Origin of the sequence: Paenibacillus thiaminolyticus (assembly GCF_003591545.1) — a bacterium.
Classification (GTDB): domain Bacteria; phylum Bacillota; class Bacilli; order Paenibacillales; family Paenibacillaceae; genus Paenibacillus_B; species Paenibacillus_B thiaminolyticus_A.
Map to the genome: position 1 here is coordinate 57672 of NZ_QYZD01000012.1, position 57671 is coordinate 115342.

Annotated in this window: 53 protein-coding genes and 3 pseudogenes (2 of these 56 cut by a window edge); 37 read left to right on the plus strand and 19 right to left on the minus strand. The window is 55.5% G+C overall.

Annotation, left to right across the window (positions count from 1 at the left end; all coding sequences use genetic code 11):
* Positions 1 to 1243: the start of a collagenase gene (locus DQX05_RS14575; protein ID WP_119794299.1), read on the minus strand. Its footprint begins 1886 nt before the window's first position; the window shows 1243 of its 3129 coding nt (coding positions 1-1243); its start codon is at positions 1241 to 1243; its stop codon lies beyond the left edge, outside the window.
* 580 nt (positions 1244 to 1823) lie between these two features.
* Between DQX05_RS14575 and DQX05_RS14580 the strand changes: the two genes are divergently transcribed.
* Positions 1824 to 2153 (plus strand): DUF3973 domain-containing protein, encoded by a 330-nt coding sequence (locus tag DQX05_RS14580; RefSeq protein ID WP_259392001.1) that lies wholly within the window; start codon positions 1824 to 1826, stop codon positions 2151 to 2153.
* 386 nt (positions 2154 to 2539) lie between these two features.
* Here the strand turns inward: DQX05_RS14580 and DQX05_RS30805 are convergent, their stop codons facing one another.
* Positions 2540 to 2950, minus strand: a complete 411-nt coding sequence (locus DQX05_RS30805; protein ID WP_182914754.1) for a hypothetical protein — start codon at positions 2948 to 2950, stop codon at positions 2540 to 2542.
* 238 nt (positions 2951 to 3188) lie between these two features.
* On the opposite strand from DQX05_RS30805, the gene DQX05_RS14590 reads away from it, so the two are divergent.
* From DQX05_RS14590 to DQX05_RS14600, 3 genes are read left to right on the plus strand one after another with little or no spacing between them, the layout of a single operon-like run.
* On the plus strand, positions 3189 to 4163 hold the full coding sequence (locus DQX05_RS14590) for a sugar phosphate nucleotidyltransferase (RefSeq protein WP_119794301.1): 975 nt from the start codon (positions 3189 to 3191) through the stop codon (positions 4161 to 4163).
* Entirely contained in the window at positions 4160 to 5461 is a 1302-nt protein-coding gene (locus DQX05_RS14595; protein ID WP_119794302.1) for a UDP-glucose dehydrogenase family protein, read from the plus strand. The genes DQX05_RS14590 and DQX05_RS14595 overlap by 4 nt, the downstream gene beginning before the upstream one ends.
* A gap of 44 nt (positions 5462 to 5505) precedes the next feature.
* Positions 5506 to 6453: an NAD-dependent epimerase/dehydratase family protein gene (locus tag DQX05_RS14600; RefSeq protein ID WP_119794303.1), complete on the plus strand. Its 948-nt coding sequence runs from the start codon at positions 5506 to 5508 to the stop codon at positions 6451 to 6453.
* A gap of 38 nt (positions 6454 to 6491) precedes the next feature.
* Here the strand turns inward: DQX05_RS14600 and DQX05_RS14605 are convergent, their stop codons facing one another.
* The 3 genes from DQX05_RS14605 to DQX05_RS14615 are packed head-to-tail and all read right to left on the minus strand — an operon-like array spanning position 6492 to position 10718.
* Positions 6492 to 7634, minus strand: a complete 1143-nt coding sequence (locus DQX05_RS14605; RefSeq protein WP_119794304.1) for a glycosyltransferase family 4 protein — start codon at positions 7632 to 7634, stop codon at positions 6492 to 6494.
* 20 nt (positions 7635 to 7654) lie between these two features.
* Positions 7655 to 9397 (minus strand): CotS family spore coat protein, encoded by a 1743-nt coding sequence (locus DQX05_RS14610; RefSeq protein ID WP_119794305.1) that lies wholly within the window; start codon positions 9395 to 9397, stop codon positions 7655 to 7657.
* Between the two features lie 28 nt (positions 9398 to 9425).
* Complete coding sequence (locus tag DQX05_RS14615) at positions 9426 to 10718, minus strand: glycosyltransferase (protein ID WP_119794306.1); 1293 nt, start codon at positions 10716 to 10718, stop codon at positions 9426 to 9428.
* Positions 10719 to 10897: 179 nt separating this feature from the next.
* On the opposite strand from DQX05_RS14615, the gene DQX05_RS14620 reads away from it, so the two are divergent.
* From DQX05_RS14620 to DQX05_RS33170, 6 genes are all read left to right on the plus strand, one after another.
* Positions 10898 to 11437 carry a hypothetical protein gene (locus DQX05_RS14620; protein ID WP_147385189.1) on the plus strand — a complete coding sequence of 180 codons (540 nt, stop codon included), beginning with the start codon at positions 10898 to 10900 and terminating at the stop codon, positions 11435 to 11437.
* Position 11438: 1 nt separating this feature from the next.
* Positions 11439 to 12479 (plus strand): phosphotransferase enzyme family protein, encoded by a 1041-nt coding sequence (locus tag DQX05_RS14625; protein ID WP_119794308.1) that lies wholly within the window; start codon positions 11439 to 11441, stop codon positions 12477 to 12479.
* A 107-nt stretch (positions 12480 to 12586) separates the two neighbouring features.
* Positions 12587 to 13222, plus strand: coding sequence for a GNAT family N-acetyltransferase (locus tag DQX05_RS14630; protein WP_119794309.1), 636 nt, complete (start codon positions 12587 to 12589; stop codon positions 13220 to 13222).
* Positions 13223 to 13373: 151 nt separating this feature from the next.
* Positions 13374 to 14018: a GTP pyrophosphokinase gene (locus DQX05_RS14635; protein WP_119794310.1), complete on the plus strand. Its 645-nt coding sequence runs from the start codon at positions 13374 to 13376 to the stop codon at positions 14016 to 14018.
* Between the two features lie 111 nt (positions 14019 to 14129).
* Positions 14130 to 15725, plus strand: coding sequence for an S-layer homology domain-containing protein (locus DQX05_RS14640; RefSeq protein WP_259392002.1), 1596 nt, complete (start codon positions 14130 to 14132; stop codon positions 15723 to 15725).
* A 693-nt stretch (positions 15726 to 16418) separates the two neighbouring features.
* On the plus strand, positions 16419 to 16676 hold the full coding sequence (locus tag DQX05_RS33170; RefSeq protein ID WP_182914755.1) for a transposase: 258 nt from the start codon (positions 16419 to 16421) through the stop codon (positions 16674 to 16676).
* 253 nt (positions 16677 to 16929) lie between these two features.
* Here DQX05_RS33170 and DQX05_RS14650 read toward each other — a convergent pair whose 3' ends face one another.
* The gene (locus DQX05_RS14650) at positions 16930 to 18657 is read right to left on the minus strand and encodes a methyl-accepting chemotaxis protein (RefSeq protein WP_119794312.1); all 1728 of its coding nucleotides are present in this window, start codon (positions 18655 to 18657) and stop codon (positions 16930 to 16932) included.
* Between the two features lie 377 nt (positions 18658 to 19034).
* Between DQX05_RS14650 and DQX05_RS14655 the strand changes: the two genes are divergently transcribed.
* Both DQX05_RS14655 and DQX05_RS14660 read left to right on the plus strand, forming a co-directional pair.
* The gene (locus tag DQX05_RS14655; protein WP_119794313.1) at positions 19035 to 19481 is read left to right on the plus strand and encodes a MarR family transcriptional regulator; all 447 of its coding nucleotides are present in this window, start codon (positions 19035 to 19037) and stop codon (positions 19479 to 19481) included.
* 131 nt (positions 19482 to 19612) lie between these two features.
* A complete protein-coding gene (locus tag DQX05_RS14660; protein WP_119794314.1) occupies positions 19613 to 20479 on the plus strand; it encodes a YitT family protein in 867 nt (288 codons plus the stop codon).
* Between the two features lie 66 nt (positions 20480 to 20545).
* Here the strand turns inward: DQX05_RS14660 and DQX05_RS14665 are convergent, their stop codons facing one another.
* Positions 20546 to 21064, minus strand: a complete 519-nt coding sequence (locus DQX05_RS14665) for a helix-turn-helix domain-containing protein (RefSeq protein WP_119794315.1) — start codon at positions 21062 to 21064, stop codon at positions 20546 to 20548.
* Positions 21065 to 21519: 455 nt separating this feature from the next.
* Between DQX05_RS14665 and DQX05_RS14670 the strand changes: the two genes are divergently transcribed.
* Entirely contained in the window at positions 21520 to 21726 is a 207-nt protein-coding gene (locus DQX05_RS14670; RefSeq protein WP_119794316.1) for an exonuclease, read from the plus strand.
* Positions 21727 to 21912: 186 nt separating this feature from the next.
* Here DQX05_RS14670 and DQX05_RS14675 read toward each other — a convergent pair whose 3' ends face one another.
* Positions 21913 to 22797, minus strand: a complete 885-nt coding sequence (locus DQX05_RS14675) for a helix-turn-helix transcriptional regulator (protein ID WP_119794317.1) — start codon at positions 22795 to 22797, stop codon at positions 21913 to 21915.
* A 162-nt stretch (positions 22798 to 22959) separates the two neighbouring features.
* Between DQX05_RS14675 and DQX05_RS14680 the strand changes: the two genes are divergently transcribed.
* From DQX05_RS14680 to abc-f, 10 genes are all read left to right on the plus strand, one after another.
* Positions 22960 to 24342, plus strand: a complete 1383-nt coding sequence (locus DQX05_RS14680) for an MATE family efflux transporter (protein ID WP_119794318.1) — start codon at positions 22960 to 22962, stop codon at positions 24340 to 24342.
* A 185-nt stretch (positions 24343 to 24527) separates the two neighbouring features.
* Positions 24528 to 25037: a GNAT family N-acetyltransferase gene (locus DQX05_RS14685; protein ID WP_119794319.1), complete on the plus strand. Its 510-nt coding sequence runs from the start codon at positions 24528 to 24530 to the stop codon at positions 25035 to 25037.
* Between the two features lie 141 nt (positions 25038 to 25178).
* Positions 25179 to 25397, plus strand: a complete 219-nt coding sequence (locus tag DQX05_RS14690) for a hypothetical protein (RefSeq protein WP_119794320.1) — start codon at positions 25179 to 25181, stop codon at positions 25395 to 25397.
* A gap of 251 nt (positions 25398 to 25648) precedes the next feature.
* Positions 25649 to 26632, plus strand: coding sequence for a phosphotransferase enzyme family protein (locus tag DQX05_RS14695; RefSeq protein WP_119794321.1), 984 nt, complete (start codon positions 25649 to 25651; stop codon positions 26630 to 26632).
* Positions 26633 to 26835: 203 nt separating this feature from the next.
* A complete protein-coding gene (locus tag DQX05_RS14700) occupies positions 26836 to 27270 on the plus strand; it encodes a hypothetical protein (RefSeq protein WP_182914756.1) in 435 nt (144 codons plus the stop codon).
* A 30-nt stretch (positions 27271 to 27300) separates the two neighbouring features.
* Complete coding sequence (locus DQX05_RS14705; protein ID WP_119794322.1) at positions 27301 to 27486, plus strand: hypothetical protein; 186 nt, start codon at positions 27301 to 27303, stop codon at positions 27484 to 27486.
* A 40-nt stretch (positions 27487 to 27526) separates the two neighbouring features.
* The gene (locus tag DQX05_RS14710; protein WP_119794323.1) at positions 27527 to 27841 is read left to right on the plus strand and encodes a hypothetical protein; all 315 of its coding nucleotides are present in this window, start codon (positions 27527 to 27529) and stop codon (positions 27839 to 27841) included.
* A 196-nt stretch (positions 27842 to 28037) separates the two neighbouring features.
* Positions 28038 to 29153 carry a MerR family transcriptional regulator gene (locus tag DQX05_RS14715; RefSeq protein ID WP_119794324.1) on the plus strand — a complete coding sequence of 372 codons (1116 nt, stop codon included), beginning with the start codon at positions 28038 to 28040 and terminating at the stop codon, positions 29151 to 29153.
* Positions 29154 to 29289: 136 nt separating this feature from the next.
* Positions 29290 to 29442 (plus strand): RAxF-45 family protein, encoded by a 153-nt coding sequence (locus DQX05_RS30810; protein ID WP_182914757.1) that lies wholly within the window; start codon positions 29290 to 29292, stop codon positions 29440 to 29442.
* Between the two features lie 97 nt (positions 29443 to 29539).
* Entirely contained in the window at positions 29540 to 31483 is a 1944-nt protein-coding gene (gene abc-f, locus DQX05_RS14720) for a ribosomal protection-like ABC-F family protein (RefSeq protein WP_119794325.1), read from the plus strand.
* Between the two features lie 72 nt (positions 31484 to 31555).
* Here abc-f and DQX05_RS14725 read toward each other — a convergent pair whose 3' ends face one another.
* Positions 31556 to 31690, minus strand: a complete 135-nt coding sequence (locus DQX05_RS14725; RefSeq protein WP_182914758.1) for a DinB family protein — start codon at positions 31688 to 31690, stop codon at positions 31556 to 31558.
* Positions 31691 to 32178: 488 nt separating this feature from the next.
* On the opposite strand from DQX05_RS14725, the gene DQX05_RS14730 reads away from it, so the two are divergent.
* Positions 32179 to 33003 carry a helix-turn-helix domain-containing protein gene (locus tag DQX05_RS14730; protein WP_119794327.1) on the plus strand — a complete coding sequence of 275 codons (825 nt, stop codon included), beginning with the start codon at positions 32179 to 32181 and terminating at the stop codon, positions 33001 to 33003.
* 594 nt (positions 33004 to 33597) lie between these two features.
* Here the strand turns inward: DQX05_RS14730 and DQX05_RS14735 are convergent.
* A complete protein-coding gene (locus tag DQX05_RS14735) occupies positions 33598 to 34464 on the minus strand; it encodes an amidohydrolase family protein (protein ID WP_119794328.1) in 867 nt (288 codons plus the stop codon).
* A complete protein-coding gene (locus DQX05_RS14740) occupies positions 34451 to 37567 on the minus strand; it encodes a GNAT family N-acetyltransferase (RefSeq protein WP_119794329.1) in 3117 nt (1038 codons plus the stop codon). The genes DQX05_RS14735 and DQX05_RS14740 overlap by 14 nt, the downstream gene beginning before the upstream one ends.
* A 255-nt stretch (positions 37568 to 37822) precedes the next feature.
* Here DQX05_RS14740 and DQX05_RS14745 point away from each other — a divergent pair, with 255 nt between their 5' ends.
* Complete coding sequence (locus DQX05_RS14745) at positions 37823 to 38896, plus strand: FAD:protein FMN transferase (protein ID WP_119794330.1); 1074 nt, start codon at positions 37823 to 37825, stop codon at positions 38894 to 38896.
* A gap of 136 nt (positions 38897 to 39032) precedes the next feature.
* On the opposite strand, the gene DQX05_RS14750 is transcribed toward DQX05_RS14745, so the two are convergent.
* Positions 39033 to 39383 carry a DUF1360 domain-containing protein gene (locus DQX05_RS14750; RefSeq protein ID WP_119794331.1) on the minus strand — a complete coding sequence of 117 codons (351 nt, stop codon included), beginning with the start codon at positions 39381 to 39383 and terminating at the stop codon, positions 39033 to 39035.
* A 565-nt stretch (positions 39384 to 39948) separates the two neighbouring features.
* On the opposite strand from DQX05_RS14750, the gene DQX05_RS14760 reads away from it, so the two are divergent.
* The gene (locus DQX05_RS14760) at positions 39949 to 40659 is read left to right on the plus strand and encodes a polysaccharide lyase domain-containing protein (RefSeq protein ID WP_119794333.1); all 711 of its coding nucleotides are present in this window, start codon (positions 39949 to 39951) and stop codon (positions 40657 to 40659) included.
* 89 nt (positions 40660 to 40748) lie between these two features.
* Here the strand turns inward: DQX05_RS14760 and DQX05_RS14765 are convergent.
* Positions 40749 to 41054 (minus strand): annotated as a pseudogene (locus DQX05_RS14765) (GNAT family N-acetyltransferase); the annotation flags it as partial.
* 114 nt (positions 41055 to 41168) lie between these two features.
* Between DQX05_RS14765 and DQX05_RS14770 the strand changes: the two are divergent.
* The 5 genes and pseudogenes from DQX05_RS14770 (at position 41169) to DQX05_RS14790 (ending at position 47259) form a co-directional block, all read left to right on the plus strand.
* Complete coding sequence (locus DQX05_RS14770) at positions 41169 to 41729, plus strand: GNAT family N-acetyltransferase (protein ID WP_119794334.1); 561 nt, start codon at positions 41169 to 41171, stop codon at positions 41727 to 41729.
* Positions 41722 to 42370, plus strand: a pseudogene (locus tag DQX05_RS14775) (serine/threonine protein kinase). The gene DQX05_RS14770 and the pseudogene DQX05_RS14775 overlap by 8 nt, the downstream one beginning before the upstream one ends.
* 312 nt (positions 42371 to 42682) lie before the next feature.
* Positions 42683 to 44095 (plus strand): alpha-L-fucosidase, encoded by a 1413-nt coding sequence (locus DQX05_RS14780; RefSeq protein WP_119794335.1) that lies wholly within the window; start codon positions 42683 to 42685, stop codon positions 44093 to 44095.
* Between the two features lie 234 nt (positions 44096 to 44329).
* The gene (locus DQX05_RS14785) at positions 44330 to 46582 is read left to right on the plus strand and encodes a heavy metal translocating P-type ATPase (RefSeq protein WP_310735669.1); all 2253 of its coding nucleotides are present in this window, start codon (positions 44330 to 44332) and stop codon (positions 46580 to 46582) included.
* Complete coding sequence (locus DQX05_RS14790) at positions 46579 to 47259, plus strand: sulfite exporter TauE/SafE family protein (protein ID WP_119794337.1); 681 nt, start codon at positions 46579 to 46581, stop codon at positions 47257 to 47259. The genes DQX05_RS14785 and DQX05_RS14790 overlap by 4 nt, the downstream gene beginning before the upstream one ends.
* Positions 47260 to 47324: 65 nt before the next feature.
* Here the strand turns inward: DQX05_RS14790 and DQX05_RS14795 are convergent, their stop codons facing one another.
* From DQX05_RS14795 to pdaA, 4 genes and pseudogenes are all read right to left on the minus strand, one after another.
* Positions 47325 to 47738, minus strand: a complete 414-nt coding sequence (locus DQX05_RS14795) for a FixH family protein (RefSeq protein ID WP_119794338.1) — start codon at positions 47736 to 47738, stop codon at positions 47325 to 47327.
* A 156-nt stretch (positions 47739 to 47894) separates the two neighbouring features.
* Positions 47895 to 48201, minus strand: a pseudogene (locus DQX05_RS14800) (antibiotic biosynthesis monooxygenase).
* Between the two features lie 55 nt (positions 48202 to 48256).
* Complete coding sequence (locus tag DQX05_RS14805; protein WP_119794339.1) at positions 48257 to 49258, minus strand: Gfo/Idh/MocA family protein; 1002 nt, start codon at positions 49256 to 49258, stop codon at positions 48257 to 48259.
* 214 nt (positions 49259 to 49472) lie between these two features.
* The gene (gene pdaA, locus DQX05_RS14810; RefSeq protein ID WP_119794340.1) at positions 49473 to 50294 is read right to left on the minus strand and encodes a delta-lactam-biosynthetic de-N-acetylase; all 822 of its coding nucleotides are present in this window, start codon (positions 50292 to 50294) and stop codon (positions 49473 to 49475) included.
* Positions 50295 to 50650: 356 nt separating this feature from the next.
* Between pdaA and DQX05_RS14815 the strand changes: the two genes are divergently transcribed.
* Positions 50651 to 51163, plus strand: a complete 513-nt coding sequence (locus DQX05_RS14815; protein ID WP_119794341.1) for a hypothetical protein — start codon at positions 50651 to 50653, stop codon at positions 51161 to 51163.
* 55 nt (positions 51164 to 51218) lie between these two features.
* On the opposite strand, the gene DQX05_RS30320 is transcribed toward DQX05_RS14815, so the two are convergent.
* Together DQX05_RS30320 and DQX05_RS14820 are read right to left on the minus strand one after the other, a co-directional pair.
* Positions 51219 to 51368 carry a DUF1697 domain-containing protein gene (locus DQX05_RS30320; protein ID WP_147385190.1) on the minus strand — a complete coding sequence of 50 codons (150 nt, stop codon included), beginning with the start codon at positions 51366 to 51368 and terminating at the stop codon, positions 51219 to 51221.
* A gap of 112 nt (positions 51369 to 51480) precedes the next feature.
* Entirely contained in the window at positions 51481 to 52566 is a 1086-nt protein-coding gene (locus DQX05_RS14820) for an AI-2E family transporter (protein ID WP_119794342.1), read from the minus strand.
* A 388-nt stretch (positions 52567 to 52954) separates the two neighbouring features.
* Here DQX05_RS14820 and rpiA point away from each other — a divergent pair, with 388 nt between their 5' ends.
* From rpiA to DQX05_RS14845, 5 genes are all read left to right on the plus strand, one after another.
* The gene (gene rpiA / locus DQX05_RS14825; RefSeq protein ID WP_119794397.1) at positions 52955 to 53650 is read left to right on the plus strand and encodes a ribose-5-phosphate isomerase RpiA; all 696 of its coding nucleotides are present in this window, start codon (positions 52955 to 52957) and stop codon (positions 53648 to 53650) included.
* On the plus strand, positions 53647 to 53919 hold the full coding sequence (locus DQX05_RS14830) for a hypothetical protein (RefSeq protein ID WP_119794343.1): 273 nt from the start codon (positions 53647 to 53649) through the stop codon (positions 53917 to 53919). Before rpiA ends, DQX05_RS14830 begins: the two co-directional genes overlap by 4 nt.
* Positions 53920 to 54353: 434 nt before the next feature.
* The gene (locus DQX05_RS14835) at positions 54354 to 55613 is read left to right on the plus strand and encodes an MFS transporter (protein WP_119794344.1); all 1260 of its coding nucleotides are present in this window, start codon (positions 54354 to 54356) and stop codon (positions 55611 to 55613) included.
* 34 nt (positions 55614 to 55647) lie between these two features.
* On the plus strand, positions 55648 to 57402 hold the full coding sequence (gene fdrA, locus DQX05_RS14840) for an acyl-CoA synthetase FdrA (protein ID WP_119794345.1): 1755 nt from the start codon (positions 55648 to 55650) through the stop codon (positions 57400 to 57402).
* Between the two features lie 22 nt (positions 57403 to 57424).
* Positions 57425 to 57671 carry the 5' end (the start) of a YlbE family protein gene (locus DQX05_RS14845; protein ID WP_119794346.1) on the plus strand. 1013 nt of this gene lie beyond the right edge of the window, so the window shows 247 of its 1260 coding nt (coding positions 1-247); its start codon is at positions 57425 to 57427; the stop codon falls past the right edge of the window.

Consider the following 57671-nt stretch of genomic DNA (forward strand, 5'->3'; position numbering starts at 1 on the left):
GCTGAAGCTGCTCCTCGCTCAATTGGCTCCCCGTCTGGAATACGAACCGGCCGTCATCGAACTCGGTCCGCTGCGGCAAATATTGTGCCTTCCCGCGCTGCTTCAAGACGTCCATATCGACCGGGCGGCCGTAAGCATCCATCCCTGCATAATGCTGGGATATCTGATCGGCAGCTACGAAATAGAGCTCGCCAAGCGCCGGCACACCCTGCATGACATCTGTCAGCACCCGGTTCGCCTGCTGCGGCTCGCTATAATAACGACCGAGCGCGCCCGCATAGTAAATGGCGTTGTTCGTCAGCCACAGCTTGTCTTCCGAGGTAGGGCCATGCTGCGCCATGCGGAACAATTGATCCATATAACCGTCGATCGTTCCCTTGAACGCAGCTTCCCGATCCGGTTCATCCATGCGCCACATGAGCACATAACCGACACCCTTCAGCACCTCGTGGAATGCACTGGAGGCCTCGTAGTCATCGGACAAGGCGTCCACACGATCGACGAAGCTTCGAACGAGGCCCGCCAATCGGTTCACGATGTCCGGATCGACAGTGGAATTGGAGATCATTCTGCCCGTCGCTCCGATAACCTTGTTCTGCACGTCGGTGCCCCAAGCAAAGGCAGGGTTCTCCATGATCGCCTTGATAGCAGGCAGCATCTTTTCCCGGTATGCCGGCTCATTAAGCTGGGACAACCCCTTGTTGTAATACCCGAGGTAATAACCGGAACGGAGCACCTCCACTAGCGTCAAAATGCCTTGCTCATCCTCAGGAGTGAAACGCGCTCCGCTTTCCTGCAGGCGGTCCACAATCGCTTGGACACGATTCTCGTCCGCGTAAAAACGCCGGGTATCGTCATTGTATTTGAACAGCTCGGGAATCTTCCGCCATTCTATGCTGACGAGCAGATCCGTAAGCTCCTCATACGAGAGCGAATTCAGTTCCGCCATGCTGTACTGGCTGTCCGTACGCGTCTCGCTCTTCAGTGACCGAGGCTGCGGCTCCGAGATGCCGGCATCGGCAGACTCTGCCGCCGCGCTTGGCAGGTCCACTTCCGCGCCCAACGGCGCAGCGACTGGCGCAAGCTCCTCCATCGCCAGTGCGTTGGCGACTCTCGTCTCCGTCGCTCCCTCCATCGGGAGCGTCCCCTTCGATTGGGCTGCGGCGAAGCCCGCCGGACTTCCTGCAGCGATGGCCGCCGCCAGCAAAATCGAAGTCCATTTCAACCATGCTTGTTGTCTCATTTCGTGCAACATTCCCCTCATGCATGTTCGTTCATGTTCTCCAGATATGAACGACAATGCTAAATATCGGCAGCATGATTAAGAATTGACATGGAGCCAAATTCCTGTTTTTCTTGGGGAGTAGTGCTATCGACTCTCTTAAATGTTCCCGAAAGCGGGATGAAAAGGAAGGCAAGGAAAGGTTTTCTTGCGGATGAGAGCTGATCGCCAGATCTCCTTCTCCGACCGTTATCCCTTGATTTGCAGGTGCATCCGAAGTACCCGAAGGCAATCGGGTGACGACAAAAACGAATTGTCGAATATTGTCATTTTAAGATTTTGAACCTGGCAGCATGCAAGCTGAAATCGTTACTTTAAAATGAGCTCCGTATATGTGCTCTGTCTGCAAATGTCATGTGACCGCATACGTTGTGTTGAGCAAACTTCAACAGAGTCGCTTCAATTGAACGTTTTGTTGATTTATTTGCAATGGGCAGGGGTAAATATGCACACTTTCTCAACGTTTGCTGTAATATATAGCAACACTTGAAATAGTCGCAAGCCCGGGACGGAGACGTTAAAGCGGCGCGGCAGCGCAACGATGGACGGCGCGGTGCCCGTATCTTGGCAGCAACGGAACACTCAGAGTAACTATGGAGATAAGGAGGTAGTGGCTGTGTTTTATTGCATCGTATGTTCCCAGCTACACGAAGAATGTGGTGCTGAAGATTGGGTATTTGAACACGCGATTTATATCGAGCCGATGCTCGGCGAGAAAATTCAACTGGGGATGTGCAATAAGAAGGTCGGCAGAGGCAGCAGCCAATATAAATATTCGCGGCGCATGATAAAGGATGACACAGCGGGTTGGAAAAGAGTCAACAGCGAATTTCCTGTATACGAGCATATCGACCGGTTCCAGCTGTGGTGAACCGAAGCTGCTGTCGGCATCGGAATGGCATCCTATGACTGATGGGAGGGGAAAAAACCGAAGGATCGGGCGATCATCATTAACCGCCAAGGGGGATTCTTCTCGATCGGGCCAAGTACGAGGCGGGGGCCGTTACGGAGCTTGACGGTCTGCGCATCGCCTTTCTGCTCTGCGATGAGCTGGTGCTGCAAGGTCTGCCGGCCGGCGAGTCCATACGCCCGGATCTGACCGTGCACCGGATCGGTGCCGGCATGTTCAGTCAAGCGCAATTCGACGAATGGATGGACAGGGGAAGTATCGGTGGGTGGTTAGACACGAAAAAAGCCTTTCTGGAGCAGTCTCGCTTCAGAAAGGCTTTCTCCTGGGGGATCAATCCTAAGAAAGGATTAGTCGTCATCCTCGTCATCGTCATCATCGTCGTCATCGTCATCATCGTCGTCATCTGCATCATTGTCTTCCTCGTCGCCATCTTCGTCTTCGTTGTCTACATCCTTGTCTTCCTCGTCATCATCGCCGTCGTCTTCCTCTTCGTCTTCCTCACCGCTGTCTTTGACTTCCTCATCCTCGTCGTCCTCGTCCTCATCCTCATCATCCCAATCCAAGTCAACCTTGTCCCCGCCATCCAGCTCTACTTCAATATCCGTGACCTTGTCCCAATCGATGTCATTCAGGAAAGAGTCGAGGCTTCCGCCATCGGCGTCGAACTCAACGACTTCTCCACCCTTATACTCAACCTCAATACTATCGAACCCTTCCAGACTTTCGAGTAATTTTTTTACATCTTCAAGCTTGCTCATTGCGCTCAACCCTCTCCTTAGAATGAATGTGATAATTAACTTTCCCTCTATTCTATGTTACGCGGCAGACAAGGTATGGACGAATGAGAGAGGAGGAACGTGGAAAAAATGTTTGCCGGCCGCGGGGTCCCAGATGCACAAAAGTATATTTTCCCTATGAATGAACAGAAGCCCTACCTTGCTAGAATAGGAGCGCATAAGCTGGTGTATGCCTGTAACGAATAAAGGAGCGAGCGCCATGAAGGGATTAATCCTCTGTGCTGGCAAAGGATCCAGAGTTCGGCCATTCTCTTCGGATACTCCCAAATCGCTTCTGCCCGTAGCGAATAAACCGCTTCTATTTTATTGCATTGAGAAACTGGTGGAGTTGAACATTCAAGAGATTGGAATCGTTATCCAACGCGGCCACCAAGCGCTGTTCGAAGCGCGTCTAGGACATGGTGAGCAATGGGGAATCACAGTGACATATCTCTACCAGGATATCCCGCTAGGCATTGCAGATGCAGTCAAGCAAGCGGAAAGCTTTATCGCTTCGAACCGGTTCATGCTTCTTCTGGGCGATAACCTGATTGCTCAGTCTCTGTCCGGACTGTGTGACTTGGTAGAGCGCAAGGGCCATGATGCCGGGATGCTGCTGGGCAGTGTGGCGTATCCGCAGGACTATGGCATCGCCGAAGTGAAGGGAGATCTTGTCATCGGGCTCGAGGAGAAGCCCGAGCGGCCCAAGTCCAATCTGGCGTCCCTGGGGGCGTACGTCTTCACTCCCGCTCTCTTCCGCGCGATTCACTCCATATCTCCCTCTTCCCGGGGAGAATATGAGATTACCCATGCGATACAATGGCTCATCGATCACCATCATTCCATAGCGTATTCCATCACGGACGGAAATCATTCTGACGTAGGAACGACGGAGCGCTGGCTGGAGGCGAATCGCTGGGTATTGGATGGACTAGAGAGTTCAGGGCAACCGATTCGGGAATATGATTATCCGGGATGCCAGATTATCCCGCCGGTGTTATTGGATCCGAGCTGTGAATTAACCGATTGCACGATCGGCCCGTATGTCACGATCGGCCCGCGTGCCCGTCTTATCGATTGTCATGTGAAGAACAGTATTTTGCTGGAAGATGTGAACTTGGAGCACTCCGAACTGAACAGCGTGATCGCGAGCCGGCATTTCATCGCGACACCATCCGGAAGGTGGAATGAATGAACATCTTGGTTATAGGGCTCGGTTATGTCGGCGCAACGACGGCCTTGGCTTTTGCGGAGCTCGGCTGGACAGTATCGGGGATAGATACGGACAGGGCGAAGCTGGAGTCTATGCAGAACGGACAGCTTCCTTTTTATGAACCAGGATTGGACGGGCTGCTGCTGAAGCATGTTCAGGCGGGAAATGTACGTTTCTATACCAATGTGCAGCAAGCGATTCAAGATCATCAAATCTTGTTTTTATGCGTCGGGACCCCGTCAGAGAACGACGGGAGTGCGAATTTGAGTTATATTCAGCAGGCGGCGGAACAGATAGGCGAGTACATGCAAGAGTATAAAGTGATCGTCGTCAAAAGCACCGTGCCTGTCGGAACGAACCGCAAGGTAGCCGGTTGGATAGCGGGCAGCCAGCTCTCCGAGCAGCCTTTTGACGTCGTCTCGAACCCGGAATTTCTGAGAGAAGGGAGCGCGCTGAATGATGCGCTTCACCCCGACCGCATCATTATCGGCAGCGATTCGGATAAAGCCGCAGGCATCGTTCTTCAACTGTATCATACGATGTCTTGTCCTGTCCTTCAGACGGAACCGGCTACCGCAGAAATGATCAAGTATGCCTCGAATGCATTTCTTGCTGTCAAAATCTCCTTCATGAATGAGCTTGCCCGATTGTGTGACCAATGCGGCGTGCAAGTGTCCGACATCGCCGAAGGGATGGGACTCGATGCGCGCATTGGCCGTTCCTTCCTGCGGGCCGGCATAGGATATGGCGGCTCCTGCTTCCCGAAAGATGTCAAAGCGCTGCTGCATACGGCCGGTCAATACGGCGTGCGTCTAACGCTGCTGGAGAAGGTCGTTCAGATCAATCGTACCCAATACTTATACCTGATGACACGGCTGGGCCGGAAGCTGCAGACGCTGAACGGACGAAAAATAGCCGTGTTAGGCCTAGCGTTCAAGCCGGGAACCGACGATCTCCGAGAAGCCCCTTCATTGGCTGTCATCTCCTATCTGCTGAAGCATGGGGCCGAGGTGAAGGTGCATGATCCTGTCGCCCGCGTTCCCGACTCCGTCCGAACGGCGCGGCTGAGCCAATGTCTGGAGGCGGAGGAGGCGCTGCAAGGGGCCGACGCTGCCGTTATCTGCACCGAATGGCCCGCCTATTCGGCCTTGGAATGGGATAAGCTTCGGGACGAGATGAGAACGCCGTACCTGTTCGACGGAAGAAATATGCTGGATGCGGCGCAGATGGCGGCCTGGGGCTACGACTATCAAGGCGTGGGAGTCCAACCGCCAAAATAGGGATTTCCCCATGGTCGTCTCATAACATCGGAGGGGGACGTATTGTGAACATTTTAGTTACGGGAGCTGCGGGATTCATCGGCTCCCATCTCTGTGAAAGGCTGCTCCAGGACGAGCAGACGCATGTCATCGGCGTTGACGGGCTGATCGAATCATCGACTCCCCGCCGGAATCGGCAGCTGAATCTTCAGGCCCTACAGGGTCATCCACGCTTCACCTTCCATGAGATCGACCTGCTGAATGCGACGATGATGGAGCTGCTGGATGGTGTTGATGTGGTCTGCCATCTGGCGGGGATGCCCGGGGTTCGATCAAGCTGGGGCCCCGAATTCTCGGCTTATTCCGCACATAACATCGTGGCGACGCAGCGCTTGCTGGAAGGCTGCAAGCAGCGTCCGGTGCGCAAGTTTATTTATGCGTCGACCTCTTCCGTCTATGGCGAGCAGAGCGGGCGAGTCGACGAGAGCGCCAAGACGGAGCCGTTATCCCCCTATGGCGTTAGCAAATTAACGGGAGAGCAGCTGTGCCGCGTCTATTTGCACAATGACGGCATTCCGGTCACGGTGCTTCGCTTCTTTACCGTATATGGGCCGAGACAGCGGCCGGATATGGCTTTTCATCGCTTCATCCGCCAAATGCTGCATGGAGATCCGATTACGCTGTATGGCGACGGAAGCCAGACCCGCGATTTCACGTATGTATCGGATTGTGTGGAAGGGGTTGCCGCCGCGGTCTATGCGGATGGAGTTCGCGGCGAGATATTGAACATTGGCGGCAGGGAGCGGGCATCCGTGAAGACCTGCATCATGCTGCTGGAGGAACTGCTTCAACAGAAGGCCGCTATTCAGTATGCGGGAGACACGTACGGGGAACCCCGCCATACTTGGGCCGACATCGCGAAGGCGGAGTCTCTGCTGGGCTATCATCCGCGCGTTAGTCTCCAAGCGGGATTGGCGGCGGAGATAGAGGCGCTCCGGCAACTATATCCATAAATACAGGCGCCGAGCTTCCTTCGGCGCCTGTCTGTTCGTTATTGACCGTTCCATACCTCCAGTATCTCTTGTGCAACGCGCGGCCAGATGAACCGTTGTTCGGCAATCCGCCGGCCCCGCAGCCCCATCTGCCGGCTGGCATCTATATTGGAGAGGAGATGGTTCAGCTTCTCGGCGTATTCGAGCGGGTTTTCCGGATCGGTAATGAGCATGCCGTTGTCATTCAGCAATACTTCAGGATTGCCGCCGCGGGCCGTCGTCAAGAATGGAAGCCCGGCAGCCATCGCTTCGTAATGAACTCTCGCCAGCGGCTCATCCCAGATCGAGGTGCACACGAATACGTCGGCCGCGCAGAACCAGCGGTGGATGTCGCCGGCCTGAACATATCCGGTCGTAATGACGGGAAGAGGAGAGCGGGCGGCCAAGGCGCGGACATATGCGATATAATCGCTCACCTTATTGTCGCTGTACCAAGCACCGCCCACGACGACCAGAGCGGCATCCGAATGCTTGAGATGGGACATGGCCCTGACGAGCACATGCGGCCCTTTGTTGCGCGACAGCCTGCCGACGAACAGGATGACTTTCTTCGATTCCAGCTGGTTCTGGGAGCGCAGGCTGTTCCGCTCGTTGCGAGCGTAGTCGGATTCCACCCACGGCGCGAAGAGAGACAGGTCTACGCCGGAGTATATCGTGCGCAGCTTCGGAGCGGCATGCGGTTGGTATCTGCATATTTCCTGTCCGATATAATTGCTGATCGTAATGATCCGCTCCGTCTGTTCGACGATGGCGCTGCCTTCCTCTGGATGAAGCTTGGCCGGGTGGAACATGTCATTGTGCATGCTTAGAATAATCCGGGAAGCGGGCGCTGCGCTGCGAACCGGAAGAACGAGGCGCGGACGGTTGAAAATATGAATGATATCGTAATGCTCCCCTTGCTGGGAGAGGAAGCCGATAACTCCTTCCGCATACAATTCGAACTTGCCGTCCGACGGAACGCGGACATACCGTATTCCGTCTACGACTTCGGCATCCGGCAGTTCAGGATCTGCCCTTCCAAGAATGGTCAGACGGTGATGCTGGCTCAGTTGCGGAGCTACTCCGCCAATATAAGTTTGGATAGCCCCGCCTCTAATATTAGGGACAGGGAGTTTTTCCGTACAGATCATTAATACATTCATGCTGTATGCTTCCTCCTGTCTTAGGCAGTCTGGCCGAAACGGGACTTCTTGCGATAATGGCGAGCGATCCGATGCCGGCGCGCTAACCGGACCGCCTTCATACGGCGGATACGCGCAGCGCTGAACCGCCGCCTGCGGCGAAGCCAGCCCCTTCTCCGGGACAGGCGCTTCCTGCCGGCGGAAGCGCGAAGACGGCGCCCCGTTCTTCTCCGGCGACGGGGCGTTCCGGTCTCCCGCGGCCAAATCGGGGCCGGAGCCGTGTCAGGCTTAGCTGCGGGTTCAGGGGGAGCAGGATGAGCAGCAGATTCCGCTGCAGCAGGTGCCACTGCAACAGGCTCCGCGGCCACATGTTCCACTGCAAATTGTTCCGCCGCAGCAGGTACCGATGAAGGATGTACAGGTTCAGCAGGTGCCGGTTCGGCTGGCACTGCCACAGGGATGGAAGGCTCGCCTGCGACGGCTTCCTGTGTCTCCGCCTGTGTCTCTGCATGCGCCTCCGCCGCATCAGTCCCGCCGGCCGTATCCGCTGGAGAAGGCTCCGGATGCGGGAAGGCGGGAACCTCGATGACCGGCAGTTTCTCTCCATTCAAGACGGAATACGGGAGCTCCATGCGCCACGAAGCCGCCGGAGCCGGCGTGCTATAGTCGCCAGGCGCATACTGTTCCGCATCGGCGGCCAGTTCCGCCAAGGCTTGCCACTTCGTACTCTCGGTCGCAAGCACCCGCTGCAATATCGGCTCCAGTTCCATGGAGAGGAAGGTCACCGGATCGAACACGACTTCCTTGACATGCTTGTAGAATTCATTCGGGAAAGCCATATCCAAGCAAAGGAGCTCGAACATCTCCCGATCCATCGGATTCGCCTCGTGGTAGGCGCCGATCATTCCCCGAATCCAGGCCATATCCCATATGCCCATATCGTCCATCGTGCTTGTGATCAGCTTCCGCAGGTCACGGAACGGGAAGTCATAGGCGACGCCGTCCAAATCAATGACCCAGATGCCGCCGGGTCCCATTTGACCGTTCGACCATCCATAGTCTTGGTGAACGAGACCCCAATGCGGCTCTCCCATTGCCGTCATGCTGACATATTTGGAGGCATGCAGCCGTTCCAGCGCTTCCCGCGCTTGTCTCTCGAATTCATCGACGACGCCGCGCAATTGCTGGCTCGCAGGGAATTCATCGTAGGCGTTGGCAATATCGCGGAACCACCCGATCTTGGCAATAATTTTTTCATAGTATTTCGGCCATGTGTACAATCGGGAGGATTTGCCTGCCCGTGCGGGAGGAACATACCCTTTGGACAGACGGTGGAATTCGCCAAGTCCATAACAAAGTGTAGCGGCGCCTTCCAGATCGATTTTGGATACAGGCTGCATCTGTTCGATCCAGTCCGTTACAATCCAGAGCTTGCCCCCGGCTTCCACGTAATTCTCATTCCCCGTCGTTGGAATCAGGGCAGGCACGCGCGCGCCTTGCTCGACCAGATACTGCTGTGCGCCGATGCTGAACAGACTGCGGGAAGGAACGCGGTGCAGCACCTTGAGACTTCGGGGACCCTTGTCGGTATCGATTCTCCAGATGGCCCCCCCTTTGTCCGGCTTCGATGTAATCAGCACCATGCTGCTGACCTGCATGTCATATTGGCTCATGACAAGACGCGCTACTTCCTCCACTTCAGGGGGCACATATTGTTCCAGTATCGTTCCGGGCGGAACGGTATGAATCAGATGTTCCCAGGGACCAATTTGATATTGTTCCAACGGCTTTCCCTCCATCATCGTTAGTAAGTCATATCACAGGCAGAACCAGCTGGCGGTAAATATCCAGCATCCGGCTTGCAGCTTGAGAGACATGGAATCGCTCCGTTACGAAGGACCTTCCGGACTGCACCAGCTCGCTTAGCTCTTCGCATCCCATCTGCCGAATCTGCTGAATATGAGCCATCAGCAGTTCTCTCGATACGGGCTGCTCTGAATGGTGATCTCCGAACCAGCAATCCCACGCCTGATCATATTTGCTGGCGTCGATGACACCGAGGAACCCTCTGCTTCCGGCGGATATAAGAGGGCGTAGGCAGGCCATAGCCTCCAGCCCGATACGGCCGGTTCCGATTACACAATCACTGATGGCGTAGCAAGCTCTCATATTCAATACTTCTCCCGGAAAAATGATAAACGGTTCTCCGGCCAACTGCCGCTCTTCCTCCGCGAGCTCCGCTACCTTTTCCTGGTCTCGACCTCCCCCTACAATCATGAGAATTAACGGGGAGCTCCCCGATCTGCGCAGTGCTGCCACCGTACGAATCGATTCCTCGCATATATCCGCCTTCTCCCAGGACAGACGTCCGGCATATAATACGACAAAGGCATGATTCGGTATCCCGAACCTCCTGCGCAAGTATTGCCGGTACATTGGATTGTAGGCGTTGTACTCGGCCACATCGACTCCATTGGGGATGGTCTGCGACTCAATGCCATGAAGGCGCAGCATGCGTTGCACCACAGGGCTGACGCTGATGAAGGTCGTGCCGGACTGGATCCTCTCCATGACAAGGCCATCGTAATAGCAACCATGAACGGTAAAGACAAAAGGGACGTTCATGTGCTCGGCCGCCTTCCTTGCCAGTTCGCCAGAAGGAATCTGGTGGGCATGCACAACGTGGATTCGTTCGGCATGGATAACCATTTTCAGCACGTTCAAATGCTCGATCAGGTTCGCCGCGTCAGGCTCGAAATTATCCTGTACGAAATCAATCTCATAGTACGGACATCCGAGACCGACAAAGGAATCCAATAGCTTCCCTCTCTTGCCGGCAACAGCCACGAACGCACCCTGACGGATGAGCTCTCTTGTCAACGACAGCGTATACGTCTCTGTTCCTCCGACATTGAACTGATCGATGACCATCAAGATGCGCAGCGGCCATGATGTAGGGGAAGGGACGAGAGAGATATCGGCAGGTACTGGATGAAGGGCAGCAGGGCTGGCCATTCCTGTCCGTTTGCGGGTTCGCTTCATCGAGGAATGTGCACGTCTTCCCGTTTTCTTCTTGACGGTCAGCGCCCGTTTGCTTTTCTGCATCGATTCACGCCCTTTATAGAGGGGTTAGCGTATATTTCATACATATGTCATAGGAACAAAAGCGACATGTACACTCGTGTATTTTTAAGGATGATATTCCTTTTCCGCTATTGACTACCTATTTTTCGAGAGCGAATGAATATATTACATCAGAGTCTGCATGTAGAGAGGTGACATCATTGAAGGAGTACCGTTTGCCCGACCATGCTGAAAAAATAGGAAGCGGACAGCAAGGGACGGTGTACCGGATTGCGGCTGATCGATGCGTCAAAATCTATGCCAAGGCGCGGTACGCCGAACTGGAACGTGAAGCATACTGCCGGGCAAAGGGCTCGCCGATTCTGCCGGAGCTCTATGAGGCCGGAGCGGATTATATCATTATGGAATACTTGGACGGGGAGACGATGCAGTCCCGGTTGCGCCGCACAGGCCGCCTGACTAGAGATGATGCGGTACAGATTCTGGATACCCTTGACGAGATGAAAAAGAGGAAGTTTACCCGCATCGACCTTGCCTTGTTCCATCTATTTTTCTATCGGGACGGCAAGATGAAACTTATTGACTTGGTTCATGCCTACACCCGTTCTTGCTCCGTTCCCTTCGTATTGGCAGGGGGGCTCAGAAGAATGAAACTGCTGGACTCGTTCCTTGAGCATGTCGAGGTCCTCGACTCGGAACGGCTGCGCGATTGGGATGAATTGATCAAAAGGAGTGGTTGAAATGGGGGCATCCCTCGATATCGGTGTGAACGATGCTTTCCGAACCACTGTGGAACGGGTTTGCCGTCACTTTTCGTTAGGCGATCTGCTGGGGGAAGCGATCAGACTTCGGGGCTCTTTTAATGTCAATGTCAAAATCAGGACGACGACAGGAAGCTACGTCATTCGCTTTGCCAATTCTTCGGTTCGTGAGGAACATCTTCAATACGTATCCAGCTTGCTGGATGCCTTGCCGCAGGAAGAGATTCCCGTGCTGCGGCCGTTACAGGATGAGCAGGGAGCCAGCATCATTTATGATGAGGGTCAGCGAATTCAAGTGACCCCATTTGTACGGGGGAGAAGCTTCCAATGCCGGGAACAGCAAGTGCGGGCGAGTGCAGGCATGCTGCGGAAGTTCCACCGTCTGCTGCGGGATATGAAGCCGGGGCCAGTTCCGGAATGGTCATTTTATCGTTCGACCGATTATTTATCCGATACGTTCCGTCACCTTCGATCGCTGCCGGCAATCCCGGCCGAGGAGTTGTCCCGCGCGTCCTATTTTCTGGAGCGGATTGTACAGCAATATGATGAAGCCGAACCGATGCTGCCTCATTCGATTATTCATGGCGATTGGCATTTTTGGAATCAGCGGTATCTGGTCAACGATGTCAATTGCGTGATGGACTTCGATTTCGTGCAGCATGGCGTCCGATTGTTCGACGTGGCCTATGCGCTATGGGTCATCTATTTGCTGCTCCCGCAATATGCGGAGACGTTCGATGCCGCCTTTGTATCAGGCTATGGGGAGCTGACCGACGAAGAGATTCGCGCTCTTCCTGCTGCGCTCTCTCGGGTAAGCTTGTTCTTCCTCTGCCAGGCGGCTTATGAGACCGATCCGGCAGCGAAATGGAGGCGGCAGTTCAAGCGGCAAATGCCTTTTCTGGAATGGATGCAGGGGGAGGGAGGCCGCCGCGTCAGCGAGCTGGCGCGTTCGGCAAGAGGGAAATCGCTTGATTGCTCAGGGGATGAGCTGAGAACGGAAGGACACATCGGAAGCGGTTGAATCGCTCTTGCAGCCCGAAGCATAAAAAACAAGCGGCGTAAACATCGCCTCCGCATGCAATTCCATCAACTTATGGGCGGCAGGCTTGCTGTTGTGCAAATATCAACATGCGGCTTCTCACGATCAACGAGCCCTGGCCCGGCCAGCCCCCTGCGCCCCGGTTCTTCCTGGGACGGACCATCGAGGGTGGTTCGGCTCTCTGCCGGATTCGGCATGATGTCCCGGAGAAGCTTGTCGCGCAACTGAAGGAATTATGCGCCGACGAACCGATCATCCGGGACTGTCGCACGAAGCCGCGACATTTTGAGACGTATATGAGCCTTTTTCACGGTGAACGCTTCACGATGGGGCCTTGTTATCTTATTCCTGACATCGTGCCGACCGGGGAGATCGTCCGCATTACGCGAGCAAATAGCACCGAATTGCTGCACGGAGGCTTCGAATGGCTGACCTCGGAAGTAGATTATGCACAGCCCTGCATAGCGCTCGTGCGCGATAACAGGGCGGTCTCGATCTGCCGCAGCGTTCGCATCGCATCCGGGGCGCATGAAGCGGGACTGGAGACTTTGGATAACTATCGTGGAAGGGGATACGCCGTTGCCGTTGTTGCCGGCTGGGCACAGGCGGTGCGGGAGATGGACGCTTTGCCGTTATACAGCACATGGGGAGAGAATCAGTCATCCCAGCGTATGGCCCGAAAATTAGCTTTATCCTTCTATGGAGTTAGTTTTACCATCATTTGACCTCATTCCGCGTTTGTAGCCGCTGACCTTTCAACCGCCTCCCAGGGCGGTTTTTTTCGTTCATAAGGTCCGGCCGGGCGGGCGATTTGAAAATCGAATCCGTGTAGCGTAAGCTGAAATATATAGGGCTAACAGCAATGGAGGAACCAGCATGAATATGATGATTGGACGCTTTGAAATACTGGAAGCACTGCAGAAGCATTGGGGCGGGTTTTTCCGTCAATATCAAATGGCGCTAAATGAGCTGAAAAGCGATTTCCAGATCATTGATTTGGAATGGAAGACAAGGCACGGATATTCCCCCATCGAGCATATCAAGGGTAGAATTAAGGATCCACTGTCTCTGATCAAAAAGATGGAACGAAAAAACATCCCGTTCAATCAGCAGGTCGTGCAGGAGCAGATTCGGGATATCGCCGGCCTTCGCATCGTGACGACGTTCATCGATGACGTCTACATGATGAAGGAGCATATTGAACAGCGGGAGGACATTCGCGTTGTTCAGATCAAAGACTATATCCAAAACCCGAAGCCAAGCGGGTATATGAGCTTGCATTTGGTCGTTCAGACTCAGGTGATTCTGTCGGAAGGCGTATTGTGGATTCCGGCGGAGATTCAGCTGCGGACGTCATCCATGGATTTCTGGGCGGCGACGGAGCATAAGCTCAACTACAAGTACCAAGGGGGAGACATCCCCGATGAAGCGAAAGTACAATTGAAGGCGCTGGCGCAGTCATCCTTTCAGATGGATCGGCAGATGTCGCTGCTGCGCAATCAATTACTTACTTCTTCATAAAATACCAATATTTTAATAATACCAATATTTTAGCATCTACGGATTTTGTCTTTTTTGCTAGGATGAGGATGAGCATAGTCTATCATCTCTAGCAAAGGAGGAACATCCGAATTGAGTTTACGACGCAAATTCATTGTTGTGGCGACTGCGGCCGCCATGTTGATTACAGGAAGCTTGGCCTTGGGAGAATCGAAGAGCGCCCCGCTGCCCTTCGATGACATCGAGGGTCTCTATGGCCAGGACGATATTGTCGCTCTCTATAACCAAGGCATTGTGACCGGCTTCGGCGACCGGACCTATGAACCGGAGAAACCGGTGACACGCGCTGAGTTCATCTCGATGGTGAACCGTCTGCTCAAGGTGCAGCCCGTGGCCAGCGAAATTCCCGCATTCGATGATGTGCAGCCCAAGGCGTGGTACTACGGTGCGGTGCAGGCGGGATTGCTGCTCCAGCTGGTGGATGGAACGGGAGCGCGTTCCTATGAGCCGCAGCGGCCGGTAACCCGGCAAGAAGCGGCGGCTATCATGATGCGGACGTTCAAGCAACCGAAGGAGTCGGCTGCCGGTTGGCCGTCTTACGAGGACGCGTCTCTCATCGCGGAATGGGCGGTTCCGTATGTCGGCATGATGCAGCAGCAGAATCTGATGAACGGAGATGGAGGCAAGTTCCGCCCGAACGATCCATTGACCCGCCAAGAAACGGCTGTCGTACTGCATCGCGCCCTTCAGCAGCCGGATTGGGCGAATGCGTTGGAAGCGGCTCCACCGCAACGCATTGAGCTGGGGTGGCAGTATGGATTGACGACGCAGCAGTACATAGCCCAAGTTGCTTCTTCGTCTGTCAACACATTGTCGCCACGTTGGTATTTTCTTGATTCTTCCCAGACGGTCTCTGATCATACCGATAGGACGCTCATCGATTGGGCGAAGCAGAATGGCAAGCAGATCTGGGCGTTGGTGGGCAACGGGTTCAATGCGGAGCTGACGCATCAAGTGCTCACTGATCCGGCACGGAAGAACGCCGTCATATCGAAGCTAACGGGCTATGTCAAGCAGTATGGGCTCGATGGCTTGAATCTCGATTTTGAAAATGTGTATCCGAAGGACCGGGAAGCGCTCACCTCCTTCGTCACCGAGCTGGCTGACGAGCTGCGTCGGCTGGGGGCGGTGCTGTCTGTTGACGTGTCTCCGGATCTGGGGACCGATTGGACTGCCGCCTTCGATTATGCGGCCTTGGGAGAGGCGGCGGATTACATTGTGCTAATGGGATATGACGAGCATTGGGATGGTGCCCCGACGGCCGGTTCGGTATCGTCACTGCCGTGGGTGCAGCGCGCATTGGAAAAGCTGCTGCAGTCGGTTCCTTCGGACAAGGTGATTGCCGGGCTTCCCTTCTATACGAGAGAGTGGAGCGTGCAGGGGGAGAAGCTATCTTCCCGCGACTTGACCTTGATCGAACAAGGAGAGCTGCTTCGTTCACGCACGACAAGATGGGACGGGAAGACGGCTCAGTATGTGGCGGACTTCACGGCCGGCGGCGTTCGGCATCTGGTCTGGGCGGAGGAGAGCCGTTCCCTCGCCGCGAAATATGCGATGGCGGCGAAGCATGATATCGCCGGCTTCGCCTACTGGTATGCGGGGGCCGAGACCGATGATATTTGGGATGCGCTGGAGAATGCGTGGAGATACAATTCACTTTCGTTCTAGCGCGGCAGGAGCGATCTGCCCGACACAACAACAGGGGTGTCTCGGAAGTCTCATAGGCATTGCAAAATGACCGGAGTCGGCGGTTAAGGGCACCGGGTCAACAGCGAATGTTGAGGCGAAATAAACGGCGGCGGGCAAAGCGGCAGATAGTGGAGGATGCAGCGAAATCGGCAAATAGTGGAGGAGAGTAGGGAAATTGGCAAATGGTGGAGGATGCAGCCGAATCCTGCGATAATGCAGCAATTTGTGCCATTTAAGCCGTTATTTGATGAAGTTCCTGCAAAAGTACATTATTTTCATCGATTTTTGTCTTTTATCCATTGAATAGTCTGAAATTGATGCAGTTTTGCAGGATTCACTGCAACGGAGTACATGTCATAAAGGAAAGCTGCATATTTGCAGTTTTTCGGCAAGTCGAGCGTTGAAAATCAGGAAGGTTGTCTCACTGTAGCCCATATAATCCTTTCGGGACACCCCATTATTAGGTCATCCAGAGTTTTCTGGCTGGCCTTATTTTTTGGTCGTTTTATGATGGCGGTAGCCGGGAGAACGTGACAGCCCCTGAGGAAATGGAAATACCTCGTACACGTGAAACATATGAAGTCATCCTCGTCAATCCTTTGCACGTGCACCGAGCTAGAAGAACAGGACTACGGACAGTAAAAACCGATGAATCGGATTCGGATCCATAGCATGTGTGAGCACAAAGTTAGCCGCGCCGTTATTGTGGCAGAGATTGGAGACGCATCTCAGTTTAGCCATCCAAACCAAATCGTTGCGAAGGCGGGGCTAGCTCCAGGTGTTTTTCGTTCTGGAACGTTCACAGCTAGTGAAAATAAAATGACAAAAGCGTGGTTCCAAGCTGCTGAGAAAAGCTGCCAATTTAGCGGTAACGTGCGGACCATGTGGATTAAGAATAGGTTTAAAATCACGTCTTACAGAGTATTATGACAAGAAAAAGCGAAGGAAAGCCCCAAGCCCCATAATGCAGCCCGTGATCGCTTGTGCGAACAAGTTAGTGCATCACGTCTACGCCATGCTCAAAAAGGGCATTCCTTCACTTTCTAGACAAGCTCTTACCAGAAACCTCCAATACATGAAGGTTTATTTGGCATGCTGACTACAGTATTATAAAAGATCTCTCTATTCTAAAGTGCCCATTGACAAAGTATTAGCCGGTTTTTTTCATAGACACGGGATGCTTTTATAATTTGAATTGCTTCACGATAGCTTGCAATTCCTGGGACAGCTCCCTCAACTGCTCCGTGGAAGCGGAAATCGTCTGGACGGAAGCAAGCTGTGTTTCTGATGCCGACACGACCGTTTGCACCGTCTGAGATGCTTCTTCAGCGATCGAGGCCATTTCCTCAACCGAGGCCGAGATTTCTTCCGTTCCCGCCGACATTTCTTCAGTAGAAGCGGACGTTTCCTGCATTTCGAAGGTGACTTTTTGGACCGTATCCAAAATAGTCTCGAACGCCTGTCCGGCCTTGTCCACGATTTCCATACCGGATAAGACATCCTTCTGCACAAGCTGCATCGATTGTGTCGTCTGCTGCATGCTGCCCTGAATCTCGTCGATTAAGCTTGCGATTTGCTTCGCGGAATCCTCCGACTGCTCCGCTAATTTGCGCACTTCCATCGCAACCACGTTGAACCCTCTGCCGCTCTCTCCCGCTCTTGCCGCTTCGATGGATGCGTTCAAGGCAAGAAGATTGGTCTGGCTGGCGATATTGGAGATGACATCTATGATCTTCCCGATTTGCTCCGAGGATTCATTAAGCTGTCCAATGGCGGCCCCCGTCATCTTTACCGAATCATGAATGGCCTTCATTTGACTGACCGCCTCATTCAATATCGCATTGCCCTGCTCCGCCTGTCTGGATGAGTAACTGGACAATTCCGTTACGCTGGTTGCTCGATCGACAATCACTTCGATGCCTTTGGCCATTTCCTCGAGCGCGATTGCGTTTTCCTTGGACGCTGCCTGCTGGTTTTTGGATCCGGCGGCGACCTGCTCCATGGAAGCTGCGATTTGTTCGGTTGCGCTGGCCGTCTCCTTGGCGTTATCGGCTACGAGGCTCGAGCTTTCGTATAGAACCTGGGCCTGCTTATCTACCGTGCTCATAATCGCGGAGAGGCCGTCTATCATATGATTGAAATCTTCCATGACCTTTCCGACCTCATCCTTCGAATCATATGTACCACGGACCGTAAGATCGCCTTGCTGCGCTTTATTCATCAACAGCTGCATCTCCTTGAGCGGAGCGACAATAGCTTTAATGATGAACAGTCCCATTGCGATGCTCACAAGCAGGGATAGTCCGCCAATCAACAAGCTATTCATTATGGCGTTTTTCCCTAATTTTGTCGCCGTAGTCGCTTCCTGCTGCGCCAGATTCTGATTCCATTCAACCAGTTCCGTGAGCAGGTTTTGAAGCTCCGCGCGGGTCTCTCTCGCCTTATCATTATAATAAACGAAGGCTTCTGCATTTTTATTTTGCACACCCAGCCCGACCACGTTGGTAATATGCTGCTGATAAGTCGGCAATAACTTACTGTACTTATCGTATAACGTTTTTTCCGCTTCATGATTTAGGATAGCAGCATAGTTTTCCAGTAATTGTGTGTTATCTTTTTGGAAATTATCAATAGCTTCTGTCAGACGCTTATTGCCCTCCGCATCGTTATTGGCCATGAGCTCGAAGATAGCGGTATCCGTTGAGCGATTATTCACCTGAATTTGTTTCAGCCAGGTTATAGACTTCAGATTGTGGTTAAAAATAACCTCGGTGCTATTATTGATTTCACGAATGGAGCTATAGGAGAGAAGTGTGCTGATCCCTAATAACAACACGCCAATCCCAACCAAGATATAGATTTTAATCGCTGTTTTCAAATGCCGGAACCGAAATTGAAATCTCGTATTCATGTTGAACTCCGCCCTTTGTCATCCAAATTAGATTTCGATGCTTGTTAGTGATTATAAACCTATGTTTTGGCCCTGTGTGTGAGTTTTTTCCCCCCTGCTTTTGGAAAATGGTTAAACATCATTTGCTGGCAAGGGATCATGCATGAGCAAATGAGGTTATCATATTTATCGACAAAATTCGATATACTTTAGATAGATCTCTAAAATTTGCGTCATTTTTTTTGTAAAATTATTCAATTATTTAGTTGTAATTAGGCAAATATACCTACTTGACTCGCTGTTTTTCCTGCTTATATAATAATTAAATCATTTAATTAATTGACAGTTTAATTAATGAATCTTTTAATAAACCTGGTGCCGCCGGAAGGAGTGGAACGATGGAGCGCATGTCATTGTGGGTGGATCGTTATGAACAGGCGATGACGGTCTTGGCACGGACGCTATGGCATGACATGACGAACGTGAAGGATGTGGGGTTGACAGTTGCGCAGTACTCGCTGCTGAACGTCATTGAGCGGCGGGGACCGGGCAAGGTGTCCATGCTCGCCGAACAATTAGGCGTGACCTCAAGCGCGGTTACCGTGATGATCGATCGGCTGCTCGACAGTGGGCTTGTCGACCGTTATTCCGATAAGTCCGATCGGCGGGTCGTGCTCGTTTCCATTACCGAAGCCGGCCTCCATCTGCTGCGGCAGGCGCAGGACAGGTCGAGGCGGACGCTGACGGCCTATTTGTCCTTGCTGGAAGAGGATGAGCTGGAGCAGCTGGTCCAGCTGAGTGAGAAGCTGGCAGCGAAATCGCTCGTGTATAAAGGCGGGGAATAAAGGGAGGCTGCCGGTCACGCATGACAAGGCAGCAGGCCCGCACAGTGGCATTGCTCGTATACCTATCCTGGAATGGCCATTCTCTGGATGGGGATGATATACCGATTACTTTTATAGGTTGGAGGAGATTTATGACTCGCACTCATAAGAAATCAAAGATGCTGGATCTTATCAAACGTGTTGTATTTATTACGATAGGTGCTGTCTTGATGGGCGTAGCCCTGGAGATGTTTCTAGTGCCTAACAACATTATTGATGGGGGAATAGCGGGGATATCGATTATTTTGTCCAAGACGACCTCGCTGAAGCTCGGACTGTTCCTGTTCCTTCTCAACGTGCCGTTCCTGATGCTTGGGTATAAGCAGATCGGCAAGACATTCGCCTTTTCGACCCTGTACGGCATCGCCGTTATGTCGCTGACGACCGCAATGCTCCATCATGTGGAGGCGTTCACGAACGAGAAGCTTCTTGCCGTTATGTTCGGCGGCATTATGCTCGGGGCGGGCGTCGGTCTCGTCATCCGCTTCGGCGGATCGCTGGATGGGACAGAAATTGTCTCGATCCTGATATCCAAAAAAATCAACGTTCCCGTCGGCCAGTTAATCATGATCTTCAACGTATTTATTTTCATCGTTGCCGGCTTCGTGTTCGGATGGGATTCGGCCATGTACTCCATTTTCACGTACTATATTGCCTTCAAGATGATCGATATCGTCGTCGAAGGCCTGAACGAATCCAAGTCGGTTACGATCATATCGTCGGAGTATGATGAAATATCGCAGGCCATTATCGACCGGCTTGGCCGCAACACGACGTTCATTTACGCCAAAGGCGGCTATATGCGCGAGGATACGCAAATGATCTATTGCGTGCTTACGCGTCTGGAAGTGGCGAAGATGAAGGCGATTGTGCAGGATATCGATCCGAAGGCCTTCATCGCCATCGAGACCGTATCGGATGTGCTGGGCGGCAATTTCAGCAAAGCGAATATTCATTAGAAAAAAGCGGCCCTTCCCGGATGAATGCGGGAGGGGCCGCTGCTGCTTCCGGACAAGCGCCGCATGTCAGCGCTCCTCCTCCTTCGGCGCATTCGAAGCGGATCGCCGGCCGGGGAACAGCACTTCCAGCATGGCAAGAGCGCGCTCCCGCTCCTCCCGGCTCATCGGCTGTCCATAATAATGGACAGGGGCGCTGCCGTTCAACACCTCCGTCAATTCGTAGAACGGCTTTTTCTCCTTGACGCTGCGAGGCGCAAGCTTGTTCCCGCCGGCACGGTAATTCCAGCCCGTACCGTCCGTCTGCATCGCCGGATGAGGCCGCTCCCCGTTCTCGTATTCGGGATCCGCAGGGTCTTCCTCCAGATCCATATACCCGGCGGCGCTCATCAGCCACTCGTATGGAACGGAATAGACCTGAGCCAGCTTCTTCAGCGTATCGGGCGTCGGCTTGCGTTCCTTGCCGGTGCGCGGGTCGCGTCCTTTTTCCAGACTGCTCAAATAGGTATGGCTGACTCCGGATTCACGCTCAATCTCCCGCAAAGAGCGCTTGCCCCGCAGCTCCTTCAATATCTTTCCGATGTTCATTTGGCATGACCTCCTTTCCCGTAATTTTTTTCGCGATTCACGACTTGCAAACAGCATACCATTGAGGTATAGTAATGGCAAGCGGCGCTATCCCTGGATACCATGCGTGTGGAGTAAAGTCCCTTACACTCTCGGTCACCGGACAGATGCTTCTGTATGAGCCGAGACTGGCACGTGCAGAATCTTGAAGACACGGCATTTGCAGGGCAAAGTATGGCACTAAAGGTTCAAAGGGTCTCAAGGGATTGAAGGGATGGTTGGGATAGAGGGGATAGAAGGGCTCGCCCGGAAAGGTTAGGTTGCGTTCCCGCAGGGGAAGGAGGGGCGGAATGAAAAGCGCGGCGGAGAACGATTTGTTGAATGCTATTCATGAATAGCGTAGTCATGACACATACAGCTTGATCAAGACGGCAGAAGCGGAAAGCGTACAATGGATGAAGAAGGTGGGAAGAGAGATGAACATTCATCACTTGGTGCACTGCAGCCAGCTCAAGACCGGACTGCTGGAGATTGCCTGTCTGCTGGACGAAGACGAGCAGTACACGAGGCCGATGGCCGTCCGGGATTTGAAGAAGCTGATCGAGCAGGCCGTGCTGCTGGAGAATGCATGCCAGGGAGAAAAGTGTCCGGTATGCCATCGTATGCATGAATGCGGGCATTGAAGGGGGCCTGAGCGGCACAGACCCGATCGAGCAAGCGGAGCCGGACCGCCTACGGCTGGCTTGATGCGCTGCAGCGGCGGCCTGCCCGACAGACGGGCCGTCCGGCTGAGCTCGAGCGGGGGCTGAGCTCGTCCTGCCCGGCTGATCCGGCGCGAGAAGGCGCAGCCCCGTGCAGGCGCCAACTCCTTAATGGCAGAAAAATTGCTGCCGGTACCGGCGCGGCGACATGCCTTCATACCGGGAGAAGCAGGCGGCGAAGTAAGCCGCTTGACGGAAGCCGACCTCCTCGGCGATGCGCGAGATCGGCAGATCCGTCTGGTGCAGCAGCAGCTTCGCCTGCTCGATGCGGTAGCGGGTCAAATATTCGATCGGGGAGCAGCCGAACTGCTTCTGCATGCAGCGGGCGATATAGACGGGATGGAAATTCAGGCTGTCACCGAGGGATTGAGCCTTGATATCGTCCCGGTAATGGCGCCGCAAGTAAGCGGCTGCCCGCTCCGCGCATGCAGCGGCAGGGGACAGGTCGTTCTGGTCCGCCGAGCCCGACAGGAGGTGGAACAGGTGCTGGAACAGCATCTGTTCCTTCCAGGGGGTATTCGGCTCGGGAATCCCCTCCCGCAGATCCTGAAGCTGGAGCAGGACTTCCCGCACCCGATCCGGCTGCAGCGGCTTGCCGAACTGCGGCAAGGCCACGAGGAATGGCCGCGGGGCAAAAGACAACGGGGAGGCCACAGCCGCTTCGCCACCGTCGTATGCGGGGGAATGCGGGACCTCCCCAACAGCCTCCCACGCTCCTTCCGTCTGGAAATGCAGCCAGAAGTACGTTGTCGCCTCCATGCATTCCTTCGTCGCCCCGTGCGTCTGATCCGGCCGCAATATAAGGACATGATCCGGACGGACCGCATATTCCCGCTCCTCCTCATACATATAGAGACAGCCTCCGGTCACGAACAGCATGTCGAATACTTCAATATTCCGGCGGCTGGCATGCTTCTGACCGGCCTCCATGATGCCGGAACCGCTGTAAATGTAATAGGGCAATGGCGGTAAAGTGAACTGCAGCGCTTTCATTGGAAGAGCCTCCTTTTTTCGAATTGAACAGGTTGGCATCTTGATAGTTCAAGTTGATATTGTGACACATCAAGATGAGTATACCATCTATAATGATTACGTTCTATCCGTCATTACAAGAGGATATGCAGCCAACATCAAGAGATAACGGAGGTTTCATTTGTGAAAAGAGAACGGAATCGGTATGCATTGGGAGTTCTGGCATGGCCGATTTTTATAGAATTGTTTTTGCAGTTTTTGCTAGGGGCGGCGGATACGCTGATGGTGAGCCGCATCTCGGATGATGCAGTCGCGGTTGTCGGCTTCTCCAACCAGCTGTTCCAGGCGCTCACGACCCTCTTCATGACGGTGGCGAGCGGAGCCGGCATCTTGATCGCGCAGAAGCTCGGATCGCGGAGGGAGGAGGAGGCGCGTTCCGTGGCGATCATGGCCGTGTCGGCGAGCGCGCTGATCGGGCTGGTGCTCAGCTTCGTGCTCTACGCGAAGCCGCGCGCGATCGCGGCGGTGCTGCAGCTGCCGGACAGCCTGCTGCCGTTGGCGGACACTTATATTTCGATTGTCGGCGGCGGCATGGTGCTAACGGCGCTCATGTCGACCCTCAGCACGGTGATTCGGAACACCGGCAATACGAAGGGGCCGATGATCATCGCGATCGGGATGAACGTTATCCATGTCGCCATGAACTACGGCTTCATCTTCGGCGCTTTCGGCTTCCCGCAGTGGGGGCTGGCCGGGGTCGCCCTGTCGACCGTCATCAGCCGGCTGCTGGCGACGGCGGTGCTGGCTTATGTGTTCGTCCAGTCGTTCGGACATCGCATCCGCCTGCGGGAGATGCTCGGCTTCGACGGGGCCCGCTTCAAGGAGATTCTGCATATCGGCTGGCCGCTCGGCGTCAACATGTCCTGCTGGGTATTCTCCCAGCTTATCATCTTCGCCTTCATCGCGATGCTGGGGCCGCAGGAGCTGGCGGCGCGGACGTACATGAATACGCTGGAATCGTTCTGCTTCCTGCTTGGATCATCGATCGCGATGGCGCTGCAGATTCAGGTCGCTCATCTGTTCGGGGCGGGCCGGACGGAGGAGGCCTACCAAGGGGCCTATCGCGCGCTCCTGTATGGATTACCGCTCGTGACGGTCAATGCGCTCGTGCTGCTGTTCGCGGGCCGGGCGCTGCTGGGGCTGTTCACGGCCGATCCGGAGATTGTGGCGCTCGGCGTCTCGCTGCTCGGGCTCAATCTGCTCTTGCAGCCCGGGAAGATGCTGAACATGGCGATGGGCAACGCCCTCAATGCGGTAGGCGACACCCGCTTCGTCATGCTGACGGCCATATTCTCGATGTGGCTGGTCGCCACGGGCTTGTCCTACATGATGGGCATTCACTGGGGCTGGGGGCTCGCCGGCATCTACGCCTGTATGATCGCGGATGAATACATTCGCGGCATTCTCGTGCTGTTCCGCTGGAAGGGGCGTCAATTCCTGAAGCGGACCGAAGCGGCAGACGCTAGCCAACCTCCGCTTCCGCGGGCACAGGCGGCAAAGGTGTGAGACCAATCCTGGAGCGACTCCAAGCGGATGATTGAATAAATCGTGACATCGATAGAGAGAGGCGCAGATGCGTCTCTTTTTCATTTCCAGCTTTCCGTGAAGCGAAGAGCTGGTATAATTACGGCATAGCTAGACGGGGCCGCGCAGCGCGGCCCGCCGATACGAACGCAGAGGAGAAACGGAGCATGATTAGAGAAGCGACTGAACAGGACTTGCCTGCCATTTTGGAGATTTACAACGATGCGATTATCCATTCTACTGCGGTCTACTCATACGAGCCGCAATCGCTCGAGCAGCGAATGGAGTGGTTCCAGCAGAAGCGCCAGGACAACCTTCCTGTTCTGGTCTATGAGGCAGAGAACCGGGTAATGGGCTTCGCCACCTTCGGCCCGTTCCGGGCCTGGCCGGCTTATCAATACACGATCGAGCATTCCGTCTACGTGCATAATGAATGCCGTCACTTCGGGGTCGGGTCCCAACTGCTGCGGGAACTTATCCGTATCGCAGCCGAGAGCGGATACAAGACGCTCGTCGCCGGCATTGACGAATCGAACCGGGGCAGCATTTCCTTGCATGAAAAGCTTGGCTTTACGTATGCCGGGACGATCCGGAACGCGGGATATAAATTCAATCAGTGGCTGAACCTGTGCTTCTACCAATACGAGCTGCCGGGACCGGATCAACCGGTGGAGTGAGGCGAATTGTACAGAAGGAGTGGATAGCCGAAAGGGGATTTTCCATGAATATTCATCTGCAGCCTATCACCGCCGGCAACTGGGAGGAATGCATCGCATTGAAGGTCGGTTCGGGATTATGGCAAGCGGGCATTGCAGCTTGTGCTGGATGAGATCGGAGCGCATCCGGACCGGATGGAGCATTGTCTGCTCGGCTATGATCCGAATAATGAAGCGGCCCGGCGGCTGTATGCCTCGGCCGGCTTCGTGGAGACCGGCATCTCGCCTTGGGGCGAGATGATGGCGAAGTATGATTTTCCCGGGCGCCTGTTGGACATGCAGAGACCAAGCAAGACGAATACCGAAGAAGCGGGCCGATGAGAGCAAAGGTATGCGGCATCCCTTTTCCCGATTGAAGAACGAAGAACGCTGTGGCGGCAACGCACATCGATCGGGTCTAGCTGACGGTACAGGAAATATATAGTACAATAATCAAGTTAGCGAGGAGCCGCTGTCGATCACGATCGGCTGGAATGGACAGGAAGAGAAGATTGAACTGACAAGCAAGCAGAAGTAGCGAGCATGATTCATGCCCTAGACCTCTTGCCTGCGCACAAGGGAGAGACGAGAAAGTGGGCCATCAAGCCATTGCGGCCGATGCGTTATCGCATTATGAGATACAATCGCCAATCATTGCGTTTATTCGCCATAATGAAAATTTGACCTATAAGATTACCGATCAGTCCGGCTCATCCTATCTGCTGCGGGTTCATAAGCCGGTTCATGCCGAGCTTCACGGCCTGGAGCATTCCAAGGCGGGCTTGACCGGGGAGATGGATCTGTTGCAGGCACTGGGCGAGAATACCGCCTTGAATGTGCAGAAGCCTGTCCGCAATCGCGAAGGAGAATTCGTCTCCCGGATCCCGGACGGGGAAGACTTCATTCACTGCACGCTGCTGCACTGGCTGGAAGGACGGGACTCGCAGCCGGATGACTTCGCATCGCGAGAAGCCGCTCTCCGCTACGGACGGCAGGTCGGCATGCTGCATCGGTTTACGAGCGGGTACAAGCCGGAACTGGCCATCAGCAGACCCGCTTACGCCGGAATTGCGGAGAACGAGGCGATGCTGGAGCGACTGACCTACGGCCGGGATCACGGCATATTTGCGCCGGGTGATTTCGGACTGATGAGTGAAGCCTTCCAGCTCATTAATGAGCGGCTTCGCCGCTACGAGCCGGAACCTGGCACATGGGGCCTCATCCATGCCGACATCAACCGGGCCAATGTCATTGTGACGGATCTGGGCTTTACCTTGATTGACTATTGCCTGTACGGCCACGGTTATTTTTTGTATGATGCGGCGGGCGGCGCGCTCAGCGTCCCATCCGATCGGCGGACGGATTTCATGGAAGGCTATGGGGCGGAATTTCCTTCGACCTGCGGCGATTCGCTGAAGCTGCTCGAAGGCTTCATGCTGCTGAATATTTTCGGCTACTATTCCTTCCATATGATGAACACCGCCGTTCATCCTTGGATGCGGGAGCGGCTGCCGTCTTTTTGCGCCAATATGGTGACTCCGTTTTTGGAAGAGCTGCCCATCTTCGCTTTGCTGTAATCTGGCGACTGTCTGCAGCCGTCCCGATCTATCGGGGCGGCTTTTTTCTTTCGCTGCGAATCTCGGGAAAAAACTCCGAATATGTCTATATTTGTAGAAGCATGGCAAGATTTTTCTGGTATAATGTTGAAAAAGTAGTTTCTCCCTAAATATTTTGTATGTTGCATCATTAATGGCGATAGTCGAGGAGAGATGAGAATGAGATGACTGTTCCCGGCGCAATGGAAGCGGCCGTCGATATGTTCCGGGACTACCCGGAGACTGCACTCGTGGTCGATACGGCGCGGCTCGATATATCGGGGCGGGTGCTTCCCGGGTTCGACCCTTATGCGTGGCTCGACGCACTGGCCCCCTATGTCTATCTCGTTCATTACAGCAATGTGCTTTACGAAGAGGAGAATTTCCAGAATCATTTGTCGGTCCTGCCTGAGCAGGATGGCGACAGCCGCTACGGAGACGCTTATGCGTCTTTGGAAGCGTTGGCAAGCCGCAATCCTGCGTTCCATGTGACCTTCGAGCATCGGGCCGATCTGGTGAGCGTGGAGGAACTGGACGCGATCTATGAGCGGGTCGCGCTATTGTTGACGTGCTCGACGGGGCATACTGACACTCCCTGTCGGAATAGAATGGAAATATGAAGAGCTATTTGGTGGAGGGAGGTGCCGAAGATGAGGTCTATCCGAAGTCTGCTGGCCGTCGTGTTGAATCTGATCGGAGAGCTGTGGATTGGCCCTTTTCGCAGGAACGGTTATTATGACAAGCATACCGCGCATCTGAGCAGGCCTGCCAATGCGGTGTTCTTGCTTGCTGTGCTGCTGTCTCTTATCGGGGTTGCGCTGCTGTATGCCCCGTAGCCTGAAATAAATACATATTATAAATAGGGAGAAAAAGTCTATGTGGGCGACCAATGCAAGTTGGGTTTGGCTACTCTTTTATTCGGTGTTCGGGATTAGTCTGGCGGCCAGTGCGTTCAGCCTGATTATCCGCAAACGGATCGGCATATCGGTTCTGCATATCGTTATTTTGGTGACGGGATTTATGGTATTTTTCCTGAATGCCATGGGTCGAAGCGAAGGCATGACGGAGCTGCATTATTTCTGGAAAAGCTTGAGGGAAGGCGCGTTATGGGCGATATACGTGCTGATTAGCGGCCTTTTTTCCATCTATTGGTGGTATGGATTCGTCATCTCCTACCGGGACAAGGGGTAGCGTCCGGACAGAATTCGGGCCCCGGCGGTGCTCACGCGGAGGATGCTCCGGTCGGATGGATGGACATACCGGAATCGGGGTTGGCAGAAGTGTTACTCGGTCTGAAGCGGCAAATGGAATGCCAGCGCGGTCTTGACTCTCACACCATGTTATACTTTACGATTAGGTTACCGGCCGGTGGAAGGAGTTAATCTAGATGCGCATCAGTGACCTGTCACGTCTGACGGGAGTCAGCATCCGTTCCTTACGTTATTACGAGGAGAAGGGATTGCTTGCTCCATCGCGTACCGACAGCGGATATCGGGTGTACGCGGAGGAAGACGTTGAACGTGTACGGCAGATTCAGTTCTATTTGCATATGGGGGTTCGTGCGGAGGAATTGGCCCGCTTGTTTCAGCAATGCGCCAGCTTTCCCGGCTATGGGGATCCGGCCTGCGCAGAGGAAGCGATTGCTTATTATGAGAGCAAGCTTCGCGACATCCGCCGCCAGAAGCAGCTTCTGGAGAAGGCGGAACAGGACATCCGCGGCATGCTGGCGCATTGGGCATCCGCCCGGACGTACGAGCCTGTTGGACAGAGGGGGATACAGCCTATGTTGAGGCTTGATCATGTGACTGTGGCTGTTCGCGATGTAGACGCGGCAGTCGAACAGATAAGCGGGACGACCGGAGCCTGGTTTACCGCCCCGGTGGAGGCATTTCCCGGCGCGCGGGCACAGGTCGCCTATTTCGGTGCCGGATTCCTTGAAGTGATCGCGATTGTGGATCCGGACAAGCTGCGGACGACGCAGCTAGGACGCGCCTTTGCGGAGTTCGCGGAGAGCCGGGAAGGCATCTTCGGCGTCTCGCTGGACATCACCGGCGGCATGGCCGCCTTCGTCGAGGAAGCGAAGAAGCGCGGCGTCGCTTACGTAGGGCCTTGGCGGCAGCAAGCTCCGTTAGAGGACGGCTCGTTCATCCCATTCGGCACGGCCTTCATCCGCCAGGATATGCCGTGGCTGATTGAATATGAACGGTCCCGGACATGGGACAGCCCGCTGAAGTTATGCGGAGTGGACGTGGCGTCCGCCGATCCGGCGGCCCAGGTGAGCCAATACCGTGAGGCGTACCGGCTGCCGGAGCCTGCATCCATCGGAGCATCCGCCTATGAATGGGAACTCGACCGCGGGATGATTCGCCTGTTGCCGCAGGAGAAGGGGCCGGCCGGCTTCGCGGCGGTTACGATTGCGGATGCGGAGCGGGAGTACCGGATTGGATTTACGCCGGAAGCGGGAATGGAGATTGCCGTATCCGGCTTGGAGACGAAGCGCTGATGCTTGCGGATGGAGGCTTGGCGGGACCCGGTGATGCATGTCCGTCAGGCAGTACTTTACTCCAACGTAGCTTTCGGGTATAATATGGAATAATTATGCTCTCATAGCAGGGCTTGAAGAGGAGGTGAGGTAGGAGATGAACCGCAACGTCGCAATGATCCGCATTAGCCAATTGCCTATGGCATTATTTGGCATTACCCATGCTGCAGTGGTCAACGGGATAGGTATGTCCATTTTTGTGAATACGAATGTGACGAATTGGCGTGAAGACTCTCCTGCCTTGACCTGAACGGGTATGATCTGGCATAAGGCTGCGGGGATGTTTCCCTGCAGTCTTTTTTTGTTCCGGTCCGGGGAGGAAGTGCGCCCGGAGGAGGACGTTGACCATGGTAATCAATTTGTGGCATGTGAAGAAATATTATGGGGCCGATCTGGTGCTCTCTGATGTGTCGTTCGAGATTGGGGAGTCGGAGAAGGTTGGCCTGATCGGACGGAACGGCACGGGCAAGACGACGATATTGCAGCTGCTGGACAGAGCATCGGCACCCGATGAGGGAGAGCTGTTCATCCGCAGAGGGGCGACGGTCGGCCTGCTCGCCCAGGTGCCGTCGGCTGGGGACGGGGCGACTGTCTATGATGTCCTGGCCGAAGGCTTTGAACAGGTGCGGTGCTGGGAACGCGAGATGAAGGAGATGGAGGCGAAGATGTCCGATCCTGCCGTCTGCGCGGATGAACGGGCCATGCAGCTCCTGCTGAACCAGTACGGACAGCTTATGGAACGGTTCGAGCAAGCGGGGGGCTATGAGATGGAGGCTTCGATTCGGCGGGTAGCCGCAGGCATGGGCATTGCCGCCGAGCAGTTCGGGCGGCCGTTCGCCTCGCTCTCGGGCGGAGAGAAGACGAAGGTGGGGCTGGCGGCCCTGCTGCTGAAGCGGCCGGACATCCTGTTGCTTGACGAGCCGACGAACCATCTGGATATGGCGGCGATCGAATGGCTGGAGGCGTTCCTCGAATCGTATCCCGGCGTCGTCGTGGTCGTGTCGCATGACCGGTATTTCCTTGATCGGGTCGTCGGCAAGATTATCGAGATCGAAGACGGAGAAGCCTTCGTCTACTATACGAATTATTCCGGCTACCAGAAGGAAAAAGAGGACCGTCTGCTCCAGCAATTTGCCGATTATCAGGAGCAGCAGAAGAAGATCAAAAAGATGCAGGAAACGATCAAGCAGCTGATCGAATGGGGCAACCGCGCCAATCCGCCGAATCCCGGCTTCCACCGCCGGGCCGCCTCGATGCAGAAGGCGCTGGACCGGATGGTCAAGATTAAGCGCCCGATTCTGGAACGGCGCGCGATGGACCTGACGCTGAAGCAGGAGGATCGCTCCGGCAAGCAGGTGATTGTGCTGGATCGCGTCTCCAAAGCGTTCGGCGAGCGGGAACTGCTGCGCGGGACGAGCGCGCTGCTGCTGTATGGCGATCGCGTCGCGTTGATGGGCGGCAACGGCGCGGGCAAGAGCACGCTGATGAAGATGATTATCGGCGAGATTCCTCACGACGAGGGCGAGATTCGGCTCGGTTCCCGCGTGGACATCGGCTATCTGGCCCAGGAGGAATCCCCGCCGGCGGAAGATTCCACCGTGCTGCGTTATTTTTGCGACGCCTTGGCGATGGAGGAAGGGGAGGCGCGGGGCGAACTGGCCCGTTTCCTGTTCTACGGCTCTGACGTGTTCAAGCGGGTGTCCCAGCTGTCCGGCGGCGAATGGAGCCGGCTGCGCCTGGCGCTGCTGATGTACCGGAAGCCGAATCTGCTGCTTCTCGACGAGCCGACCAACCATTTGGACATCGACTCGCGGGAGGCGCTGGAGGAAGCCTTGGATTCGTTCCCCGGCACGCTGCTCGTCATCTCGCATGACCGCTATTTCATGAATCGCGTCGTGCAGAAGCTATGGATGCTGGAACAGGCGGAACTGACCGTCCATCTCGGCAATTATGAAGAATGCCGGGAGAAGCTGCAGGCGCTGCTGCAGCGTTCCGCTGCGGCGGAGATCCCGGCAGAGCCTGCCCGGCCGAAGAATGAGCCTAAGGCTGAGCCGATGCCGGCCGAACCGAAGGCAGGCTCCAAGCCTTCCGATCCGGCAAGGCGATGGGAGGAAGAGATTGCGGCAGCCGAGGAACGGCTGCGCCTGCTGGAGGAGGAGATGGCCCGGCTGTCCGCGAGCCCGGCAGAGGATGCGGAATGGCCCAATCTGCTGAGTGAGCAGGCCCGGCTGCGGCAGGAGCTGGATGAGCTGTACCGCGAGTGGATGGAAGCGGAAGAATCGTTAGGCTAATTACGCAGGAAGGATATCGGGCAACATGCAGAGTGGCTGGTCCCTCTGTCCCCGATATCCTTCCTTCTGTTTTTACAGTGGAAATGGAAGTTCTTGCACCCCGAGTATGCGGGCGTACACGAAGAGCTGTCCTTTGTGATGAATCTCGTGATCGATGATGAGCCAGACGAGTTTGCTGCGCGGCCCATCCAGATTCGGAAATGGCAAATGGTAGACTGCCTCCAGATCTTCGGCGGTCAAGGTCTTGAACAGTCGTCTTCGCTGTCCACTCTTGCACGATGCGGCGCAGTTCCTTCATCGACGGGCAATCGACGGTCTGCGGAATGCCGATGTGACCCTCTCCCGTCTTGGCCATCCTGATGAACATATCGGCGGAAGCGCCGATATGCTGAGCGAGCTCGCTTACCGTCATCGCCCCGTCCCACGGCGCGAAGCTGGCGTGATGGTCCGGAATGGCCAGCAACAGCTTTTGCAGTATCGTCCGCTGCTTCAGCCACGCCTCCAGCCACGCCTCCAGCAATGCTTCTGTCTGCTGCATTCTCTTTCACCCTCCATAACCATTTCATTTGCGACGTACTCAATCCCTTGTTAACATGGGTAATATAGCAGGAGATTATCGGTGTGTATTGTAAAATGCGACAAATGAAATGCGATGCGCGAATGCCGCGTCTTATCTTGCAACGGGAGCGTGAACGATGGATACGAAGCCGAACCGCGAGCCGGACATCAGAGGCATGCTATATGGCGTTGCCGGCGAACAGAAATTCCGCATTACCCGCCATCTTCCAGCGCCTGACCTTCGCCCTTTCATCAAGTATTATTGGATGATTGCCTGGGATTTGCGAGGCCAATCTCCCTATGTGCAGGAGGTGCTTCAGCATCCCGGGGTCAATCTAGTGTTCGAGCGGGGCAACACGGCCGTGTCCGGCATTGTGAGCGGAAGATCCCAGCGGGTGCTGGAGGGACAGGGACGGGTGGCCGGGGTGCTCTTCCAGCCGGGGGGATTTTATCCCCTGTACCGCGAGCCGATGTCACGCCTCGCCGGGCAAGCGCTGCCCTTCCGCGACGTGTTCGGGATGGACAGCGGCCCGCTGGAGCAAGCGTTGTTCGCGTTAGAGGATGGTGAGGCGATGAGCCGAGTCATTGACGGGTTCCTGCGCGAACGGCTGCCGGAAGCGGAGGATAACGTGAAGCTCGTCAACCGGATTGTCGAGACCGTCGTGGATGGCCGGGACATTACCCGCGTCCAGGAGCTGGCGGATCGGTTCGCGCTTCATACGCGTTCGTTGCAGCGTTTGTTCCTCCACTATGTCGGCGTATCGCCGAAATGGGTCATCCAGCGCAGCCGCATTCACGATGCGGCGGGGCAGGCGGCCGCCGGCGCCCTGCCGGATTGGGCGGCCCTCGCAGCGGATTTGGGCTATCACGATCAGGCCCATTTTATCAAGGATTTCAAGGCATTCGTCGGCGTGTCGCCGGAGGAGTACGCCAGGAAGCTCCGCTATCCGGAGCAGGGATGAGAGGAAGAGCGATAACATAGCTTGCGAGCAGAGATGAGAGCACAAGCGATGACATAGCTTGCGAGCAGAGATGAAGGCACAAGTGATGACATAGCTTACGAGCAGAGATGAGAGCAAGAGAGATGACATAGCTTATAAGGCGAGAATGAGCTGAAGACTGCCCGTGGGGCAGTCTTCGTTCGTTGTCTAGCTCATGTGGGTATCGGGCGCATCAGGATCTGGCTCTTGAGGGCATCTGGTGCATCAGGGCATCTGGCTCATCTGGTTTAATGGGAGCTTATATCTCGGCATGCCCAATAATACTGTAAAACTGCAGGATTAGGCTGCCTGAGCCGATGGCGAAATGGAGATCCTGCGAAAATGCAGGAATTTCAGCCTTATTGGTTGAAAATAAGGGAAATTCGACGAAAGAGATGCGTCTGTGCAGGAATTTCATCAAACACCAGCTCAAACGGCTGAAATTGATGCACCTATGCAGTATTATTGTGCCGCTCCCTCATTCCGGATGAAGCCGTACCCCCGAAGGTGTATAGGCTGTAAAGGGTTTATCGGCACACGCATCTCCCTTGCTTTCGTCCAAGGCTAGCGCGGTGCCTAGCCTCCATTTTCCAAGAATGGCCTAATCTTCGGAAATACGTTCAGCGCCGTCCGGTAGAACACATCCTCATGATGCTCCGCCGGGATCAGCTCCCGGACGAACCGGATGTAGGCCTCTACGGGAGCGAGCGGCCAATCGGTGCCGAACAGCAGCTTGTCGTAATGATCGCAATAGGTTACGGCATGGCGCAGATGGGCGAAGAACAGCGGCGAGTCCTTGAGCCGGTTGCAATTGTCGGTATCGCCGACCATGAGACCGGACAGATCGGCGAATACGTTCCGGTTCTTGTAGACGACTTCCGCTCCGTCCAGCGCCCAAGGATCGCCGAAGTGCGCCATCATGAAGTTGACGTTCCGATGGGTGACGGCCACCTCATCGATCGTCAACGGATGCGAATACTTGAGCAGCCCGCGCTCCGAGTACGTATCGCCCGTATGGAACACGACCGGGACGCGATAGGCGGCGGCCAGCTCATAGACCGGCTGATAGACGCTGTCGTAGGCATAGAAGGGATAATAGCCCAGATAGATTTTGAGGCCGACGGCTTCCGGCTTCTGCAGATCGCGTTCCAGCGCTTCAAGCTCTTGCGTGCCAAGGCGGTAAGGATTAATGCCCAGGCAATAGACGAGCTGGGGCGGCAGCGCCTCCACCAGGTTGAGCCCCATCGGGGTCACGGCTTCCTCATCGGGGAAGCCTCCCGGCTTCGTCTCGGTCAGTCCCATGCCGATGCCGAGCACGACATGGTTGTCCCGGTATTCCTTCAGAATCCCGTCCAGGCTATAATCAACGAATGATTTCTCTGCGGCAGTCGCCTTGAACTCTTGGATATGGGACAGATGCATATGGGCATCAATGATCTTCACTTGCTCCACTTCCTCTCTCGTCCGGGAACCGGATCTGTTGTAATGAAGCCAAGGCTTCGAATTCGATGCGATCAGGGGAGAATAGCAGGAACATCGGCTCTGTTCGGACGCAGGCTCCGTTCGGGATGTGCCGTTCGCGATTGTATTCCACCTGACATATCTCATTGTTGGCATAGACGAGCGGATGGCGCTCGTTCGCATCCATCATGACATGAAGCTGCTGCTCCCGGTTATCCGATCCGAAGGCGAGATGCCGCGCTGCCGGAATTTCGAGCTCCCCCTTGCCTGGCCGGAATGTGCGATCGGACCCGTCATGTTCCTTCACGGATACCCGCAAGCCATCCAGCGAGTCGCCGGGCTGGATGAACATCGATGTGTCCCAGACTAGATGATCGAGACTGAGGCCAGTCTCCTGCTCGATTTCGGAAAATGCGCACAGCACGGGCACGCGGGACATCATCAGAAAATATTGGTGCAGCTTCAAGCCCTTATAGGTGTCATGCTGGCGGATGTCCAGCGTAAGCTTCAAGCCCTGCCATTGATTCCCGAAGCTGTCCCGCCGGGGAACGAATTCTACCGTGCTGCTCTCCCTCAGGACGGAGAGCGTGCTCAAGCCGCCGATATCGTACTTCAGACCGCCGATGAACGGATTCCACCATGATCTCGGCGCGTGCAGCGGATATCCGCTGGCCAGCCATTCCTCGCCGCTTGCTTGCAGGGAGTGAAGACCAGGGTAGAAGGAAGGGGCCGCCGCCACTCGCAGCACGCCATTGTCAGCCGAATAGGTCGGTCCGGCTTGTCCCTCTTGCCGCTGGAATCGGATCGGCTCGTCTGACGGGATCAGCACGATGGAGCTTCGCTTCACGTCATGCGTAGGCAGATGAACCACCGCATCGACGACCTCTATGCTCTGCTGCGGCGCCGGAAGGGGGCATACCGTAATCCCGGAGTCATCGATGTCCAACTGCCGGGCGGCTGCGTGCGGTTCCCGGCGCAGTTGAACCGAGATCGTTCCCTCCCTCTGCACCAACCGGTGATCCTGGAGCGTCACGTTCAGATTCGACTGGAGGACGGGATTATGCCCGTTCAGAATCAGCTCGATCGGATCGGTAAGCCGGAGATCGGAACGGATGTCGGGCTCCTGCATCGCGAAGGCACGGAAGCGGGTCCAGTCTGTATATCCGCCCATCGTCAGATGGATGGGCTCCGATACACCCTTCTCTCCCGGCGCCAGACTTCCGAGTGAAGCTTCGAGGCTGATGCACCATCCCTCAATATGAACGCGATGCGTCTTCGGCCAGCAGACGCCGAGCGGGACACTGCCGTGCTGGATGAATATCCACGGTTCCGTGATGTTGCGGCTTTCCCAGTAGCTGTACTCGCTGCCCGTGATCTCGTTCAGCGCGATATATTTACCGTTGTAAGGCAGGACGGCGCCTTGCAGTCCGAAGCGCGCCTGTTGGCTCACATACAGCTCGGTGACAGGCTGGGCGCCGGTATTTTCGGCTTCTTGCCAATAGGCAACGGTCCCTTCCCCATACAGAAGAAGGTTCACGGTCAAGAATACCGACGGGAACGATGCCGATTGATAGCGCAGCGACAGTCCGATGGCGCCTTCCTCCTGGATCGGATGTATCGATACTGGCTTTTTCTTCGAGAATTCCGTGGAGAACGGCTTGCCCAGCTTCGGGAAGCCCAGTTCGGCGTAGGTTTTCATCCCGGGGCAGAGAAGCCCGAAGCCGTTCCATTCCTTGTTGAACCTGATGGAGAAATGTCCGTGGAACAGCTGCCAATACTTCTCCGTCTCGCCGGCGAAGGCGGCGCCGGGACCGCTGAAGCCATCTCCGATCGTTCGCGTGAATGGGATCACGCTTCCATCGGCCAGCCGAGCCTCGGCTTCGACCTGTTGGGAATAGAAACCATAATGGCGCACCTGATAGGGAACGGGGATGGACATCCGTTCCTTCGCTTCCAGGGGGACCTCGAAATCATGGCGTCCCAAGGACAGCACCGGGCTGTCAGCCAGCGTAAAGCGAAAGACAGCCGCTTCCGCAAAATTGTTCTCGATGTCCACATGGAAGGTGCCGCCTATGGCTGGGTAGGCGCTGCGGCTCGGCCTCTTCCACGCGAGCTGGGCCGGGAACCGGGGAATGACGCCAATTTGGAACAGGGCTTCCTTCCCGTTAATGCGCATCCGAGTCGTGACGCGGGGGCATGTCCGCCATACGCTTTGCTCCTCTTCGACAGGGCCGACGAAGAAGCTCGCCCGGATCGTCGCTTCGCCTTCCACTTCGGCCTGATGCTCCCAGTCAAATTGAATATTGCGGTCGTTCTCGCCCCGCAGATCGAGATGGAGCGGGCGGCCCGACTTGTTCACGATCCGGTACTCTATCGTATAAGAACGGCCGAAAACCGGCTTCGCCTGCTCTGCTTGGGCGATGATAAGATAATCATCGGTCTCGAAGAGCCGGATGCCTCTTCCGGTGCGTTCGAATTCGACGCGCAGCGAGGCGCTGTTCTTTTCCCATGTATATGTGAAATAATCAAAGTCGTTATCCTTGCGCCCATCGGGCTTAATCTCGATCTCCCGGGTCGAGTCCTCGTACCAGTCAATGTCATCAAAATAGGCGGAGAGCGCTTCCGTAGTCAATACGGCAGGCATGAAGTTCATCAGGTGGGTCGTATCTTCCCGATCCTCCCAGAAAAAACCGCATCGCTTATACAGCGGAACGGCCTTCGTATTGCTGGCCCATGTATACAGATCGAGGCGTGGCCAGCCCAACCGTATCGTCGTATCCAACGCTTCGCGGACAAGCATCTTGCCGATTCGCCGGCCATGATAATCCGGCCTCACATTCAGCAGTCCGATATAGAGCGCTCCGGTATCCTCGCGGTATTCGAACAGGCTGCAGTACCCTACTACGGCATCCTGATTCAGGGCAAGAAAGACTTCCAGCGCGTCCGAGCCTTCTTCTTCCGTTCGCACCCGTTCCGCCGTACGAATCGTATCTCCACCGCCCCAGCCCTCCTGGCTGAGGTTCCACATCTCTGCTACTCTAGCCGCATACTCCGGCTGATAGCGGACGATTGTAATCGGATTCATTCCAAGACCTCCTTGCTCCACTGCTAGATTGGGGTAATGTGACAACATACATATATACCTGAAATTGTTATCGATGTTTCTTGGAATTATAAAAGAATATGAAGCAAAACATACAATGGAATTGACATTGTACGACTGTGGATCTAGACAAATGCGGCTCGTGGTATGATATAGATCACATACATCTCTATGCCTTATCGACGATAATTTTTCATGATTTTCATGGCCAAACTTCGTGAGGAGGTTTTCAGTGATATGACGAACAGTACAAAGGTTAAGATCATAGGGGCGGCAATTCTGCTGTTCGTAATGTCCGGAATTGGATATTTTCTATGGGCCAACGGCTCTGACTCAAGTAAGACAGCTCCGCCTGTGACCAAGACCTTTCTTAAATTCGATACGGTAATTCAATTGAAGCTGTATGGTGATGAAGCGGCGGAGAAGCATCTTGAGGACATCGAGAAGCTACTGGATCGAATCGATCAGCAAATCAATATGAGCAATCCCGAGAGTGAAATCTCCCGGGTGAATGCAGCCGCAGGCAAAGAAGCGGTCAGCGTCTCGCAAGACACCTTCGATCTGGTGAAAAAGGCCGTAGAGTACGCCCAAGCTACGGAGGGGACTTTCGATCCGAGTATCGGATCGCTGGTCAAGCTGTGGAGGATCGGAGCTGGCGGGGTGCATCCCCCTGCTGACCATCTCATTGAGCAGGCCAAGTCGTTAGTTAACTACAGGGACATTGAATTGGATGAGAAAAATAGGACGATCAAGCTGGCAAAGGCAGGCATGTCCATCGATCTTGGAGCGATTGGCAAAGGGTACGCCGGAGATCTGGTGTCTGATTTCCTGCGTCAGGAGAAGGTAGGAAGCGCGCTTATCGATCTGGGCGGCAGCACGATTATGGCGCTTGGCAGCAAGCCTGGAGGAGATGTGTGGCGCATCGGGCTGCAAGACCCGGACCGGGAGCGAGGGGAGCAAATTGCCATTGTTCAGCTTCGAGATGAGACGATCGGCACATCCGGCGTTTATGAACGCTACTTCATAGACAACGGGATTCGGTATCATCATATATTGGATCCCGCAACGGGAGCACCGACACAGAACGGGATCAAGAGCGTGACCATTATCGGCGGAACCGCCACAGCAGGCGATGCGCTTTCTACGGCAGCGATTGTGAAGGGGTTGCAGGAGGGGTTGGCCTTTTTGGAGCAGACGCCTGATGTCGAAGGCATGTTCATTATGGAGGATAACAAGGTGTACGTGACTTCGGGCTTGAATGGGAAGATTAAGCTCACGAGCCCGCAGTATATCCTTGTTGATGAGGACTGATCAGGTTGTTGCCTGGATTCCAAAGCGTTACAGGAGCCGGATTGAGCTTGAAGACAGCTCGATCCGGCTTGTTGTTATGCACAAAAACCGGTCCATTTGACCGGATGGAGCGCCCTGTGGGGCTGGTCGCTGCCATTTATAATCGATTAAGCGCGAACTGCTCGATAAGGGCGGCGATTCCGGCGACGGCGAACATCAGCAGCAGCGGGAACGATGCCGGCACGTACCAGTACAAGGCGGTGAGGACAGCCGCGCACCATATGCCGGTGCACCAATGACAGCTGAGCAGCGTTCCCATCCAGTGCCGGAAGCCCGTGCCCCGGATATCGACCTGCCGGATGACGGTCCCATCGTCTTGAGGCATGTAGGTGACGGTCATAAAAGGCGCTCGCAGCGGCCAAGTAATATCGTCATAGACGATAAGATGGGTCAGGCGGAACGATGCCAGCGCAAGAATGACCAGTTGAATCCAGGTGAACTCATCCATGCCAGGTCCTCCTTCATGAATGCGTGATACCAGCCTGTCCAGTCCTTCTCTCTACCAGCAGCATATAATAGATCGAGGGAAGAGAAATGGAGGTGACCGCTGATGTGTTTCTGCAATTCGGTGAATCGGCTCAATTCCAAGCCAGGCAGAACGATAGAGGTCGTGAATAACACGAGAGTACCGTCTCCGCCACAGCAAATTGTCGTTACCGCCCGCCCGATCGAAGGCGTAGCGAGACCGCATGCTCATTGGCAACAATAAGAATCCTGTCCCTGTGGAGAGATGTCCGTATACCGTATGCTATGTATCGGTTCCGTAATTGGTTCGCGGCGGGAGCGCAACTAGGGCCAGAAGCGGAAGCCCAAAAAGACCAGACCTGTCCATCTGGTTTTTTTGGGCTGTATCTTAAATGGCTTTCTCCTTTTTTGCAAACGCTCCAGAAAAACAAATATGAAATGTACAAAATCGTATCGGCAGGAATGATTTGCGCTGGTTAAACATCATATAATTAAAACGGTTAAACTATAGGGTGAGAACAGGGTCGCTTGAAAAAGGAGGATGTTCAATGATGACGATAACAAGGAGCGGGTGCGGGAGCAAGCTGAGAAGGGGAATTAGTGCTGGGTGGGCCATCCTGCTCTTCATAAGCGTGTTCGCCACGATGGGAATCGCCCATGCCGAATCGCGCAGCGTGCCGGCCGGGGAGGCCGCTGATGAAGTGATCGTCTGCGGCACCGCTTCCTGTCTGCAGAGCGCCTTGAAGAAGGTTACTCCCGGCCAGCGGATCGTGCTGGCTCCGGGAACCTATACGGGGAGCTTCTCCTCTGATGTGAACGGGATCGCGAGCCAGCCGATCCGGATGGATAGCGAGGATCCCGCGAACCCGGCGATTCTGTCCGGTTATGCCGTCGCTGCCGAGCATGTTGACATTAAGGAGAGAACGATCGGCACGGTGGTAGAGAACTGCACCTTCTACGGCGAGGGCATCAGCGGGGCGAACTATGCCGACAGCTTCATCGATGTGAAAGGCAACAACGCCGTCATCCGCAACAATATCGGCTACCAGAACGGCAACGGCCATATCGCCGATGCTTTCCAGGTTCACCAGGTGATATCGGGCTTGGGGATTAACAACGAATTTTCGCATAATACGCTCTATCTGACCGATCCTTCTATCTATGTCATCGTGGCCTACGGCAACGCGACGGCCACCGCCATACAGAACATAAGAACCCCGGCAGGCAATATGTATAAGGGGAATGTGACGGTTCAATAGTATGCGAGGATAGTAAATCAAGGAGAGGAATCGCCGGTTAGCTGGAATTAATTAGAGGGGATGAGGGAGATAGCGAAGGGCGGGGGTCCCCCATTGGAGTCGGCCCAAGCCATCGATTGTTTCAGCAGATTTTTTCCAATGCCATATCCCCAAAACTCTTTTTGGACGTATACGCCGAATTCTACTTTGTGCAAGAACCGCTTTAATTGACTTCCCTCGCATCGCGAAAACCCGGCGATCCGATCGTGCACGACCGCCACCAAAAATAAGTTTCTTTTCTTTTAGGAATCGGCTATTATCAACTGTTCAAAATCGAGCACACCAATGAATGCTTCTCCTGGTTCTCGGTCTAAAAACTCCGTCTCTCCATCAATTTGCACCCGTAATGCGGACAGCTTTGAACGGTAATGAAAAGAAACATCTTACGGGTACTCTGTACTCACTAAGAGATGTAATGAAATATAGAGAAAAGAGATTCAACATTTTTATCACGCTAAGGAGGGGAAATCATGTTCATCCGCAAAGCGGAAGCGAAGGATGCCCAGGCCTTTATTGATTTTTGTGCCCGTCTGGATCAGGAGACAAAGTTCATGCTTTATGAGCCTGGGGAGCGCGGCCTCAGCCTGGAAGATCAAGCCCGGCGGTTGGCGAGCTTGTACGAATCGGACGATTCGATTATGCTGTTAGCCGTCACCTATCAGGGAGGCATCGCCGGGTTCGCGGCCGGCATCGGTTCGAGCCTGAAACGGTCCAGACATGCGGTGTCTGTCGTTATTGGCATACTGCAGCCTTATACGGGCCAAGGCTTGGGCAGCCGGCTGATGGAAGAAGTAGAAAACTGGGCGGCCGCGGCCGGCAAGCATCGGCTCCAGCTCACGGTCATGACGCATAATGAACGTGCCATCCAATTATATACGAAGCGTGGCTTTCGGATCGAAGGGACATTGAGCCGCTCCTTGCGGGTGGACGATCAATTCGTGGATGAATATATGATGGCCAAGCTGATACATATCGGGGAGGAAAACAGTGACGGAAGAAGGACAACAAGCAGTAACGATACGAATGGATGATGTTTCTTTTCAGGTGAAGCAGGAGCATGATTTTTCCTGGCTGCGGGAGTTGGGCCGCGTATTCTGCGTGTTCGACCAGCAGGATTCGGGCAATCTGTCCTTCGGCGTCGTACGGGACGGTATCCGGAGCTTCGTGAAGTATGCCGGCGCGCGCCCTGTCCGCTATGCGGGAGATCCCCGGGATGCGATCGCCCGGCTGGAGCAGGCGATGCCGCTGTATGAACAATTGCGGCATCCGCATCTGATTGCGCTGCGGGAGCATTTTCGCGCGGGAGAGGGCTATGCGGCGCAGTTTGCTCTATGATTTTCAGCGTCATGCGATGAGGATCTGCGATATCGATATGTACGCCAGGAAGCCGTACACGAATACGATGGGCAGGATGTGGGGTTCATCACGCTTTATGTCGCCGGAGGAGTTCGAGCTCGGAGCGGCCATTGATGAACGGACCAATGTATTCAATATGGGGGCGATGGCATTCGCACTGCTGGGCGGGGAGCTCGATCGTTCCCGTGAGCGGTGGGAGGCGGGGCAAGCCCTTTATGAAGCGGCCTGCCGTGCCGTTGCACAGAACCGGGCCGCCCGCTACGCTTCCGTTGCGGAATTCCATGCGGCATGGCGGCAGGCTGAGCGAGTGGGATAGCAGAGGGATCATGGCGATCCCTCTGGTGGTGGAACCGTTACCTATCATTCAATTGGAAGTCAATCGATGTCGGCTTCCGTCCCGCTTTCTTCCCGCCTCGCTCCGCGGGACGGAAATATGTCGATTATGAACGTCACCAGCGGGCAGGGCAACATCGAAATCCGCGCCACATAAGGGCGGAAAGCCCCGGTTAGCGAAAATGGTCAAGCGCTGCGAATTTGACCAATTGAAGTTTGTAAGCGTTTGTACTATATATGAGAGGCAGATATGGCAATCCAAAAAGCAGATACGATGTGCGGGAGGTCAAGACAAATGAGTGAACAGGCTGGACAACTGCAAGATACGCTGAATGAAGAACACGAAGAGCAAGTCGTGCAGCAGGGCGTGCACAATTTCAGCGCGGAAGAGGAGTGGGTGAAGCCGACCGATCCGCTGCTGCTGGAGCGTCTGGAGTGGTTCCAGGATCAGAAGCTTGGCTTCATGATGCACTGGGGCCCTTATTCCCAATTGGGGATCGTAGAATCATGGGCGCTCAGTGACGCCGATGCGGACTGGTCGCGCGACGGCATCGATTGGGATGTGGATAGCGAAGAGCTGAAGCGCCAATATTTCGATTTGAACAAAACCTTCAACCCGATCCGGTTCCAGCCGGAACTGTGGGCGGAGCTGGCTGCGGATAACGGATTCAAATATCTTCTCTTCACGACGAAGCATCATGACGGCTTCTGCATGTGGGACACCCATACGACGGACTACCGGATTACGGGACCGGACACACCGTTCCACCTGCACCCGAAGGCGGATATTTGCAAGCATTTGTTCGACGCCTTCCGGGAAAAAGGAATGGCCGTAGCGGCCTATTTCTCGAAGGCCGACTGGCACTCTCCATATTATTGGGCGCCGGGAATGGAGCGCGGGACGGCGACATCGCGGGGGCCTTCTTACCATCCGCAGGAACATCCTTGGCTGTGGGAGCAATTCGTGAAGTTCACGCATGATCAGATTATGGAGCTGCTGACCCGCTACGGCCGCATCGATGTGCTGTGGCTGGATGCAGGCTGGGTCTATGAAGGGGCGAGAGGGCAGGATATCCGCCTCGGCGAGGTGGTCGAACGCGCCCGCCAGCACCAGCCGTGGCTGCTGTCCGCTGACCGCACGATCGGGGGGCCTTACGAAAATATTATTACGCCGGAGCAGACGATTCCGTCCGGACCGATGACGGTGCCGTGGGAGAGCTGCATAACGCTCGGCACGTCGTTCTCCTTCCGGTATGAGGACAAATACAAGACGGGGCGGCAACTGGTGCACATCTTGCTGGAGGTCGTGGCCAAAGGCGGCAATCTTGCGTTGAACGTCGGACCGCAGCCGGACGGCCGGCTTCCGGAAGGAGCGATTCGCTCGATGAAGGAGCTTGGCGCCTGGCTGAAGGTGAACGGGGAAGCCGTATACGGCACGCGCATTTGCGCTCCCTATTTCACGGGCCGGACCGCATTTACCCGCAAAGGGGATACCGCGTACGGATTCTACTTGTATCCGAACGAGAAGGCGGCGGTCGAGCCGGAAGTATTCCTGCCGTATACCGAGCCGGTATCGGCTGTCGAATTGCTCGGCACGGACGGCGCACTTGAATTTACCCGCACGGCGGAAGGCATTGCCATCCGGCTGCCGGAAGCGGCGGCGGCTGGCCCGGCGCCGATAGCGCATGCATTCCGCTTGCTTGCCTAAGATTGCATCAACCTCATATCACTCGCGGAAGCCGGTCAGACTGACCGGCTTCTTTGGCATGGTCCGGCTCAAGCTCCCCGGTTAGCGCTCTGAACCGCTACGCCGCCGCCTTTTCCGATGTGACCGGATTCAACAAGGCAGAAGTTCGCGGATAGCACCTTCGGGCCATCCTATTTTGGACGGGACGTGCATAGGTTCTAGTAATGGGACAATGTACTGTACATAGGGAATGGGGTGAACTCGTTGGCGAATCCTTCCTCCGCCACATGGAGTCGGCATACGCTGCATATTACGGGCATGAACTGCGCCGCCTGTGCGGTTCGAATCGAAAAGGCTTTGCGGCGAATGGAGGGGACCGGCGGAGTATCCGTCAATTTCGCTGTCGGACGGGCTTCGGTCCAGCTGGATCCGGCCCGGCTGCAGCTGCGGCAAGTCGAGGACCGAGTCGAGCAGCTTGGCTTCGGCATTCGGAAGGATACGGATGCGGGCTCCTATCTTGGCACGGACGTGAAGGGGCTGTGGCTCCGCTTCATCGCTTCGGCTCTGCTCACGCTGCCCCTGCTCTGGACGATGTTCTCCCACTACTCGCTCACCTCATCGGTATGGATTCCGAAATTGTTCTTCCAGCCCTGGTTCCAGCTGGCCTTGGCTACGCCGGTGCAGTTCATCATCGGCATGCCGTTCTACTTCGGCGCGTTCCACGCGCTGCGGAACCGGGGAGCGAACATGGATGTGCTGGTGGCGCTCGGCACCTCCTCAGCCTATTTCTACAGCCATTACTTGGCCATGAAGGCGATCCAGTCTCCTGCTGCCGAAGGACAGCATATCCCGCTCTATTTCGAGACCGGATCCATGATCATTACGGTCGTGCTGTTAGGCAAGCTGCTTGAAGGGATGGCCCGCCAACGCACGATGCACGCGATGCGCGGCCTTCAGGAGATGCAGGCGGACTATGTCCATGTTATTCGGATGCAGCGGGAGACACGGATTCCGATAGAGGAGATGCGGGGCGGCGATCAGGTCGTCATTCGCCCCGGGGAGCGGATTCCGGTGGATGGGGTCATCGTGCGCGGGCATTCGGCGGTCGACGAGTCGATGATGACCGGGGAGGGAATGCCAGCCGACAAGAGCGCCGGGGCACAGGTGATGAGCGGGACGATGAACTTGAACGGGATCCTTACCGTGGAAGCGCGGCGGATCGGTTCCGATTCCACGGTGGCGCAGTTAATTCGCCTGATGGAGGACGCCCAATATTCGAAGCCGCCGATTCAGCGCCTCGCGGACACGATCGCGAGCTACTTCGTCCCGGTGGTCGTCGCGATTGCCGGCCTTACGTTCGCCGCCTGGTATGCGCTCTGCCAGCCCGGCGACTTCGGCCATGCGCTCGGGTGTGCGGTCTCGGTGCTTGTCATTGCCTGTCCGTGCGCCATCGGGCTGGCGACTCCGATCTCGATTCTGGTCGGCTCCGGACGGGCAGCCCAGCGGGGAATTCTGTTCAAGGAAGGCCGCTTCATGGAACAGCTCCAACAGACGGATGTCGTGCTGCTGGACAAGACGGGCACATTGACCGAGGGGAGGCCGGAGCTGACCGATATCCTTCCGCTGGGGGGACATTCGGCACGGAGTCTGCTTCGCTGGGCGGCCGCTGCCGAGCAGCCCTCGGAGCATCCGATCTCGCGCGCGATCGCGGCCGCGGCCGAACGGCAGCAGCTGATCGTGCCCGAGGCGAAGCGCTTCTCCATGATTCCCGGCTGCGGCATTCGGGCGGAGGTCGAAGGGAAGCGCCTCTTCCTCAGCGCTTACGCCAGGCTGAAGCCGCAGGGGATTCAGGCCAATTACGCGGATGCAGGCGTCATCGCGGAGCTGGAGCGGGAAGGGAAGACGGTCATCGGCATGGCGGTCGATAACCGGCTTGCCGGCTTGCTCGCCATCCGCGATTCGCTGCGTCCAACCTCGGCCGAGGCGGTGCGGCAGATGAAGCGGCTTGGCCTGGAGGTGATGATGGTGACCGGCGATCAGCGCATGACGGCCGAGGCGATAGCGAGAGAGGCCGGGATCGGGCAAATCACCGCTGGAGTGCTGCCGCAGGAGAAGGTCGAATGGGTGAGCCGGCTGCAGCGGGAAGGAAGGACGGTGACGATGGTGGGAGACGGCATCAATGACGCGCCCGCGCTGGCCGCCTCCGATATCGGCATCGCGATGGGGCAGGGGAGCGATATTGCCGGCGAAGCCGCGGACATCCATCTATTGCGCGGCGACCTGCGCGCCATTCCGGAGGCAATCCATATTAGCCGCCGGACGATGGCCAATATTCGCCAAAACCTATCTTTCGCTCTCGTCTATAATGTCATCGCCATTCCTTTTGCGGTCATGGGCTGGCTCGAGCCGTGGATGGCCGGAACGGCGATGGCGCTCAGCTCGGTCTCCGTCGTCGGCAACGCCTTGCGTCTGCAGCGCTCGGGCCGGCGCAAGGGGGCGGTCTCGTGAGCGGAGAGAGCCTCTGGCTGGTTGCCGCCACCGGCTTGCTGAGCGCACCGCATTGCATCGGAATGTGCGGCGGCATCGTGATGAACTTCGCCTGGAATGCGAAGAGATCGGCCTTGGCGGCGGTGCTCGCCTATAATGCGGGGCGGGTGTTGACCTATACCGCGATGGGAGCGGCGATGGGAGCCGCCGGAAGCTTCCTCGAATTGACGGGAAGCTGGGCGGGGCTGCAGGGCTTGGCCAGTATGCTGGGCGGCCTGCTCATCCTGCTGTGGGCGTACCGCCGCGTGGCGCTGCCCTTGGAGCGGATAAGCCCGGCCCGGATTCCGTTCGTCCGCCGCTGGATGGAGCGGCTGCGGGGAAGCGGGGATCTCCGGGCCGTACTGGCGAGCGGGCTGCTGTTCGGCTTTATCCCGTGCGGCTTGACCTACGCGATGCAGATCAACGCGGCGGCCAGCGGCAGCGCTCTCGGAGGCGGAATGATTATGGCCGTCTTCGGCCTTGCGACCTTCCCGTCCCTCCTGGCCGTCGGCTTGTTCGCGGCCGCGATTGAGCGCACCATTCGCGCCCGGCTGGTGAAGGCCGGGCAGATCGTGGCAGCCGTGATCGGCGTCCTGTGCATTATGCGCGGGCTGTCCGCGAACGGCTGGATTCCGGCGCTCCATCCGTGGCTGTGGTAAGCGGGAGCATACCGGTCGCCCCGCAGCCGAACGGCCGTGCACCGAGACGGAGCAAGAGCGCATTCTTAGCGCACCGCCTCGAACCGGTGCACGGCCGTGAACGTTCCGCCATCCAGCTCGAACGACGCTTCGGCCTGCCAGGTTCCCGGCATGAGCGGAACCGCTTCGCCCGTGTAGAGGCCCGGCTCCGTCTGCTCCAGCTTCACCTGGTACGTGCCGCAGAGCATATCGGGCATGACGAGCTCAACTGCGATCCGGGCATCGCGGACAGGCGCTCCATCCGCAGCCTGAAGCGCAATCTGCAGCTCATTCCGCTTCAGGACCGCCGCCGGGCTCGCCGCCAGCTCGATCTGCGCCTGGACAGTCCCCAGCTCCGCGCGGGTGACCGGTTCGAACACGGCGGCGCTTTTCCAGGCGTAGCCGATGGCGGCGAGCAGCAGCGCTGAAGCATAGAGGGCATATCTCTTCTTGACGGACATCCGTCCACCTCCTCGCTGATATGCGGCTACTTATGTGTATCCGGCAGCAGCCTCATATATGCGGATGGACGCCCTCCGGCGGAACGGCGGGAAGCACAACAGGGCAGGCGCCCGGAAGCGCACTGCCCTGTCGTCATTGCAGATTATACATCGCCGTCAGGCGTTATGGCTGACGACCATCTCATATTTGTTCAACGAAGCGCCCAGCATATACTCCTTCGCTTCGCTGCCGCCGCGGTGGGATTCGCGGAAGGCGTCGCTGGAGGTCCAGCCGCGGAACGCCTCTTCATTCTCCCATACGGTACACACCTTCAGTTCTTCTTCGCCTTCCTTGCCTTCGCCCAGCCATACTTCCAGACGGATGAACCCGGGCATTTGCTGCACGCCCTTCGCCTCTGCGACGTGCGGCAACCTGCTTGCCGTGACCTGCCTTAATGCGTACCGTATTGGTAACGACCAACATGCGTCTCTCCTCCTCATCGTGAATAAGATGGTTATAAATAAATGACAATGTCGGATCAGGGCTGAAGCTCGTCCAGACGGATCGGCCGGCTATGCCGGACCGACAGATTGGCAGCTTCCATCAACCGCGTCAGCTCGAGGGCCATATGTATGTTGGCATCGGCGGTCGTCCCTTGCTGAATATGGCTCACCCATTGATGGAAGGCGCTTGGACGGTTGGCTGGAATGTCGCGCTCGACCCAGCCGCTGCCGCCCTGGGCTTCCAAGCGGCTGCTGCGCACGAGCAGCCGGCTCTCCGGCGTGCCGTACAGCAGCGTTCCATCGGTGCCCTGCAGCTCGATAGTGAACGGGGAGCAGCTGTTCACGAAGCCCGCTTCCACGAGACCGAGGGCGCCGTTATCATATTGGAGGACGGCGACGGCATTATCTTCGACGTCCTTGCCGGTGACATAGCCATAGTGGGCGCTGACCCGCTCCGGCTCGCCGAGGAACAGCCGCGTCAAATACATCGGATGGCAGCCCAGATCAATAAGCGCTCCGCCCTGGCATTGCTCGGCATTGAAAAAATGCTCCGGCAGCCAGCCGGCAATCGCTCCGTTATGGGACAGGCGGACTCGAACGAGCGTCAGCTTCCCGAGCAGCCCCTCTGTCAGCACCTGTTGAATCGCCTCGGTGTAGCCGTCATTCAGCCGCGGGAGCGAGACGGTCAGGACGATGCCGGCCTTCTTCGCCGCGTCCACGATTTCATTGGCTTCATGGAGTGTCGCCGCCACGACCTTTTCCGTGAAAATATGCTTGCCTGCGGCCGCCGCCTTCACCATCACATCGCGGTGCAGATTGGTCGGCGTGTCCACGATCACGGCGTCGATGCCGTCCTGCTTCAGCAGCTCGTCCAGCGAGTCGTAGAACGGGATACCGCGCGCCTCCGCTTCCTTCCGGCCCCGTTCGGGAAGCTCGTCCCACACGGCCACAATCTCCGTATCCGGATGCTCCTCCGCCTGGCTGGCATAATCATTGGCATGCACGTGCCAGAAGCTGATCATCGCTACTCTAATCATCGTTACCATTCCTTCCCTGTCGTAAGGATAAGAGCAATCAAGAACTACACCCTTACCTTATCAAATATTGGACAAGGTCGCCAATCCTGAATTCGAGCGGCGGAAGGAGAAGGCGTCACACCGGATTGCCCCGCGTCGGACACGGCCTGCCGCATAGAAAAACCGATGCCTGTCCCGTGTAACCGGCAGTGCATCGGCCTTCGTTGGTCGGTTCCTATGTTCCCGGCTTAGGTTGCTGACCTGGAGCCGGAGCCGGGGTCGGGGCCGGCTGGCGCTGAAGCCGATCCAGCCCGAGGAATTCGTATCCCTGCTGCTTGGCCGCATCGATGATCGAACCAAGCGCCTCGGCATTGTCCTTCGAGATCGAGTGCAGCAGAATGACTGCTCCCGGATGGAACTGGCTCGTTACTTTGTCATAGGCGTGGCGCGCCCCTCTCTGGGCATTCACATCCCAGTCCATGTAAGCAAGCGACCAGAAGACGTTCGTGTAGCCCATGTCGCGGGTCACCTTCAGCGTCCGGTCGCTGAAAATGCCGCGCGGAGGCCGCAAGTACGCCATTTCCTTTTGGCCGGTGACGCGGGTGACTTCAGACTTTACTTTATCCAATTCCTCCCGGATTTGTTCGTTGGACACCGTCGTCATATCCGGGTGGCTCCAGGAATGGTTCCCGATGATATGCCCTTCATTGACCATGCGCTTCAGCAGATCCGGTTGGCTCTTCACATAATGGCCCGTTACGAAGAAAGCGGCCGGCACTTTCTTTTCCTTCAGCGTATCCAGAATGCGTGGGGTATACCCGTTCTCATAGCCGTTATCGAAGGTGAGATACAGCACTTTTTTGCTCGTATCCCCAAGGAAAACCGCCCCGTGCTTATCGACAATATCCTTGAACCCTTCCTCGTTAATGGACGGCAGCTGGCCGTTCACGCTTTTCTTGAATCCAAAATGAAAGGCAGGTCCGTCTGCGGCAGCCGGCCAGGCGTGAATCTGAAACAGCAGAGCGAGGGCGAGCCCGATACGGATGAGTTGCTTCATGTTCATACAGCTCCTTGTCACAACCATTTCTTGATTACGGTCATATACAGAAAATTATCCCTCATTCTGCGGAAATTATCCGGGTTCCGCAAAACCCTGCCCGCTCAAGGCGAACGGTCAAGATGACCAATTCTATTCGGAGTTCATTCTTCAGTAAGGGGAGTGTCATTTTGCTAAATAGTTTTTAGTACCTATAATTGGAACTTTATAAATAATCTTAAAGTATTGATCAAATATTCCGATATAGTAAAAAAGGATTGCTAACTCCTTGAATTTGTAGGTCTTTATCACTAATTTCGTGGCCGCGCTTTCTTAAATGACTGGCCCGGCTATGTTGAAGCTGAAGGGGGATTTATATGCTGTTTAGTCGTATCGTTCAATTGCCTTCATTTATGCTGGTAGGGGAATACTGCGAGACGCTGGAAGAGATGCGGCGGGTATGCCGGACCTTGCCCTTCCTGCACGGTTCCGGTCTGCTTCCGCCGGAAGCGCATAGGTACAGCATTGGCCTCGGAATGAACGGCCTCTTTTTTGCAGGCATACCCTTTGCGCATTCGTTGCGCTGCCCGGAACCAGCGAAGCAGCTCACGTTCCTTTCGTATCAGGGAGGAATCTATCGGGTGTTCGAAGCGGACGGCGCGAGGCTGAGAGGGAAGCATAAGGGGCTGGGCGGGAAGCAGGAAGGGCTGACCTTGCCGGAAGTCGTCCCGCCGGACGGCCGGAATGTCGTCTATGAGTTCCGGCGCAGCGGCAATTCGTATGCGGAATCGAGGCTATACATTCCGGTAGGCCGGTTGTCTGCGGAGGCGTCCGCATTAAGCCGGTTCAGGGGCCGGGATGCGCGCCGGAGCAAGCTGGCGGTGGCCTGACATGAGCGTTCCCTGCTCTGGATGGTCAAAGCCCTCGTGAAGGACATGTACAGGCTCACCTTGTCCCGCGACGCTCCTCCACATAACGGCAATCCGCGATCAGCCGTGCCAGCTCCGATGCGGTCCGCAGGATGACCGTGACCGGCATATCCAAGGCCGCCAGGAATCCCTGCTCGATGTGCTGGCGAAGTCGCGGCTTCCTCATCCTCGGAGACGAACGAGACATTGCCGCTCTGAATAGTCTGTACTTGCTGCAGCCTCATTTCCTAGAAAAAAATGATCCCCGGACAGAGCGTGTCTGACCGGGGACCGGTTATTTATGCCTTCGTCTTCTCCAGATCCTGCTCCGCCTTCTCCTTCGGCTGCTTGGAGAACACGTTGACCTCCAGCAGATCCAGCAGGAACATGAAGATCGGAATGCCGAGAAGCAGCCCCCATACACCCATGAAATGCTCGGATACGATAAGGATGGCAAAGGTATAAAATATCGGCAGATGCACCTTCGAGGACATGAGCTTCGGATTCAAAATATACGATTCAATGGCATGAACGACGATAATCATGATGATGACCATGACGACCTTGCTCAGCCCGCCGACACTGAAGGCGATCGCGCAGAGCGGAATCAGCGAGATGATAACGCCCATGACCGGGATGAGACCGAGCACGAAGATCATAATAGCCAATCCGAATAATGACGGGAAGCCCATAGCCCACAAGGCCAGCGTGGACAGAATGCTGTTGACGAGCGCGATCAGGAATTGCGCTTCAATCACTTTCCCGAAGGAGAAGAGGAACTTTCTGCCGAAGTACTCCAATTCGTTATAGAACGGACCGACCTTGCTATCTCTGAATTTGTTGGTGAACGCATGAACTCGCTTTTTGTCCAGGTTGAAGAATAAACTCAGCACGAGCGCGATAACGAGATGGGTTCCCCATTGGCTGATGTCGGTAATCGACTTGACGAGGAAGCCGAAGCCCTGATCCAGGTAGCTGGCCAAATCGATGTTCTGCAGCGACTCCATAATGTACCGCATCAATGGGTTGTCGTAAACAACCGAGTCATTGTAGACAACTGATTCATTATAGAACTTGATAATTATTTTGACCAATTGGTTGATCTGGGAGATCACCTTGGGCAAAAAATTATACGTTCCCGCCCCGAGAATAGATAAAAGCGCCGCATAGAGAAGAATAACGGTCACGCGGAAATCGATGTTGACATATTTCCGAAGACGCGAATAGATAAAGGTGTGAAGCCGGTCGATCAGGAAGGTTAAAATAAAGATGAGCAAAATAAGATTAAGAATGCTTCTCACCGAAAATAGCAGGACAATCAGAAAGAGAAGGGTTACTATCCTTCTCGCGCCCGGTCCTTTGAAAAAATCTTTCAACATCTGCATCCAACGTATGGCTCCTTTAATGTATGCTATGAATATTTCTGCTCTACCACTATCCTATTCAAGAATATGATACCTCATACTTCAAAGCAAGCCTTCTGTAACGGAGTATTTTCGTAGAGTTCCCGTTTTCTTCGCGAAAAGACGGGCAGAAGGTATAGAACCGCTTCATTCATGGATAATATGGGGAGAAATGTTATCCAGTTCGTCCTCTCTGGAATAAAAAGGGAAGTGCATTCTCCATCCTTCGCTCCCCGTCTGCCGAGCGCGGCGGCCGAGGAATAGCATTCGAGGATGAATTCGTTCTATAATGGGGAGAGCAAAATCTGCAGCGGGCTGTGCCGGCCGCAAGCGCGGCAAGGGCGCAGCGGACAGGAAGGGGCGTCAAGCGATGGAAGCGAAGCGAGCGGCTGCCGAAGAGGCGGTGAAGTTCATCCGGGAGGGGATGACGGTCGGACTCGGCACCGGCAGCACGGCCTACTGGGCGATTCGTGCAATCGGCTCCCGGGTGTCGGAAGGGCTGCGCATCCAAGCGGTAGCCACCTCGGAAGCGACGGAACGGTTGGCCCGGGAATGCGGGATTCCGCTGCTGGACAGGCTAATCGGCCTTGATGTGACCATTGACGGGGCGGACGAAGTCGATGGCCGATTGAATGCGATTAAGGGAGGGGGCGGCGCCCTGCTGCGCGAGAAGCTGGTTGCTGCCGCGAGCCGGAAGCTGATTCTCATCGTAGACGACAGCAAGTGCGTCGATAGGCTCGGCAGGTTCCCGCTTCCGGTCGAAATCGTCCCGTTCGGAGCGGAGCTGACGATGAGCCAGATCGGCCGGCTCGGCTGCGGTCCCGTTCTTCGCGAGATGGAAGGGCGCCCGTTCGTGACGGACAATGGCAACTTCATCGCGGATTGCGCATTCGGATGCATCGAGCAGCCGGAAGAGCTGCAGCTTCGGCTGAAGCGGATTACCGGCGTCGTCGATCACGGGTTGTTCATCGGTATGTCGGACAAGCTGATCATCGGGCACGGCAGCGCCGCAGTCAGCGTGAGGGAGCGCGAAGAGAAAGATACGACAAAGGGGAGAGAGACATGAACGTAACGATTGTGCGGGCAGATATGAGGAAGGATGCGGACGGCTCATACCTGGGGCATGTGACGTTCCAGCCAGAAGGATTCCAGTCCGCCTATGAGGTGACCTTGTTCAGCAAGAAGGGCAAGGAATGGGATTACAGTCTGAGCTTCGCCGGCGATTCCGGCAGCGAGGAAGAGATCTTGGCGTTGGACGACAGGCTGGAGGAAGATGACGACCTGTTCGAGGAGCTGCTGGAAGCGGCATCGCGGATGCTGCCGGAAGAAGCGTAGCGAATTCGTCCCTTCGCTCCAAGAGCGCCGGGTCCCCTTGCCATCCGCATGCACAGGAGCCCAAGCAGGTCCTCAAGCGCGAGTGCGGTGTTGCTGGGGGGAGAGACCCGTGCCGCCAACGGCAATCCGACCGATATCGGCAAGCTGCTGTCCGCTCTGCAGGCGGAAGCGGTCTAATGGTCAGCCGAGCAGTAAGACAGCGGGAGGCTGCTTGCAGCACAACATCCAACATAGCCCGGAGCTTTCGGCTTATTGCCGTCGGTTCCGGGCTGTTTTTATATTGATTGATGATTCCTCTCATAGCGCTGAGAAGAGCGCCGGCTTCGTTCAAGTATTCGGATTGAGAATCCCGTGAAGAGCTGCAATGGAAGAATAACATTCCCGTATCTGCAAATGATATGATTACTGACTCCACGAAATGAGGGAACTGCAAAATGGAAGAAACATTGGAGAAACCGTTCAAATCGACTCCAAAGACTGGAATGCCTTATTACTGGAAGGTTATTCTCGTATTTACGCTCGGCTGGGTATTTATGTATGCCGACCGTACCATACTCAATCCGGTCATGCCGATTTTGGCGCAAGAATTCGGTATCAACAATGCGCAACTCGGTTTGATCAACAGTGTGTTTTTTCTCGCCTATGCGATTTTGCAGATTCCGGCGGGAACGCTTGGCGACCGGCTGGGACGCAAGAACGTTCTTGTCCCCGGCTATATTCTGTTCGGCCTCGCCACCGCTTTTACCGGGATCGCCAATTCCTTCTTCATGCTTCTCCTGGCCCGAATCATCACCGGGGTGGGCGAAGGGACGTATTACGGTCCGCAATACGCGTTGTCGTCCGAAGCGATTCCCGAAAAAGTGCGTACGGTTGGAACGGCGGTCATTAACAGCGGCCAAGCAATCGGCATTTCGCTTGGCTATATTACAGCCAGCACGTTAACGCTGGAGAAAGGTTTGAACTGGAGAATCCCGTTCTACATTATGGCCATTCCGACGATCATCACCGCTCTCTTGATTTGGTTCGTGATTAAGGAGAAGCCTCGGAAGTTTAATGTGGAAGCTCGGGGAGCGGACACGAAAAAGGGCGAGACGCGAAAAACATCCATGTTTTCGTTGTTCAAGAACCGCAACCTTTCGCTCACGTTCATCATGGTATTCTGCTCGCTCTACGGATTTTTCGCGATTCTCACCTGGCTCCCGCAGTATTTGCAGACCGAGCGAGGCTATCAGGGCAGCGATGTCGGCTTCATCTCTTCGCTCGTTCCATGGGCGTCTATTCCCGGAGCTCTTTTCTTCGGGTATTTATCAGACAAGTTCGGAAGACGGAAACCCCTGGTTTATGCTTTGGTGCCAATTGCTGCCCTGTCCATCTATCTGGTTGTGTACACACAAAGCGACGCAGCGATGATGTTGGCCTTAATCGTCTACGGTTTAACCGGGAAGCTGGCGCTGGACCCCGTGCTCGTTGCCTTTGTAGCGGACAACGCACCTAAGGAAGCGTACAGCACCGCGTTCGGTCTCTACAATTTTATCGGAATGAGCTCCTCCATTCTCGCTCCTTACATTACGGGGTATTTGGTGGATACCACGGGCAGCATGCGGTCCGGTTTTTTCCTGGCCATGATTCTGCTGTTTATCGGTCTGGCTGCGATGATTTTTACCAAAGAAAAACCAAGAACGAGAACGGCCTAACGATCCGGGTCAAGGTCAGGAAAGGGAGATTGTTGTGCTTAAAACCATTATTAAAGAAAACGTGTATCAGGATTCCGTCAGCTTAATGCTCCTTACGAACAAGCTATCTGCCATGGAAGGCATCAACCGGATCTCGGTCATGATGGGCACCCCTGCCAACCTGGATATATTCCGGAATACCGGCTTGTATACACCAGAGCTGGAGCGGGCCAAGCCCAATGATATCTGTATCGTAATCGATACGGAGCAGACGGAGAAAGTGACGGAAGTGTTGAATGAAATCGATTCTTTTCTGAAAAATCAAGCGCTGGCAGGCGCTAAAAACGATTATGACAAAGTCCGCACGTGGGACCGGGCCATGCAATTGCTGCCTGATGCCAATCTCGCGCTTTTGTCTATTCCGGGCGAATATGTCGCTGACGAGGCACATAAAGCGTTGGACAAAGGGCTCCACGTTTTTATTTTTAGCGACAACGTGTCTGAGGCGGATGAGCTGGCACTGAAACGGAAAGCGAAAGAGAAAGGGTTGCTCGTGATGGGGCCCGACTGCGGGACAGGGATATTGGCCGGAGTTCCGATCGCCTTCGCGAATGTAATCAGCAAGGGGAACATCGGTATCGTCGGCGCATCCGGAACCGGCATTCAGGAGGTATCCACCATTATCGACCGCTTGGGCGGCGGGGTTAGCCATGCCATCGGCACTGGCGGGCGCGACCTGAGCGAGTCGATCGGCGCCTTGACGATGTTGGACGGAATTGCTGCGTTGGAGGCTGATGCGAATACCGAGTTGATCGTCGTGATTTCGAAGCCTCCCGCCCTTGAGGTCAAGAAAAAAGTGACGGCGTTCCTGCAGTCTCTGTCGAAGCCGTCCGTTGCCATCTTCACGGGAGAGAAGCCGTTGGAGCCGGAAGGCAACGTTCATTATGCTTACACTTTGGAGGACACGGCGGTAATGGCCGTTCAGCTCGCCTATGGGAGCACGCCCGCATCCCCCGGCACACAAGGGACCGGCGTGGAAGGGGATCATGCATTGCAGTCCGGACAGTCCTATATTAAAGGCTTGTATTCGGGAGGCACGCTGGCGACAGAAGCCGCCATGCTCGTACGGGAGGCGTTCGGTATACCGGCTTCGCTGAAGCATGAGGACGGCTATATTTTCAAAGATCAAGGACATGAAATTATCGACTTGGGTGACGATATCTACACGAAAGGGCGTCCGCATCCCATGATCGATCCGTCTACTCGCAAGGAATTGATCGGCAAGATGGCAAAAGATCCCGATACGGCTGTTATTTTGTTCGATGTCGTATTAGGTTACGGTTCCCATGAAGATATGGCCGGGGAACTGATTCCTTCCATTCGGAACGCACTCGTTCACGCTTCCGGGGAAGGCCGAACCGTATACTTCGTGTGCTCTGTCTGCGGGACGGATCAAGATCCGCAAAATTACGGGGAGCAGAGACGAAAGCTTGAAGAGGCCGGCATAATTGTCGAGGATAGCAACGTACAGGCTGTCAAGCGGGCGCTGCAACTCGTCGGCAAATCGGTGCCGTCCAGTCCAGCGTTTTCCGCTTCGCCTGCGGGCGCACGGCACGGTTCCCCCAACGGGATTGCGGTGCCGGAAGCGACGGCCAAGCTGTTGTCCGGCAAGCCGCGCGTGATCAATCTCGGTCTTGCAAGCTTCGCGGACACGATCCACCGGTATGAAGGCAAAGTCGTTCAATTCGACTGGCGTCCGGTAGCGGGAGGCAATAAAAAGCTAGCCAATATTTTGTCCAAATTAAAATAACGATTAGTAAGGAGAACGTACTATGTACAATACGATTGACGAAGCCAACCGGGCGGTAGTCGAGAAAATAGCCAGCGCACAGCCGTTCCTGATCGACGTTGTTCCCGCCAAAACCGTTATTGAAGAATTGAACGGCCGTACGCTGCTTCATGCCGGTCCGCCCATCGATTGGCCGGATATGACCGGACCGATGAAAGGTTCCTGCATCGGCGCGCTGCTCTTCGAAGGTTGGGCCGCGACAGAGGATGAAGCCAAGAAAATGCTGGAAG

What these genes read in the sequence shown, in the direction of transcription:
- DQX05_RS14595 (WP_119794302.1), top strand. Translation starts at nt 4,160, where the DNA reads ATGAACATCTTGGTTATAGGGCTCGGTTATGTCGGCGCAACGACGGCC.
- DQX05_RS14625 (WP_119794308.1), top strand. Translation starts at nt 11,439, where the DNA reads ATGGGGGCATCCCTCGATATCGGTGTGAACGATGCTTTCCGAACCACT.
- DQX05_RS14655 (WP_119794313.1), top strand. Translation starts at nt 19,035, where the DNA reads ATGGAGCGCATGTCATTGTGGGTGGATCGTTATGAACAGGCGATGACG.
- DQX05_RS14635 (WP_119794310.1), top strand. Translation starts at nt 13,374, where the DNA reads ATGAATATGATGATTGGACGCTTTGAAATACTGGAAGCACTGCAGAAG.
- DQX05_RS14715 (WP_119794324.1), top strand. Translation starts at nt 28,038, where the DNA reads ATGCGCATCAGTGACCTGTCACGTCTGACGGGAGTCAGCATCCGTTCC.
- DQX05_RS14630 (WP_119794309.1), top strand. Translation starts at nt 12,587, where the DNA reads ATGCGGCTTCTCACGATCAACGAGCCCTGGCCCGGCCAGCCCCCTGCG.
- DQX05_RS30320 (WP_147385190.1), bottom strand. Translation starts at nt 51,368, where the DNA reads ATGAGGAAGCCGCGACTTCGCCAGCACATCGAGCAGGGATTCCTGGCG.
- DQX05_RS14685 (WP_119794319.1), top strand. Translation starts at nt 24,528, where the DNA reads ATGATTAGAGAAGCGACTGAACAGGACTTGCCTGCCATTTTGGAGATT.
- DQX05_RS14750 (WP_119794331.1), bottom strand. Translation starts at nt 39,383, where the DNA reads ATGGATGAGTTCACCTGGATTCAACTGGTCATTCTTGCGCTGGCATCG.
- DQX05_RS14650 (WP_119794312.1), bottom strand. Translation starts at nt 18,657, where the DNA reads ATGAATACGAGATTTCAATTTCGGTTCCGGCATTTGAAAACAGCGATT.
- DQX05_RS14745 (WP_119794330.1), top strand. Translation starts at nt 37,823, where the DNA reads ATGACGAACAGTACAAAGGTTAAGATCATAGGGGCGGCAATTCTGCTG.
- DQX05_RS14805 (WP_119794339.1), bottom strand. Translation starts at nt 49,258, where the DNA reads ATGATTAGAGTAGCGATGATCAGCTTCTGGCACGTGCATGCCAATGAT.
- DQX05_RS14675 (WP_119794317.1), bottom strand. Translation starts at nt 22,797, where the DNA reads ATGAAAGCGCTGCAGTTCACTTTACCGCCATTGCCCTATTACATTTAC.
- DQX05_RS30805 (WP_182914754.1), bottom strand. Translation starts at nt 2,950, where the DNA reads ATGAGCAAGCTTGAAGATGTAAAAAAATTACTCGAAAGTCTGGAAGGG.
- DQX05_RS14700 (WP_182914756.1), top strand. Translation starts at nt 26,836, where the DNA reads ATGACTGTTCCCGGCGCAATGGAAGCGGCCGTCGATATGTTCCGGGAC.
- DQX05_RS14830 (WP_119794343.1), top strand. Translation starts at nt 53,647, where the DNA reads ATGAACGTAACGATTGTGCGGGCAGATATGAGGAAGGATGCGGACGGC.
- DQX05_RS33170 (WP_182914755.1), top strand. Translation starts at nt 16,419, where the DNA reads ATGTGTGAGCACAAAGTTAGCCGCGCCGTTATTGTGGCAGAGATTGGA.
- rpiA (WP_119794397.1), top strand. Translation starts at nt 52,955, where the DNA reads ATGGAAGCGAAGCGAGCGGCTGCCGAAGAGGCGGTGAAGTTCATCCGG.
- DQX05_RS14670 (WP_119794316.1), top strand. Translation starts at nt 21,520, where the DNA reads ATGAACATTCATCACTTGGTGCACTGCAGCCAGCTCAAGACCGGACTG.
- DQX05_RS14835 (WP_119794344.1), top strand. Translation starts at nt 54,354, where the DNA reads ATGGAAGAAACATTGGAGAAACCGTTCAAATCGACTCCAAAGACTGGA.
- DQX05_RS14660 (WP_119794314.1), top strand. Translation starts at nt 19,613, where the DNA reads ATGACTCGCACTCATAAGAAATCAAAGATGCTGGATCTTATCAAACGT.
- DQX05_RS14815 (WP_119794341.1), top strand. Translation starts at nt 50,651, where the DNA reads ATGCTGTTTAGTCGTATCGTTCAATTGCCTTCATTTATGCTGGTAGGG.
- DQX05_RS30810 (WP_182914757.1), top strand. Translation starts at nt 29,290, where the DNA reads ATGAACCGCAACGTCGCAATGATCCGCATTAGCCAATTGCCTATGGCA.
- abc-f (WP_119794325.1), top strand. Translation starts at nt 29,540, where the DNA reads ATGGTAATCAATTTGTGGCATGTGAAGAAATATTATGGGGCCGATCTG.
- DQX05_RS14590 (WP_119794301.1), top strand. Translation starts at nt 3,189, where the DNA reads ATGAAGGGATTAATCCTCTGTGCTGGCAAAGGATCCAGAGTTCGGCCA.
- DQX05_RS14580 (WP_259392001.1), top strand. Translation starts at nt 1,824, where the DNA reads ATGGACGGCGCGGTGCCCGTATCTTGGCAGCAACGGAACACTCAGAGT.
- DQX05_RS14770 (WP_119794334.1), top strand. Translation starts at nt 41,169, where the DNA reads ATGTTCATCCGCAAAGCGGAAGCGAAGGATGCCCAGGCCTTTATTGAT.
- DQX05_RS14780 (WP_119794335.1), top strand. Translation starts at nt 42,683, where the DNA reads ATGAGTGAACAGGCTGGACAACTGCAAGATACGCTGAATGAAGAACAC.
- DQX05_RS14705 (WP_119794322.1), top strand. Translation starts at nt 27,301, where the DNA reads ATGAGGTCTATCCGAAGTCTGCTGGCCGTCGTGTTGAATCTGATCGGA.
- pdaA (WP_119794340.1), bottom strand. Translation starts at nt 50,294, where the DNA reads ATGAAGCAACTCATCCGTATCGGGCTCGCCCTCGCTCTGCTGTTTCAG.
- DQX05_RS14615 (WP_119794306.1), bottom strand. Translation starts at nt 10,718, where the DNA reads ATGCAGAAAAGCAAACGGGCGCTGACCGTCAAGAAGAAAACGGGAAGA.
- DQX05_RS14760 (WP_119794333.1), top strand. Translation starts at nt 39,949, where the DNA reads ATGATGACGATAACAAGGAGCGGGTGCGGGAGCAAGCTGAGAAGGGGA.
- DQX05_RS14710 (WP_119794323.1), top strand. Translation starts at nt 27,527, where the DNA reads ATGTGGGCGACCAATGCAAGTTGGGTTTGGCTACTCTTTTATTCGGTG.
- DQX05_RS14605 (WP_119794304.1), bottom strand. Translation starts at nt 7,634, where the DNA reads ATGAATGTATTAATGATCTGTACGGAAAAACTCCCTGTCCCTAATATT.
- DQX05_RS14795 (WP_119794338.1), bottom strand. Translation starts at nt 47,738, where the DNA reads ATGTCCGTCAAGAAGAGATATGCCCTCTATGCTTCAGCGCTGCTGCTC.
- DQX05_RS14730 (WP_119794327.1), top strand. Translation starts at nt 32,179, where the DNA reads ATGGATACGAAGCCGAACCGCGAGCCGGACATCAGAGGCATGCTATAT.
- DQX05_RS14740 (WP_119794329.1), bottom strand. Translation starts at nt 37,567, where the DNA reads ATGAATCCGATTACAATCGTCCGCTATCAGCCGGAGTATGCGGCTAGA.
- DQX05_RS14665 (WP_119794315.1), bottom strand. Translation starts at nt 21,064, where the DNA reads ATGAACATCGGAAAGATATTGAAGGAGCTGCGGGGCAAGCGCTCTTTG.
- DQX05_RS14820 (WP_119794342.1), bottom strand. Translation starts at nt 52,566, where the DNA reads ATGCAGATGTTGAAAGATTTTTTCAAAGGACCGGGCGCGAGAAGGATA.